Genomic DNA, 57671 nt, shown 5'->3' with positions numbered 1-57671 from the left:
CATCGGTGATTCCTACACCAAACATTCGTTTTGGGTTTGTCTCATCAGCCATAATCAACTCATCTTCTTCCTGCGAAGTTCCCAACTTATGGTAGTATATTTTTTGGAATTGATTGGATGCAGACAACTCATCGCCCTCTTTGGGTTCATCGTAAGCACTGTAGTAAAACCCATTATTATACCAGGCCAGGCCTGAAAATTTCACCCACTCAATATGGTCGCTCAGCTTCTCTCCTGTCTCAATGTTTTTTACAAAAATCTCATTCCAATCGGAACCGGATTTGGCAATCATATAAACGAGGTATTTCCCATCCTCGGACAGTTCAGTCCCGGACAAAGCGATCGTTCCGTCTTCTGAAAAGGTATTCGGATCCAAAACCGCCTGAGCCTTTTCATTCAACGCCTCAGTCATGTAAAGCACACTTTGATTTTGAAGACCATCGTTCTTGAAAAAGAAATATTTACCGGCCTTTTTAAATGGTTTTCCGTGCCTCGGATAGTCCATCAGCTTTGTTAACTGCTGCTTGATTTCGTCACGATTTGGCAACGAGTTTAAATAATCAAAAGTGACATTGTTTTGAGCTTTCACCCATTCGGCTGTTTCTTCCGAATTGTCATCTTCCAACCAACGATATGGATCTTCAACAACGGTTTCGAAATAAGTATCTTCAACATCTCCTTTTTGGGTGACAGGATAATCAATTGTTTGTTTCTTACTGCAAGAACACATCAGTACTATGAATAAAATGTAGTTTAATTTTGTCATGATAATATCTCTTCAAACTTTTCTTAAGCTATCAGTTATGAACCTGTCGGAAATATTACAGTATTTTTTTATTTGCTCTGATCCTGGCATCTTTTTGTCCTCCTATAAACTGCCCAACAAGCAATCCAACAACCAACGGCGGGATAATAAAAAACCAGCGGTCGATCGAAGAAAAGAAGAAGCTTGTTAACAAACCTGAAACTCCGCCAACCAGCGTATAAAAAAAGCTCAACGAATAGCGATAGAAGAATGGCGGGTAAAAGCCGTGTTCCTTTTTCATATGTCGAGCCAACCGATCAATGTGCCGATCGTAGTTTCTTCGGTCTTTCCCGGTGTTATTAACCGCGCTGCTAATCGTATTTAGTTGTTGTTCTATTTCTTTCTGAAATTGCTGGCATTGATCACAATCCTTCGAAAACTCGTCGACCCGTTTTACCATTCGCAGGTATTCTGCCACACGTAAAAAACGCAGGTCGCTATCTTTTGTGCCCGATAATTCTTGCTCAATGCCGGCAGTAATTTTTTGGCTCCATTCACCCATAACTAATGAAAAAAAATGCCCGACAAGCGGGCATTTATATATTTAAACGTTGAACTAATCTCTGTTTTCTCTTGGTGGTCTGCGATCTCCGCGACGATCACGGTTATCGCGATTTCCATCGCGGCCACCGCCATCACGACGAGGTGGACGACGATCGCCTCCACGGTCGCTGCGCTCACGCTCTACATAACCTTCGGGTTTTGGCAACAATGCCTTGCGAGAAAGTTTCAGTTTTCCATCGCGGTCAATGTCCAATAGTTTGACTTCAACTTCTTCACCTACTTTAAGGGCATCCTCAACATTGGATAAACGCTCCCAGGTAATTTCAGAAATATGAAGCAAACCTTCTTTTCCGGGCATAATTTCAACAAAGGCTCCAAAGGTTGTGATATTTTTTATTTTCCCTTTGTAAGTTTCGCCTTTCTCCGGAAGAGCAATAATACGTTTCACACGTTCTTTTGCAGCATCCATGGCTTCTTTGTTCAAACCCGAGATTTCAACCCAACCAAAGTCATCTCGTTCTTCAATAACGATAACGGTGTTGGTTTCTTCCTGCATTTGCTGAATATTTTTACCTCCAGGTCCAATGATTGGTCCAATCATATCCTTCGGAATCTGAATGGTTTCAACACGTGGAACATTTGGTTTGTATTCTACCCGAGGTTCAGGAATAACTTCAAGAATTTTTCCAAGGATATGTTCACGACCTTCTTTGGCCTGATGCAAAGCTTGTGACAACACTTCGTATGAAAGTCCGTCAACCTTAATATCCATTTGGGTTGCTGTAATGCCTTTTTCCGTTCCGGTTACTTTGAAGTCCATATCACCCAAGTGATCTTCATCACCCAGAATGTCTGAAAGTACCGCGAATTTATCTGAGTTTTTATCGGTAATCAATCCCATGGCAATACCCGAAACCGGACGTTTCATATTCATTCCGGCATCCATCATACACATGGTTCCGGCGCAAACTGTTGCCATTGATGATGATCCGTTTGATTCCAAAATATCAGAAACAACACGAACAACATATGGAAAATCTTCAGGAATCATACGCTTCAAGGCACGGAAAGCCAGGTTACCATGACCAATTTCGCGACGTCCTAATCCACGAGGTGTTTTCGCATCACCAACACAAAATGGGGGAAAATTGTAATGCAACAAGAATCGTTCAGTTCCCTGGAACGTTACGTTATCAATCTTTTTGATATCCATTTTGGTTCCCAAAGTGATTGAAGAAAGCGACTGTGTTTCGCCACGAGTAAAAATGGCTGAACCATGAGCTCCCGGCAAATAATCAACTTCTCCCCAAATTGGACGAATTTCATCTGTTTTACGACCATCCAAGCGAATACCTTCATCCAAAATCATGCGACGCATAGATTCGCCCTCGACTTTGTGAAAGTATCGACGGATAAGCTTTTCATCTTGAACTAAGTCTATTTCCTCGTTTTCAGCATTTTCTTCAAGGTACTTCTCAACATAGTCATCTACAATTTTAGCAAATGACTCAATGCGAAGTTGTTTATCTTTTAGTTGCTGTTTTGCAATATCGTAACAAGCATCAAATAAGTCTGCTTCTACTTTAGCTTTCAGTTCTTCGTTGTTTACTTCGTGACAATACTCACGTTTAACAACACCAACTTCGGCAGCTAACTCTTCCTGTACTTTACAGTGTATTTTAATGGCTTCGTGAGCAACTTTAATGGCTTCAAGCATCTCTTCTTCTGATACTTCATCCATCTCACCTTCAACCATCATGATATTGTCGTAAGTGGCAGCTACCATAATATCAATATCGGCTTCAGCTAGCTGCGTGCTACTTGGGTTAACAATCATTTCGCCATCAACGCGTCCAACACGCACTTCGGAGATCGGCGCTTCAAAAGGAACGTCAGACACAGCGATTGCTGCTGATGCAGCCAATCCGGCCAATGAGTCGGCCATAACGTCTTTGTCATAGGAAATAAGGCTGATCATTACCGCAGTTTCAGCGTGATAATCGGCAGGAAAGAGTGGACGAAGGGCACGGTCTACCAAACGGGCAACCAAAATTTCATCGTCACTCGGACGAGCTTCACGTTTTAAAAACCCACCAGGGAAACGACCTGCAGCAGAAAATTTTTCGCGGTAATCAACTGATACCGGCATAAAATCAACATCTTCTCTGGCTTCTTTAGCTGAAACCACAGTGGCCAGCAACATGGTGTCACCCATTCTAACGACAACTGCACCATCAGCTTGTTTGGCTAAACGACCTGTTTCAATCGTAATTTGCCGGCCATCGCCGAGGTCAATTGTTTTAATAATTTGATTCATAATCAATTTTTGTGATAAAATTTAACAATACGAACTTTGTCGAATGGTGGTGGGGATTTCAAAAATAAGAAAAGGCAATAAATATATTGCCCTTTCTGTGTATAAAATTATCGACGTAATTTCAATTCTTTTACAATTGCACGATATCTTTCGATATCTTTCTTTTTAAGGTAGTCAAGCAAACTACGACGTTTACCTACCAAACGAACCAACGAACGTTGAGTGCTGTAATCTTTTTTGTTCTTTTTCAAGTGCTCGGTTAAGTGAGAGATCCGGTATGAGAACAAAGCGATTTGCCCTTCGGCTGTACCCGTGTCTTTCGCATCTTTACCAAACTTTTCAAAAAACTCTTGTTTCTTTTCTGAAGTTAAATACATTTTTTTAATATTTAAAAGTGATACAATTTTTAAACCGTTGCATCGCATTCAATAACAACCGCTTAAAATTAATTTCAAAACTAGCGCAAAAGTAATCAAAAAACTTTGATTTTCAATCTCATGGTGAGAAAAATAGGTAATAGCTGTTGAAAATGGTTCTTGTTTAATACTTACTTTTATTAGAAAATACGCTCCTCTTCAATTTCGCAAAACAACTACGTGCATCCAACGCAAGCCAGAACCATTTAATATTGAAGCGTTACGAATACTTAGGCGATTCCAGCGACTCTCTGAAAGACTTCACCTGTTCGGGCGAACCAATCACAAACAGCTGATCGCCACGACTCAATGTCAAATTTGGGTCAGGATTAAACACATACTTGGCACCACTAATTTTAATTCCAATAATATTGACTCCCGAAGAATCTTCACCTTTCAATATACTGATAGGCTTATTTACAAAATAATCAGCCATGTTACTACAGTTGATTTCCTCTAAACTAACATCTTTACTTTTCTGCAGTAAAATGTATTCGAGAAACTCAACCACATCAGGCTGAGTAACTAATTTAGCCATTCGCTGCCCCCCGATCCGTTCGGGCATAATAACATTCGTTACTCCGGCACGTTTCAGCTTCATATCCGATTCCATTTCAGAAGCGCGGCTTACAATTCGCAAACTCGGATTCATACTTCGGGCAGTAAGAGCAACAAAAACATTATCGGCATCATTCGGGGTTGTGGCAATCAAGGCTCGCGCCCGATCAACACCAGCCTTTTTCAGAACCTCCTCATGGGTTGCATCTCCCTGAATGTAAAGCAAACGAACATCCTTTCGGATCCGTGCCAAAACATTTTCGCGTCGTTCGATGATCACAAATTCAACTCCATGATCACGCAGCTCTATGGCCGCTTGTTCTCCGTTACGTCCGTAACCGATAATAATAACATGATCTTTCAATTTCACGATTTTTTTATCCACGCGATAGGTTTTTAAATAGTTCATTAATTCGCCATCGAACACAAAGCTGGCCATACTTGAACCGACATATGCCAAACTACCCAGGCTGAAAAATATTAATCCGGAAGTGAACAACTTGCCACCATCAGACAGCGGATGAATTTCGCCAAAGCCAACTGTCGAGACGGTGATAATAGTCATAAAGAACGCATCAATCAGCGAAAAATCTTCAATGTACCAAAAGCCAGCCGTTCCAAGCGAAACCATGAAAATCAGCAAAAAAATACCGGTTTGGATTGTTCTATGTGAAACTTCCTGAAATTTATTCATGGGCTAACTTATTTCCCCTTTAATCGCGTGATTAATTAATTTGGTTCCTACGTGGCAATTTAAACATTTTTTGGGATTGCAATAACAATTTTTCAACTGAATCAACGCTTGGCTGTCATATGCCGAGCGAACATCGACCCCTAATTTTTGCCAATTTGAAATGATTGAGTTTTTCTCAGCCGGAATACGTTCAAGAAAATCAAGTGCTTTCTCTTTCAAATGAGCCTGGTTGTGGTACTCACCATAAATAAAAAGAAAGGGCACCACGGTATTAATCATCAGGTTTTGAAATGCGGTATCGCCAAGTACTTTTTTCCGTTTCGCTGAAGTTTTATTAAACCGATAGTGAGTATCCCAGTACGCCGAAGCTTGCACCTTAAACAGCTTTTGAATTTCGGATAAATCGTCCAACTCAACGAGCGATGAAAATAATGCTGAAGATTGGTGAATGAGTGCGGCAAATTCGGCCAAACGCACTGTAGGAAAGTTAACCGGACGCAAACGCAAGAACTTCCATACATGTGTTTCAACGGGCTTTAACCGGTATTTTTTGTATAAAAATGAATATTCCTTCCGCAAAGCCAAATAATAATCGTCGCCCAACAACTGTTCGTTCAACAAACCGGCTGTTCCAAAAAGCAATGCTTCAACCTGAAACAAGTTGTTTTTATGCTTGCCTAAAATTTGCAACGGCAAGGCCCGGGCCAGCATTTCAAAGGGTTGGTCATTCACTTTAAATCCAAAATTACGGGCCAACATCTGGTAGAATGTTTCGTTCCAATCGTTTTTGTTCTGCTCCAGCCGATCAACAATGTTTTGTGTCTTTTGCTGAAGCCGTTCAATCATCAAACCATGAAACCAAATTTGCAAAGCCATCGGATCGGCTTCGTGAAAGCGATCAGCGCAGGCAATCCACCGATCCGATTTTAAAAGTTGCTGATAGTTCACCTCCAAATGTTTCGGATAATCCACCACCATTGCAGGAACTAATTCGCCCTTTGAGTTACGAATCTCTTCATCATTGTCTCGAACCACATGCAAAATCACGTTATTGTAAGCCTCGTCCGCTTCATGCTGATGTCGATACCAATCTGAAGCTTTTTGATGAATTTCCACATTTCCGGCCCAAGTCGTTTGCCCAATTTTAATGCGTGAATTAAAGAAATCGGGGCCGGCATCAGAATTATGTTGCCCCACTTGAAGAATTTGAACAGGCTGACGATCAACTTTCAACTTCTCAGTACTGAATAACTTATGTTTCCATATAAACTGAAGAAAAGCTTCATTCATAACAGGGTGATTTTTCACTAAAGTTATGAAAAATACCAGAAACCATGATAATTAATCCCCGAAGCTATTCAACATCTTCCAGTTTTGAATTCAGTCTCTCAATCACTTTTTCCTGATTCGCTATTTGGCTTTCAATATCCTGTTGCTGCTTATAATTCCGTCTCATCCTTCTCTCATAGCCTTTGAGCTTGCGTTTCTGGCCTTTTGTAGAACCATCAATTTCTACCGGATCATCTAAAATTACAAGCTCCCCGAAGTATTCATCTTTTCTATTGGCCATCTTCTTTCGAAGCCTCTTGCCTTTCTTCTTCAATTTTCGGAGTTTCTTCTCAAGCTTGGATAACGCTTTCTTCTCACTGTCAATTTCAGTCTGGATAGTCTGCTGAGAAAGTGTTACGGCATATTGTTGAACAAAGCTCTCTGCATTTCGAATAACCTTCGCTGGGTTATAATCGGAAGATCCTAAAAACTGATTGTCCTGAATAAAGAAGAAACGCACATAGGTCAAGTCATCGTAATCAGCCGCTTGGAAAAGGACAACCATCGGTTTATCACTCACGGTCTTAAAGTCAAACTCTTCAGTCATCCACTCGTCTCCGCTCTTTTTCGAATCAGCCTTCTTCTTGATCAATCCAAAGAATTTTCGCTCGTGCATCGAATTCTTAAATAATTCTTCGGCGTCCTTCACACTGGCATTGGGAACAGCTACTTCAAAAGCCGGCTGAATGCCCATGGAAGATGGTCGTTCAGCCTTTTCAACCTTTAACGGCTGTTGAGAAAATACAGTTATCTGAATAAATAACAGGGAGAGTAAAAATATTTTTTTCATAGATTATTTTTTAGGCAAACCAAGGATCGGAAATAAGAACCAACAATCAACGATATAATTTTCCGGAACATTGACTCCGGGAAAAGCTTGACAACAAACTTGCTGATTTCAACTAGTCCATGAATCCAATCCTAAATGCACATTATTTGTAGAACAACAAATCTGCCTGAATAGTTGTTGAGCACTGTCTTACTTATGCCTGAGCCCGAAAGCCCACTTCAAAAGCTCTATTTCTAAATCCGCTCTCACAATCTGACCTCGATAATGAAGCAGTGAACCTGATATTTGTAGTTTTATTCCATAATAATATGGTTATTTTTGCCATCGTGAACGAATTAAGCTTGAGCAAGAAAGCTGAAATTTTCAGTTATTTCTCAAAAAAATAAATAGTTATGCAGATTGTACATGCCAGCGCCCTTATCCAAAACGATGCCGTTACTTTGGGTCTTTTACTCCTACTATTGGCCGGGATATTCTATACCAGCAATTCATCGAACCCATTTTTCAAGAGGTTTTATAGTGTAATACCAATGCTGCTTTTGTGCTACTTTTTGCCCAGCCTGCTAACTACTTTTGGCATTGTTGATGGCGAAAACTCGCAGCTTTATTTTGTGGCCTCGCGCTATTTGCTCCCTGCCAGTTTGGTGCTACTCACGCTCAGTATCGATTTAAAAGAAGTTTTTAAACTCGGAAGCAAAGCACTAATTATGTTCGTGACCGGAACTTTTGGGGTAATTATCGGAGGGCCATTGGCGATCTTGATCACCTCTGCCATTAATCCTGACTTAATAGGAGGAGCTGGCCCCGATGCAGTATGGCGAGGCATGACAACCATTGCCGGAAGCTGGATTGGAGGCGGCGCTAATCAGGCGGCCATGTATGAAATATTTGAACCCTCTGACCGGCTTTACTCCATCATGATTACCGTTGATGTTTTAGTGGCTGAGGTCTGGATGGCTATTTTATTGATCGGCGTTGGTAAGGCTAAGCAAATCGATAAATTTTTCAAAGCAGATGCCAGTAGTGTTGACCACCTGCAAAAAAAGATGCATGATTTCAGCTTGAAAACTGCTCGAATACCAAGTACCACTGACCTGATGGTTATTCTGGCGATTGGACTTGGGATAACGGGGTTCGCACATTTCGTTGCTGATGCAATTGTTCCATACATCGAGATTCATGCTCCGTCACTCAACAAATTTAGCTTGACATCCAGGTTCTTTTGGTTGATTATTCTATCGACAACAATCGGCATTGGACTATCATTTACCAAACTGCGCAATTACGAAGGAGCCGGAGCCTCAAAAATCGGAACCATTTTTATTTATGTGCTCGTCGCAACCATTGGGATGAAAATGGACATCACGAAGATTTTTGACAACATTGGGTTATTTGCCGTTGGAGGTATCTGGATGTTGATCCATGTACTTCTGTTACTGATTGTTGGAAAACTCATTCGAGCCCCTTATTTCTTCTTAGCAGTAGGAAGTAAAGCCAATATTGGTGGAGCAGCCAGTGCGCCGGTTGTCGCTGCCGCTTTTCATCCATCGCTGGCACCGGTTGGAGTGCTGCTTGCCGTGTTAGGCTACGCCATGGGGACTTACGGTGCATGGATGTGTGGATTGATTATGCAGGCGGTTGCACCGTAACATCGCTAAAACAAGAAGCCCGACAAATAGCCGGGCTCAATATAATAGATAAAAAATCGTTATTACAACAATTCGGCTTCAAGCAGTAGTTCTTCCATATCAACTTGCACGTCCATTGCTGCCTCTCTGGCTTTTTCAGCAAAGTCAGTATCGACTGATGCATAAATAATTCCACGCGACGAGTTCACCAACAATCCGCACTGGTCGTTCATGCCGTATTTTGCAACTTCCTCCAGGCTTCCACCCTGTGCTCCAACTCCGGGAACTAATAGAAAATGCTCAGGGATAATCGCACGAATTTCTTCCAGCTTTTCAGCTTTGGTGGCACCAACAACGTACATCATATTGTCAGAAGTTCCCCATGTTTGAGAGGTTTTCAGAACCGATTCGTACAGCATTTCGCCATTCTCTTCATTTTTGATGAACTGAAAATCGAATGCTCCTTTATTTGATGTCAGCGCCAATAGAATTACCCATTTATCCAGATAGGTCATAAATGGTTTTACTGAATCTTCTCCCATGTAGGGAGCAACAGTCACCGCGTCAAAATCCATGCGATCGAAAAAAGCACGCGCATACAAATTGGATGTATTGCCAATATCGCCACGCTTCGCATCGGCAATAATAAACTGCTCCGGATACTTTTCACGGATATAACGCACCGTTTTATCCAGGCTTTCCCAGCCGGCAACTCCAAGACTTTCATAAAAAGCCAGGTTTGGTTTGTAAGCCACACACAAGTCTTGTGTGGCGTCAATAATTTCTTTGTTGAAAGCAAATATCGGATCGGTAGTTTCTTTCAGGTGAGCAGGGATTTTGAGGATATCAGAATCCAATCCAACACATAGAAAGCTTCGTTTTTCCTTGATCTGTTCAAATAATTGTTCGCGGTTCATCTCGTTTTTTGTTACGGCTTACGAGTTTCGAGTGAAAAACAACACGAAACTCGAAACACATTCTATATTTCTGCTTCTTTCAGTCTTTCTGAATTTTCTTCCACCATCAACTTCTCAATAATCTCATCGATATCACCATTAATAATGGCTTGCAAATTATATAGCGTCAGGTTAATTCGGTGATCAGTCACCCGTCCTTGTGGCCAGTTGTATGTACGGATTTTCGCCGAACGGTCGCCGGTTGAAACCATCGTTTTTCGTTTCGAAGCAATTTCATCCAAATACTTCTGGTGCTCCATATTGTATATCCGCGACCGTAATTCAACCATCGCTTTATCCAGGTTTTTCAGTTTCGATTTTTGATCCTGACACTGCACAACAATTCCGGTTGGAATATGTGTTAGTCGAATGGCTGAATAAGTCGTATTTACCGACTGTCCGCCAGGGCCTGAAGAACAGAACTCATCGCGACGGATATCTTCATTACGCAAATCGATATCAAATTCCTCTGCTTCGGGAAGCACAGCTACCGACGCAGCAGATGTATGTACACGTCCCTGAGTTTCGGTTTGTGGCACGCGCTGCACCCGGTGTACGCCCGATTCGTATTTCAGCACGCCATAAACACCTTCGCCTGAAACATTGGCCACAATTTCCTTATAACCACCCGAAGTGCCTTCATTGACGGTAGTAACTTCCATGCGCCAGCCTTTTTTCTCGCAGTATTTGGTGTACATACGGAACAAATCCCCGGCAAAAATACTGGCCTCATCTCCACCTGTTCCGGCACGAATCTCAAGGATTGCATTTTTGCCATCTTCAGGATCTGCAGGCACCAGTAACATTTTGATTTCCTTTTCTTTTTCAGGAAGTTGCTCTTCGCTGCCTTCCATTTCTTCTCTGGCCATTTCGCGAATTTCCTCATCCGTTTCCTGAGCCAGCATTTCTTTGCCTGATTCAATATTATCAACCAGACTTTTATATTCTTTGAACGCTGTTACCAACGACTCCAATCGTTTGTACTCCTGGCTAAGTTTCACATAGCGCTTCATGTCAGCCATCACCGACGGATCAGTAATTTGCTGCCCTACTTCATCCAGCCGGTGCTGAATAGCTTCGTATTTTTCTAATATTGAATGGTCTGCCATATTTCAGTTTCAAATTCTAAATTCCAAGTTTCAAATTCCAAAATCGGGAATTTTTCAACCTTGATTTTAGTTGTGTGGTTCCCGACATTTCCATGAGAGATTATCGGAGCTAATACTCAAAAGTTCCATATTCTGATTCGATGGTTAGTTTCTTTCCTTCAAAAGCTTCAACCTTTCCAACAATCTGTGCATCGATGTTAAATGATTTTGATATTTCGATGATCGATTCAGCCAGTTCTGGTTTCAGATAAACCTCCATTCGGTGTCCCATATTAAATACCTTGTACATCTCAGCCCAGTCGGTTTTTGATTCTTCCTGAATCAATTTAAACAACGGCGGAACCGGAAAAAGGTTGTTCTTGATGACATGAACACCATCAACAAAATGAAGCACTTTGGTTTGTGCCCCACCCGAGCAATGCACCATTCCATGAATATCTGCACGGTGCTCATCCAATATTTTTTTGATGACGGGCGCATACGTGCGAGTTGGAGATAAAACAAGTTTACCGGCATCCAACCCAAGCCCTTCAATGGTTTCCGTCAAGTTTTTGCTTCCTGAATAAACCAAATCAGCCGGCACTTCGGAGTCAAAACTCTCGGGGTACTTTTCAGCCAGGTAGTTGGCAAATACATCGTGTCGGGCAGAAGTCAGTCCGTTACTGCCCATGCCTCCATTATATTCCTTTTCGTAGGTCGCCTGTCCAAAAGAAGATAATCCTACGATCACATCGCCAGCCTGGATATTATTAGCAGAGACAACGTCTGCACGCCTCATGCGACAAGTAACCGTTGAATCAACGATAATGGTTCGAACCAAATCACCCACGTCGGCTGTTTCGCCACCTGTTGGAAAAACACCAACACCCATTTTCTGTAATTCCTGACACAACTCATCGGTTCCATTGATAATGGCTGCAATGACCTCTCCCGGAATTTTATTCTTGTTGCGCCCAATAGTTGACGACAGCAAAATATTGTCGGTAGCTCCCACACAAAGCAGGTCGTCAATATTCATGATCAACGCATCCTGCGCGATACCTTTCCAGACTGAAACATCACCGGTTTCTTTCCAGTACATGTAAGCCAATGAGGATTTTGTTCCGGCGCCATCAGCGTGCATAATGTTGCACCAGTCCGGATCACCTCCCAACACATCGGGAATAATTTTGCAAAATGCTTTGGGGAACAGTCCCTTGTCAATATTTTTAATAGCCTGATGGACATCTTCTTTCGATGCAGAAACGCCTCGTGCCATGTACCTGTTATCGCTCATAAAATCAGTCTGTATTTTCAGGCCACAAAGTTAATATTTTTAAGTGATTCTGAAATTAGTAATTTGAAGATCCGTCGACTAACTCGGTTTTGATGGATTGACTCCCAATCTCATCAACCAAGCATCGCTCCCATCTTTATAATACCGTTCGCGCTTCCCGGTGATTTGAAACTCCAATTTCCGGTACAATTGTATGGCTGAAAAATTAGCATGGCTGACTTCAAGGTGTAAAAAACTCTTCCCCAGACTCGCAGCTACCTGTCCAGCTTTCGATATAAGTTGTTTTGCATATTGTTTCCCTCTGTAATCGGGTGAAACGGCCAGCGAATAGATTCGCACCCCCGCCGAGTTTCTGCGTACCAGCAAAACCATGAATCCAGCAATATTGCCATTTTCAGTTAACACTAAAAATTCACCATTTGAACGAGATACCAGATAACTGATTTGACGGCGTGAAAAACGTTCGGTCTCAAAACAAAGCTGTTCCAAGCGATACAGCTCGGGGACATCTGCTCTTTGTGCGACTCTGATATTTACAACTCCTGCCATCTATCGACGTTTTTGTTCCAGGCGCTCTAAAATTTCCCGCAAAACAAGACGATACAATTCATCTCCCAACACCACATCTTCCACCCCTTGATCGATGGACGGATTGTCGTTCACCTCAATAACCACCGATCGACCATCAACCTCCTTCACATCTACACCGTACAAGCCCTTTCCTATTAAAGAAGCGGCCTTTACCGCATTTCGGATAACGTGCCTTGGAACCTGACCAACTGGTACCGTTTGAAATGCTCCCGAACGGGTCTTGCCATTATTCTGATGGTCGTATATTTGCCAGTGTCCCCGCGCCATGAAATACTTACAAGCATACAGAACTTCGCCATTTAGCAATCCAATCCTCCAATCGAAGGGTGTTGGCATAAATTCCTGAGCCAGAAAAACAGACGACTTTTCAGACAAGGTCTCCAGTGCATCAATGTATTCAATGGAGTTGGTCACTTTGTACATACCCACCGAGAATGAACCATCTGGAACCTTCAGTACAATTGGATTCCCCAAATAGCTTTCGAGCTCATGAAATGACAGCAGATTGTTTTTAAAAATCAATTTTGACTTTGGCGTGGGAACTCCTTCCCGCTCCAGAAGCTCCTTCAAATAAACCTTGTTGGTGCACCGAATAATTGAAATCGGGTCGTCAATGACAACCATATCGGCTTGACGGGCCTGCTGGGCCATACGATAAGTCACATGGTTTAAAGCCGTAGTTTGACGAATAAACAGAGCATCAAATTCCAGCAGGCGAATGGAATCCTCTTCGGTAATCAACTCTGCATTGATGTTCATCTTTTTTGCTTGTGCCAAGAACCGATTTAACGCTCCCTTATTGCTCGGAGGAAGCAGCTCGTTCGGATCGTGCAAAATAGCCAAATCAAAACGGGTTGACTTATGCGAACGGGGTTGACGCCAGACTTTTTTACTGAAATTATCCAACGCCTGTGCAAACAAATCCTGCTGTTCATCCGCCAGTTCATTTAAGCTTAATGGTCGGATGTTCTCAATCTGGTTTTTCGGTCTGTTGGCAAATTGCACTCGCAAAATAGGGCAAGGCAATTGCTCAAATACAAAACGAGCTACCTTACTCATTTCAGGCACATTGCAGATACCAAAGTAAATATCCAGGGGCGTCAGCTCTTCCTTCTGCGATGGCAGCGACTGAATCCATCGATACGTGATTTTCTGAAGGCTGTCGTCCAAACGCGAAATTGCTCCGCTTTCGAGTCGGTTCAATACATCGACGTCGGGTAATACTTTATGTCCACGAGCCTGAGCCAACAACGAACAGTAGTAACCTTCAGTATGGTATTGTAAGTTTTCGCAAAGATTAATGACGAGCAACGGATTTTTGCTCAGGTGTTCATCCTGCAAGTAATTCGCAGCAATCGTAATGGTTTCTGTTTCGTAGTATGGTTTCCATTGCGTGATCGAATCTAAAAGAATTAAAGTAGATTGCATGTTTTAATTCAATCAATATTTTTTGCAATTGTACGCATTTTATTCATTGAATATTCAATTTGATAATCCTTTTTTGAACCACCTATATCTTTTTCAGCATCAATCGATTAAAAACCTGTAAAAACAGTTGATTTTCAACAATTAATAATTTAAGTTTGCATAACAGACTAATTCTATATTTAAAACTAGTAAAACGAAACGAACCTAAAGTTTATCTGCAATATTTCATAAACAAGCGTGACTATATTTCATCGAGAGCTCCATATTACCATTGAAAAGGAAAAACTATGAACGGATAAAGAAACAAAAGAATCTACGATCATTCCAAAATGTTTGCTCTATGCTAAATATACCAAAACAGCATTCTATGTATAAAAAACTTGACCCAGTACTTCATTCCCCGGTTCGGCTAGCAATCATGTCAATCCTGATCAATTTTAAAAATGCTGAATTCAGTTATCTGCTCGACAATATTGATACGACAAAGGGAAACCTCAGCTTCCAAATGAAGAAATTGAATGAAGTAGAATATATCGAGATTAAAAAATTATTTAAAGGCAACTACCCGTTAACAACCTGCACGATTACCCTGAAAGGAATTGAAGCTTACCAAGTATATTTTGACTCGATTTCGAGCTATTTCAGGAAGGTAGATTCGCTCGACTAACGTAGAGAAAGTAGTTCTCAATTAAAGCATTGGACTTAAAATTCGAGCAAAAGACTCCATTGCCTTGCGCCACTTATCGCGTTGCTGCCATTGGCTTAGAATCAGCTGTTCGCTGCTATTAAAATCCTGGTAGAAGTAGTTTTCCAAAGAACTGGCAGTTTCTTCATCATAAACCAGAGCATTCACCTCAAAATTAGTTTCTAAACTCCGAAAATCCAGATTCGCAGTCCCAACCGATGAAAATATACCATCGGCAACAATTACCTTACTATGTGTAAATCCGGGTTTATAATGGTAGATTTTTACGCCTGCCTCAAGTAGCTCTTCGATGTATGAATCAGTTCCCCATTTTGGAAAAAAAGCATCGCATTTCTCGGGTAGCAGTACACGAATATCAACTCCTCCGAGTGCGACAGTTTTCATGCCATAAATGATATCCGGAGTCGGGATCAGATATGGCGTGGCAATAAACACCCGTTCTTTTGCCGAAGCAATGGCCGAGAAGTAAGCCTGTCCAATGCTTTCCCAGTCCGAGTCGGGTCCACTGGAGACCACCTGCATTAATTTTCCTTCGCCTTGGGGTAGCTCCCGAAAATAGGCTTCGCCTTTCAGTATTTCTTTTGAAACAAAATACCAATCGGCCATAAATACGATCTGAAGCGAAGTGGCTGCACTTCCCCGAACCATCAAATGAGTGTCGCGCCATTTCCCTAACAACTTTGTTCCATTCATATACCGATCAGCGATATTTAAGCCGCCGGTAAAGCCAATTTCACCATCAATTACAACTATTTTCCGATGGTTGCGGTAGTTTACCCGCGAAGTCAACATGGGGAAACGAACCCGCATAAAACAATCTATTTTAACCCCCGCTTCTGATAACTCTCGGATATATTTCTTTGGTAATTGCCAACTGCCAACATCATCATATATAAACCGGATTTCAATTCCTTGTCCGGCTTTTTGGACTAGTAAATCTTTTAACTGATTTCCCAGCTTGTCATTCTCAATAATATAATATTCGAGATGAATATGATGTTTTGCATTTTGAATAGCTTGAAAAATTGCCGGAAAAGTCTCCTGACCATCCTTAAGTATAGTTACTTGGTTATTGTCGGTTAACAAAGCATTGGAATTAGCCAGCATTAAATTTATTAAATGCTTCTTGGATAACGTTTTTTCTTCAAAGAGGTGTTCATTTTGAGGAAGTCGCCTCAATTGATTCTGAGTTTGTTTCCGTAATTTCTCCAGATAGTAGAGTCCTTTTTTCGAGAACATTTTCTTTTTACGGTACTCCTGACCAAAAAACAGATAAATGATGATTCCTAAAACGGGAAGCGTTATTAACACCAAAACCCAACTAATCGTTTTAATCGGATTCCGGTTTTCGAGCACAATTAATACGGCAATAAAAACTACTGTAACGAAATATAAAATAGTAATAGTTCCGGGCGTGTAGTGCCAAATTTCCTTAAGAAATTCCAACATTCAGTAAGTGTTTAAATCGATCAACTAAATTTCAGCAATTTTAATTTGATAAACAAACTACTTACCTTATTCGTATAGATTAAAAACAGAAGTCATGAAAAACATTCTTATACTCTTTATTTTGATAATTGCATTTGCGTGTGGTACACAAAAACCCATCCAGCAAAAAGAAGTAACACAGGAAACGACTGAAGAAGATACCGTTACTTATGAACTAATTGTGTTGGATTCTGGTTTCGAAACCTGGTATGTCACAAACAGCAAACCATCGTGGTATCATTCGCAGGACTACTACGAAAATTGGAACCAGCAATATGTAAATGCCTGGAATCATCAGTCGATCTGGAAACGTAACTCTCAGTTATTGGAAGGACAAATCAATTACGATGCTCAAACCGATTATGGGCTTGAAATTAACCACAAGTTGTTTTACTATTTTCAGTATGTTGAAAAGGAACTAGGTATTCCCATTATAGCTAATGGCCCAAATGCAATTTAGCCGGGATTCTCAAAAAACTTTAACATGGTATCGTGCATATTTTCGGTTTTAACCGGCGAAACTGGCAAAGTTGGTGCTTGCACTCCCTTTACAAAAAAGGTGTTTCCATAATACACATGCGCCTCATCCCACAAATTCTGATCAATAAAAGACTGTAGTAAGTGTAGACCTCCCTCAATAATTACCGACTGAATTTCATTCTCATGCAACCAATGCAGGATTTGAGGAAGAATATTGGATTGAAAATCAATCTTTACAAATTGAAGATTCTGCTTCGACTCTACATTTTCCTCCGTAAAAACGATGGTTGGTACTTTTTGGTCTTTTAGGAAAAGCTTTTCTGAAAGCCGGTTTTTGCGATCCAGCAATAAACGTTTCGGTTGATTGCCTGACCACTCCCGAACAGTAAGGGTCGGGTTATCTTTCAATGCTGTGTTGGTACCTACTAAAATGGCTGCTTCTTCGCTTCGCTGTTTATGCACTTGCCTACGCGATAATTCGTTGCTTATCCACGTTGGTTGTCCAAAAGCAATCTGAGAACGGTCAATATCCAAAAAACCATCCAGGGTTTGAGCCCACTTCAGCACCAGATAAGGCCGCTTTTTCTGATGGAAAGTGAAAAACCGACGGTTTAACCACAAGCATTCCTTGTCAAGCACCCCAACCGTTACATTGATTCCTGCCTTTTGCATCTTTTCAATTCCTTTACCGGCAACTTTTGCAAACGGATCGATTGAACCAACAACCACTTCCGGAATTTCGTGCTCGATGATCAGATCAGAGCAGGGAGGAGTTCTACCAAAATGAGCACACGGTTCAAGGCTGACATACAAAGTCGACGACTTTAGTAATTCCTTGTTTTTAACACTATTAACGGCATTCACCTCAGCATGTGACTCTCCACATTTTTCATGATACCCTTCGCCAATTATTTTCCCCCGATGCACAATTACGCAGCCCACCATTGGATTTGGAGCCACATCTCCGGCACCCAACCGAGCCAACTCCAAACAACGGTTCATGTATTTTTCGGCAGTGTTCATCAGGAAAAAACTAACTTTGTCAAAAATACAAATAAATGCAGGCAAGCATCAAATATATCCGAAAAGAATTGGCAGAGACATATCCGAAGGAAGAAGTTGAAGGTTTTATTCGAATTATCCTTCAACACTTAAAAGGATATAATTTAACTGACTTGGTTACTAAGCAGGACGAAGCTTTAACTTCGGAGGAGATCGAGAAAATTCACACTATTGTTGACCGCCTGAAACAATCTGAACCAATTCAATATATTTTAGGAGAAGCCGATTTTTACGATCTAACTTTTAAAGTCAATCGCAAAGTGCTAATCCCGCGCCCCGAAACAGAGGAATTGGTCCGCTGGATTTTGCGTCGCCAGAAAGACGGAATGTTCCGAGTTCTGGATATTGGAACAGGCAGTGGATGTATCCCGATAAGTTTGAAAAGACACTACCCAAAGGCCAATGTTTTAGCTTGCGACATTTCGGCCGATGCGCTTCATGTAGCCAAAGAAAATGCAGCACGACATCAGGCTGAAATTGCCTTTTTTCACCTCGACATTCTAGACCCGCAACTGCCTGAAACATTCGAAAAGATAGACGTTTTGGTCAGCAACCCACCCTATGTGACTGAATCTGAAAAACAACAAATGCAGAACAATGTTCTTCAATACGAACCCGAAACTGCGCTGTTTGTACCCGATGGTCAAGCTTTGATGTTTTATAAGGCCATCGCTGTTTTTGCGAAAAAACATCTCGCTACAAACGGCAAGCTATTTCTTGAGATCAATGAAGCGTTTGGTAGAAAAACTAAATCGTTGCTAAAAGAAAACGGGTTTTCAAACGTTCAGTTAAAGAAAGATATCAACGGAAAAGATCGCATGATTTTTGCTAAATTGTGTGAGCACTAAATTCTATTCGAAATGAAACGACGACAATTCATACAAAATAGCTTGCTGGCAACCGGAGGACTACTCTTTGCATCCAACACCAAGTCGATCAGTAAAGCGAAACTGTCCGTTATCCGAGGGGGAAGTCCGGCTAACATGCTTGATCTTGGGCTGGAAGCTCTTGGCGGACTGGAGCAATTTATTCCGAAGGGAGCGAAGGTATTGGTGAAACCCACATTGCGCTGGAATCGAGGGCCGGAAAGTGGCAGAAATACAAACCCGGAGCTTTTAGCTCATCTGGTTGAAGCTTGCTACAAACTAGGTTCCCGCGCCGTGTACTTAGTCGATCATACTGAAGACGAATGGACCAAATGCTACAAAAACAGCGGCATTGAGCGGGCAGTTAAAGATGCCGGAGCAAAGATTCTCCCGGGAGATCAGGAATTTCTTTATCCAGAGGTTCCACTTCCGCAGGGCGAAACCATGACCTCTGCCAAAATCCATGAGGTTATTGAGGAAGTTGATCTGATCATCAATGTACCTTCGGTGCAACAAGATTCCGATGGAAACTATTTCGGAGCTTTTCAAAACCTGGCAGGATTACTCTGGAATCAAACAACTGATCCACAATCCCTGATAGATTTTGTCAAGTTTAAAACTCCCGTTTTAAATATCATGGACATCACGCGGGTTCCGGGTAAAGATGCGGTTAACGAATACAAAACGCTGGTTGTGTCATCGGATATTGTCGCTGCAGAATCTTATGCGGCAAAACGAATTGGAATTCAACTGAATTCACTGCCTTACCTGAGCCAGGCAGAAGATGCGGGACTGGGAGCAACAAGTCTATCCCCGGAAAGCATCAGAAGTATTATCTTAAAAAACAGTATTCTGTAGATAAATCATAGTCGGATGAACCGCTTCAAGCTTTGGTTTTATATATATTTGTCTGAGCTGTTACAAAATTGATATTTAATTGTGAAAAAAATTTTCCGAAATATTGTTCTTTTCCTGAATCTATTAGCCATTTTCGGGCTTCTAATTAGTTACCTGTCGAGCAAAATTAGTCCGGCTACATTTTGGGTTCCTGCCCTCTTCGGATTAGCTTACCCCTATCTTTTGCTCACCAACATTCTCTTTGTTTTCTTATGGTTGTTTTCCAAAACCCGATACGCACTTCTTTCTTTAATCGTTATTGCCATTGGCTACAGTCATCTGACTCATTATTTTCAATTTTCAGGAAGCCAGGAATCGATAGCAGAAGGGCTTATTATTTCAAGTTACAATGTGAAAAATTTCTATGGGAACAACAATGGAAGCAGACAAGAGACGGCGCTAAAAGTACTGGACTTTTTTAAGGAAAAAGAAGCCGATATTGTATGCCTGCAAGAAGTTAATTTACGCGGACAAAAAAGCTTTTCATCAAAATCCTCAAGAAAAAGTAAAATCCCTTTTTTAAACTATGCTCATGCTAGTAAAAAGGGTGGACAAGTAACTTACTCCAGGTTCCCAATTATTCATAAAGAAGAAGTCCATTTTGAAAACTCTTCAAATATGATCATTTATTCCGATCTTAAAATTAACGAAGATACCATCCGGCTTTTTAACTGCCATTTAGAAAGTTATCGGTTTTCCGATGCTGAAATCAATTCACTCGACTCCATCTCATTTAACAAGCAGGAAGAAAGCCTCCGTAAAGTAAGGTTCACCGGATCAAAGCTTAAGCAAGCTTTTATTAAGCGTACTAAACAAGCCGAAAAGCTGCATCAGCTAGTTAAAGATTCTCCATACGAAGTTCTTTTGTGTGGCGACTTTAACGACACTCCGGTTTCGTATACCTATAGCACAGTTATTGAGGGTTTAGAAGATGCTTTTGTGCACTCCGGAAGTGGAATTGGCAATACATATCTGGGGAAATTACCTTCCTTTCGAATCGACTACATTATGCACAGTCCAACATTCGAAAGCTACAATTTTCAGGTTGATAAAGTCGATTACTCAGATCACTACCCGATCAGTTGCCAAATCAAAATTACCGATTAGAATAATTTTTTTCGTTTACGCAGGAAACTATGCAGTACCTGTTTAAAATCTTCATTGATATCGGCTTCAACTAAATCAATATGATACTGTCCACACTTTACCTTCAGGTCTTCAAAATACTGATCAACAGCCTTTTTGTAGTTTTCTTTTAGCTCGTGAGGCGAGAATTTCAATTGCTGACCAGTTTCCAAATCAATAAACCGATAGGGGCGATTCTGAAAATCAAACTGCCGCTCCTGCTTGCGGTCGGTCACATGAAAAAGGATGACTTCATGCTTGTTGTAACGCAAATGTTGCAAGGCCGAGAATAGTTCATCTTCTTTGCCATCTCCCATCATATCGCTGAAAATAATGATCAACGAACGCTTGTGAACCTGCTCAGCAATTTGATGTAAAGCATCGACGGTATTGGTCGTTTTTTGCAGATCGTCTTTCCCGCTCGTTAGCAAACCTGCCAATTTACCGTACAACAATTCGGCATGAACTGATGAAAGGCGATTCTCAGAATGAAATTCAATATGATCGGAAAACAAAGTCAGACCAATAGAGTCGCGCTGTTTACGAATCAGATACATTAATGCTGCCGCGCTATAAGCCGAAAAAGCCAGCTTGTTAAACAGCTTGTTCTTCCCTTTTTCAAAAGGAAATAGCATGGACGATGACGTGTCGATGACGACCTGACACCGCAGGTTGGTTTCCTCTTCGTACTGTTTGACATACAAACGATCGGACCGGGCAAACAATTTCCAATCAATGTGCTTGGTTGATTCACCTTGATTATACTGCCGGTGCTCAGCAAACTCGACTGAAAAGCCATGAAAAGGGCTTCGGTGAAGGCCTGTAATGAATCCCTCAACTACCTCCCGGGCAATCAATTCCATATTATCAAACTGCTGAAACTGCTGGATGTCAAAAAGATTGTTCATTACCTACAAAAATAGGGAAACCGTTTGCTTTCGCAAGCATCGCAATTCGTTTAATTATTTGTCAAACTCAGATGACAGAAATCAGGCCGATTCATATACTTGAACCCAATATCCCATTGGCAAGAAACCTGCGAAGCAGCTCAGAATCGCTTGGAGACAGAGTGGGCGTATTTTTATTTCAAGCCAAAATTGCATGGAGACCAACTCTTTTCCTATTTTTGAGGCATGGAAACGATTGAAAAAAACACCTGCCAGAAAGTGGGCTATTTTCAGAAGCCACACGGAATAAAAGGCGCTTTGAGCATGATTTTTGAACCTCAATATGATATCAGCCTAGAGGAGGAACCGGTACTATTTGTTGAAATTGACGGTTTACTCGTCCCCTATTTTTTTTCAGAAGAAGGCATCCGGTTTAAAACAGCCGAATCAGCTCTTATACATCTCGATTGGGTTGAAGACGAAGAACAAGCCAGAAAGCTCTCCGGGCACTCCGTCTATCTAAAAAATGATGATGTGATTGTTCCCGAAGAAGAATTGACGGTGCATCATTTGATTGGTTTTCAACTCCAGGATCCTGAAATTGGCCAGATTGGGCTTATTGAACGAGTAGAAGACTATGGTGGAAATCTCCTGTTTCAAGTTCAATACCAAAACAAAGAAGTATTGGTTCCTTTTAATGAAGAACTGCTACTTGATTTAAATGAAACGAAACGAACCATAACAATTCAATGTCCCGAAGGTATTTTTGACTTGGAATAGACTGCTATTAAACAACAATGACTAGCCGTCAGTCAACCAAAGGCTATTAAGTTGCCATGACAATCAATGACAACATCTGCCTGTCTTAGAGAATTGAACAGGCAAGTAGGCAGAGCCCCATTTAAACAATTTTGACTTTCCCCAATTCGTCATCAATCCTAGAAGTAGAAAATGTCTCGTTTAGATCGTTTACCACGGTACTCACCTTTTTTAACCACCTTAACAATTGTCCGGCGATTGATGGCATGCTCCGCTTCTGAGCAGTCGACTCCATCGTCGCACCGATTTAGCAGTCGGGTTTCGCCATATCCCTTGTACCCAATGCGCGAGGGGTCAATTCCTTTAGATACAATATAATCGAAAGCCGCTTTCGCTCTTCGTTTTGAAAGCAACAGGTTCTCCTGATCGTCACCCTGCGAGTCAGTATGAGACTCAATCCTGACTTCGGTCTCCGGGTATTTTAGCAGATACTCAATCAATTTATCGATTGTTCTTTCAGCAGCCGGATCAATTCCCCAGGTTCCGAGTGCAAAACTGATGTATTCCAAATCAATCACCTGGAGCGCTTCACCTCCTTCACTTTCCATCATCAATGGTTCGGGAGCTCCATCATTGTCAAAAGGTTTCATGTCCAGAAAGAGCTCAACAAAGGCCTCATCATTCTGCCGTAATTTTCGGGTTTCAACTACCTCATTGTTCGGAAAATAAAATTCTTTCTGCCCATTGATAATGTAGTCTTTGCCTTTATTTACTTCAAACTCAAATCGGCCATCAACCTGTGTAAGGCTTGTATAAATGGTGTCAGCAAATTCATTCACAATACTAATTTTAGTATCAGGAAGAATATCGCCGGTTTCGCGATCTTTAGCTACGCCACGAATAATTACCGGAATGTAAGTCAACTTCACGTAATAAATATCATCACTTCCGCGGCCTCCCTTTCTATTCGACGCGAAATAACCGGCAGTTCCCGTACTGTCGAGTGCGAAACTAAAGTCGTCTTTCGGACTATTTACCGGATACCCCATATTTTCGACCGTGCTAAACACGCCGCTTTCGGGTACCGAAAAATAGACGTCCAAGGCACCCAGTCCACCATGGCCATTGGACGAGAAATAAAGCACACCGTCATTGCTGATAAAAGGAAAAAACTCGTTGCCCGAAGTGTTTACTTTTGGTCCCAAATTGAACGGCTCGCTCCAAAAACCACGATTGAATACCGAAAAGTAAATATCCGACCCTCCATATCCACCCGGCATATTTGATGCAAAATAAAGCACTTTGCCTGTTGTGTCAATCGACGGATGTCCGGTAGAATAATCATCGCTGTTAAATGAAAACTCACCCCGGGATTCCCACTTGCCTGTTTCTTTCCCGCCAAATGAAATCTTCAGGTTCACTTCACCTTCTTCGCTCTTCGAAACCCCGCGTTTACCCACATTATTTTGGGTAATGTAAACCCGGTTACTTTTCGTGTCGAAGGAAACAGGCCCGTCATGATAGGTTGTTCGCAGCTTGGGAGCAAAATCCTCAACATTCAGGATATCGCCATTGGGAGCCCGGTCGCCGATATACAAATTCAGGTAGGGTAAATCATTCCACTTGTATTTGCGTTCGACAATGCCATTTCGTGATTTAGTTGATGAAAACACAACCCGTTCGTAATAAAAGGCAACTCCCATTTCCGATCCTTCGGAGTTGAGGGAGATTGGACGTATTTCGTATTTGCTGGAATCGCGGTGTAAAAACTGAATGTATTCGAGCAGTGAGGTTTGAATGTTTACCCGCCCATCTTCCGGACGCAGTTCAGAGTATTCTTTCAGCCATTGCTCGGCCTGCAAATATTTACCGTTACTTTTCAACGCCTGCGAATACGCAAATAAGTCTTCCGGTTCTTCAGCCCGACGATCAATCAGAAGTTTAAGCCATTTTTCTACCTCTTCGGTGTTTCCTACCTGGCGGTTGGCATCGGCAAGCTTTTGAACAACATAGTCATTTTCCGGATCTTTCTCATAGGCATACTCATATAGCTCAATGGCTTCAATAAATGCGAATTCATCAAAGGCTTTATCAGCCAGACGAATGGTCACTTTTTGAGCGCCTGCCTGCGAATAGCATAAGAAAAAAAACAGGAAGAAAACCAATATGTTCGGGCTAAACCGTTTCTTCATCATTTAAACTCAAAATTAGAAATAACGTGGCGATCTGACCTTTCCACGTCCAAAGTTAAAGTCATAACTTACTAATACCTCATGCGTACCATTATTGTAAACACCTATATCAGTTGTTGTTACATCATAAGAATATCCAACTTTCAACTGATTTGTTATCTGTAGCTGCAACATTCCCCCAAAAGCATCTCCTACCCGGTACATTGCCCCCAACCACAGTCTATCGTAAAATAAAAACTGTGTGGTGACGTCAAAAGAGATCGGTGAGTTTTGTACATATTTTGTTAAAAAATAAGGCTTAAATTTAAGAATTCTGTTGATATCAAACACGTATCCTGCCAGAAAGAATAAGTGAATTTGTTCTTTACTTAAATATTTAGAAGAAAAATTATACTTGTTTATTTTGTTTTGAATAAGCTTTGGAACTGACAGACCTGCAACAAAACGATCAGAATTATAGTAAATTCCAATCCCTGCATTCGGTAAAAGATTTTGATTGATATCGCTTGAAAAAATCGGGTCATTGTTGTCAACCGTTTTCAATTCGGAAAGGCCTGCCTCATAAAAATTAACGCCACCTTTCAAGCCAAACGACAAATACCTTCCGCGGTCGAAATCAATGCTGTATGAATAATCGAAATAGGCGCCGGTTTGAGAAATAGGCCCCAACTGATCTCTCAATAACGAAAAGCCGAAGCCCATATGAAATCGTGTAATTGGAGAATGCATCACAAACGTTTGGGTTACCGGTGCACCTTCAAAAGCAACCCACTGATTGCGCGACATAACCATCATGCTCAGCACATCGCGGGAACCGGCATAGGCCGGATTTATCGAAAGAATATTATTCATGTATTGCGTATACATCGGATCTTGCTGTGCACGTCCTTCTTTCGTCTGAAAAAAAGATACAATCAACAATAAAATGATATAAATAAAAATCTTCTTCATCAATACATCGGACTACAAAGCGATCAAAATTACAATTAATCTATTCATCAAAATTTTAAACATCAAAACAAAAGTTATAAATACATCCTGCGCTCAAATATGCTTTCAACGATAATCTCGAAAAATAATATCTTCTTCTAGCGTTCCACATAGATGTATCCATTAATTTTTTCATTCCCTACTCCTAAATCAAGGATGTAGTAATAGGTTCCTGCCGGTACCTGTCCACTTCCGGTTCGTATCCCTTTATTGACAGTACCATCCCAAAAGCCATCGCGACTAATTCCCATTCCATAGTTTGCAGATTGGTAAACCAGATTTCCCCACCGGTTAAATATTTTCATACTCACCTGTTCGTACTGACCAATTCCTTTTATCTCGAAATAATCGTTAATGCCGTCTCCATTGGGCGAAAATGCGTTCGGTACAAACAATTCATCATCGGTTATCATGACCAATACGGTGGCTTCATCGCACTGATTCGAAAAATCGCAGACTGCATAAATAAAATTATCCTGCCCCACATAGTATTGATCGGGCGTGTAAGTGATTATTGAATCGGACGAAACAACAGCAACACCATGATCAGGAGGCATTACAATGGTCACCGACTCAGGGTCGAGTTGCCCTTGAGGCATATCATTTCGTAAGACGTTGATATCAGCAAAGGTATTCACGAGAACCCCCACGGTATCATTAAACGCGGTCACCTGAACGAGCAATCCGACATTCACCGAATCTAAAACCGAACAACCAAACTGATCAGAGATCTCCAAATAATAAGTCCCCATTCCCGATACTTGTGGAGTAGCAGATTGAGCTCCGTTAATAATCAGCTCATCGCCTTCGGTCCACCAGTTATAAGATAAATCCTCGCCAAGACTGGATGAAGCGTCGAGCATAATCACATCGGTAGGGCTATTTACAAATACCTGCCTGTCCATAACGATTTCAGGAGAACTTGCAACTTGCACAAAAACGGTGTCTTTAGCTGAAAAACCATTCGAATCAGTAACCGTCAACACATAATTTGTCGACCGCCCTGCCGTAAATTCAGGCGTGGAACTTTGGGCATCATCTAAATAAGTATTCGGCTCCCATTGGTATTGAATCGGTTGCTGACCATAGCTGCCGCTTGCATCTATCTGAACCGGCAAGCAACTTCCGGCCAAAACGGTATCGGCTGCAATATAGGCAACTGGTAAATTATCGTTGGAAATAACAGTTATCGTTTTTGACAACGTTTCGGACTGACAGCCCTCTGCATTCGTCGCTTCAACACTTAAAACATGAATGCCCGGTTGGTTCCAGTCAATTTCTTCAGTTGCAGTTGTTTCGGAGCTTAGCTCCAGAATTGTACCACCTGGTTTTTGTATCGACCAATGGTAAGTATAAGCAGCTAACCCGGTTGCGGAATAGGACGCAATTGTTCCTTCCGGCGTTTGAATCGGATCGGTATCAAAATCGATGCTTGGGGTAGACTGAATCGTCGTTGTCTGCGTATTTTGTCCGGGTTCGGCCTCTGCAGTAATTCCCAAAGCATCGGTAATTTCTAATAAGGTAATTGTAACTGTCGTATTTGCATTCGGACTTGCCGAAAACAAATTGTCGCTAACCCGCAATTGCCGGCTCGAATATTCAACCGTTTGAATAGGCTGCTGAACACCATTTACAGCATAAGCAACTTCAGCCGGAAAACGATCCTGACTCCAGGAATTCCCGCTCCCATCATCAAAAGAGACATCTACAGTAATCGAATTGTCAGTTTCCTGATAACACTGGGTTGTGGTTGAATTAGCGATTGAAAAGCCGAGATTATTGGGAGTAACTTCAATCCGGATAGCTTTTAAATTTGAGCAACCGTCAGTACTGAATTCAGTTACGGTTAAATAATAAATACCTTCCATCAACCATTGTACTTCTATGGTTGAGCTCGTATTTACAGAAATGAAATTATAGCTCGAAGAAGCAGCCGACGACAATGGATTTAACGCATCGTACACCTGCCATTCATAACTACTTCCAGTATGGTTTTCAACTTGATAAGTATGTGCCCCCCCCACAAAAGGGGAAATAGCATCCTGAGCCGCCACACATGTGACGGCTAATGATAAGATTATCAACAGGATACTATTTTTCACTTAACTAATCCGGTAAAAGATTAGTCTATAGCCTGTATTGTTCCAGTATTTGGACGAGCAGTCTGAGTTTGGATTGTCGAACCATTTCCTAAATCAACCGGATTATTGCCGTTTTCATCCTCACTATCATTTGTCAAAGTACAAGTGAAAACATTGTCGTTTGGAGTATTTTCATTCGCAGTAGAAGGAGTCCCTGTTTTATTGTCAACAGTAATCCTCACCCAAAGAGTTCCTTCGTCTGTTCCAACTGCAACAAATTGATCACTACCAACTGCCAATGTTTCAGTTACCCATGTTGGAGATGTAAGATCTGCTCCAATATAATAATCAACAGCAACATCAGCGTTTGTTCCTGCAACTTGAGTTACATCAAAGTGAGGAGTCCAGCTAGTCGTTGCTAAATTGATTCCATCTACTGTAATTTTGTAATAGAACACTCTTGAGCCATATGCATAGTCAAAATCAGTAGCATTTCCTGCAGTTACAGAACCAGCACCACCATCCGTTCCATTCCACTCAATAGAAGCGATATCAGGGGCACAAATAGCATAATTAGTCGCATCAGTAGATGTCATCTCAGTTCCATCGCTTTCAGCGTTAACAATCTCTAAATTAAAGTTATTAACAGGTTGAATTGCCATAACCTTGTGATTTTTACATTCATTGTCATCTTGAACATCAACATGCAAATAATAAATTTGATCATTTGTCACATCTGGAGCTAACCACGTAAGCTCAATTGAATTCGTTGCAGAAGAACCTGAAACAACGGTTCCCGCGGTGAGTAAATTTGTTCCACCTAAATCAGCTTGAGTTGTAACTGTCCAAGTATAGGTCACACTTGAGCCAGAAACCTCATTAATTTGGTAATTATGAACACTACCAACAAAAGGAGTCGTCCCAGAATCAGTTTGTGCAAAAACGCTTGCACTCATGCCTATTAAAACAAATAGGCTTAATAACGTAAATAACTTTTTCATTTTAGTAAAATTTAAGGTTAACATTTAATTTTTATAAATTCTATTTTCAATTATCTATATATTAGTCTGTTGTAATCTCCGAGGTGTTTGGCACACCCCAAAATGTTACATCATCATTTTCGTCGGTATTGCTTGTTTGTTTGGTTATGCTGAAATTATCAGTTGCAGAATCAATGGTCAGGTTAAAATCTTTGTCTATTCCTGCTTGATTGGTAAAAATAAAGGCAACTTGCACCGCAGGTTCTCCGGAAGTTTTTGTAACCGATACAACATAGGTTCCATTACAACTCTCCGACGTACTTATTGACTGACTATCGCTTGTATATAAATTGGATACACTTCCCGTACAGCCATTTGTACCATCCGAAACCGTAAAGTCGAACGCATACGGTTCAACACCACCTGTAAAGTCAACATCCCAAAAAACAACTGTCGTTGTTCCGGTTCCTCCATCCTGGCAACTGTCTCCCAAGGGGCTCACACCTGAGTTGAAATCGGTCTCCTGCACCTCAACATCAAACTCGAAAACAGCGGAGCAGTTGCCGCTATTTTGTTCCTTAATCACCCGAATGGTGTAGGTATTTCCGCTAGCAACAGAAGCTTCTTCAAAAAGAATATCCCCGCTCGTTTGCTCCGTATTGTTAAAGGAAATTGAAGCGGTTACATCCGTACCCGACTGATCCAAAACTAACCAGGTGTACGTGTAATTCACTGGATTTAATTCGCTTGCATCAACCACGTAAGTGTGGGTTGACGTGATGAATGGTTTTTGCCCCGATCCCACTTCTCCTGTTCCCGACTGCCCTCCATCGTATGTCATTCCGGATATTGTTAATGGAGCGAGATTGGTTAAAATCGCTGTAAAAGTGACCGAATCTTTATTACCCGACGCATCGGTAAAAACCAGTTTGATATCAGTATCAGCAAAAACCTCAGTTCCAATTATTGGCTCCTGAGTGATACTTGGTGAAGGATCGCAATTGTCGGATAAGTCATTTAGCAGGGAAGAATAATCTGGAATTAAAACAGAACAACCACCGGCTGCATCCAAATCCTGATTAGCAGGAGTGCTTGCAGTTGGTTCCGTAACGTCATTGATTGTAACCTCTGTTTCACAAGTTCCTATGTTTCCGCATTCGTCTTCAAAACTCCAGGTAACTACTGTGGTTCCTTTTGGGAAAGCGACATCAACAAGATCCCCGGTTCCATTTACAGTTATGGTATTGATCGTATATTCATGATAAACGGTAAGATCGCCAAAACCACAACCATCAGTGAAACTAACTGGGGCAGTGATGCTCATTACCTTCTCGCAATTGCTATCTGCAAAATCGATGATATCAACCGGACAATCCTGAATAACAGGTGGTGTTGAATCGGTAATCGTAAACGTTTGTGTGCAGGTCTGTGAGTTCCCGGCTTCATCGGTTATCGTATAAGTCCGTTTGACTTCACAGCTGTTGGTTTCATCTTTCTTGTCAGTGACATCCGAAAATTCAACAATTAAGTTTGTTCCGATTGTACAGTTGTCGGAAACAGAGCCTCCGGCTGCAACAAATTCAGCATAGTTGGTCGCTCCCACATAAGGAGCAGCATTCGTTTCTTCAACACAGGCTAAATTGTCATCAGCAGGGCAAGTCGCAATAACCGGAGGAGTAATATCAACAAGGATATCAACACTGGCAGATGCGGCAATCGAACATCCATTCGACTCGATAGCTGTAATTGAAAGGATTGTTGTGCCGGTATTGGCCAATGCAGTCGTAGTAAACGAACCCGATCCTGTGGCAAAAACCAGTGTTGCCGTTTCGCCTGTTGATTCGTTTGGTGCACTTAAATCGTAAGTCAGCGTGTAAGTTCCATCGGCGAGTGAGGAAGATGTAACCTCAATCGTAGCCGTAGCATCTAAGCAAACATCATTGCCTCCTGAAAAAGAAAGCGCCAATTCAGTTATGTCCGGCGTTGGAGGGTCAGTCAAAACTACATCCGGATCATCCGAAGTCACACAAGTTCCAACAGTCAGACGCAGATTATTGTAAGCTCCGGCAGACAAATCACTTATTGTTGCCAGTTCGCCAGACACTGATACTCCCGTGAAAGTTCCGGCATCGTATGTAATATCATACGGGCCATCAGGCACATTGGGTAATGACAACTCAATAACACCATCATTTCCGCCACAGGTTGAAGGATTGGTTTGATCGGAAACAATTATCCTGTATACAGGTGGTTCGGTAATCGCATAACTTCCAGTTGCAACACAACCGTTGCCATCGGTAACAGTCACGTCATAAGTACCAACATCGAGTCCGGTCTGATCCTCGTCGCTGGTAACCAATCCGCTGCCATCCGGCGTTGACCATTCAAAAGTATACGGTTCTGTTCCTCCTGCTACGGTAATGTCGATAGCACCATCAGCCAGGCCATCACAACTAATCTGGCTAATTGTTGGAGTAATCACTAATTCATCAGGTTCAGTAACTTCTACCGATGTAGTTTTAACACAGGCTCCATCAAAAGTTACTGTTAAATTGTAGGTTCCGGCTGATAATCCTGAGATATCTAACGTGTTGGCAGAAAAAGATCCATCACCTTGCTTTGTCCATGAGTAAGAATAGGGAATATCATCGGACCATGTTGGCCCGTTAATCATTTCTCCCTGAGGGCTTACAGAAGTTCCTGTTCCTTCCTCCATCGACCAGTTGCCCGCTAAATTTGTTTCGAAACCGATCAATTCCGAATGCATACGCTGCTTAATCTCATCAGCGGTCAATGCGCGCTCCCATAAATCTACCTGAGCGATCCCCCCCTTATAGTACGCATTATTCCTGCCACCATCAAAACCAGTAGCTTCAGAGCCATCACCAATAAATCCGTAGCGAGTTAAGTTACTTCCCAATGGTTGCCCGTTGTGGGGATTGCTTTTTTGACTATCAAGCACACCATCAACATAGAGATATTTATCGGTTCCATCGTAAACTGCAGCGATGTGGTGCCATTGCCCATCTTTCACATTGATGGTTCCGGTCATATCATCAATACCGCTGTCCAGATCTGAATTGGTAGCAAACTCAACCGTGCTGCCAGATCGGTTTGTTCCACCCAGCGAAACATTAAAATATTCAGAACGGTCAAAGTCAAGCACCGACCAGCCCCCATCGCCCGGATCACATTTTACCCAGGCACAAACAGTCATCGCTGAAATTGCTGATGTGCCGGAATAACTTTGATTCAATGCGATATAATCATCCGAACCGTCAAAATAAATTGATTTGGTTAGGTATGAATTTAAAGTGGCATCAATGGCTCCATCCGAATTACCATAGCAACTGACATTAGTAACAGAGTCGCTCACTGAAAAATCGTTGGCCTCATAAATTATAATTGGAGTTGGCCATGTCGTAGTACAACCTGACTCATCAGCTATCTGGACGTTATAAGTTCCCGCTGCCAAGTCAGAAAATGTATTGCCAGCTTGAAAACTTTCACCATCATCAATACTATAGTTAATCTGACCAAATCCAGTGGCCGTAATCTGAATAGCAGCATCATCATCTCCGGTACAGGTTATTGGGGTAAAGCTCACATCACTAATGGCACAAACTTCATCGATGGTGACATCAAAACTACAAGTAGCTGTATTCCCGCTTGCGTCGGTAACCGTCCAAACAACCGTAGTTGTGCCAACAGGATAAGCACCACTAGCATCGTCAGTTCCGTTAAAATCATTTGTAAGAACTGCCCCACTGCAATTGTCGTCAAACGAAGGTTGAGGAATTGCCAGTGGATTATCTGTTGCATCAGCAGTAATGTCGCCACCACAAGCAATTATCGGGTCTATTTTATCGTTTACGGTCACATCCAGGTAACAGGTTGCAGTCAGTCCACAAGGATCTGTTGCAGTAAAAGTAACCGTAGTCGTTCCAACCGGATAAGTTCCTGATGCATCAGGGCCTTCACTAAAATCGTTTGTTAAGGTAAAAACACCTGTGTCATCAAAAACAGCAGGAAGCGGAACAGTAACATCTTTTTCGCAAGACGCCACACCAAGCACCTCCTCGCCGCCTAGGCTCAGGGAAGGTTCTGCAGAAGTACTTTTTGCAACGGCCATCCAATCAATATAGTAATAGTGGCCCCCTCGCACAGTCAAATGCGTAAAGGTATTGTGGTTTGAGTCACTTCCCGACTCAGAGCCCAGTAGGTTACTGTGGTTATCTTCATAAATTCTGACCGAAAACGCCGATCCATTTTTCTCCAATTCTGTAATGTACCAGTTATCTCGTGGCTGAGAGACATTGCTTGCACTACCGCCTGACGCAGATCCATTGGTACGACGCTCAAACCCAAATGTTCCAGTTGACGATACATCTGCATTTCGGGTCAGGGTGTAACCATTTCCCGAACCATCCTCCAGTCCGTAGCGATCCATTGATCCACCGTTTGATGCTCCAGCCGGTCCTGTCGATGCTCTTTGCTCTCTGGTAATCAATTTGAAATCGGAAATCGTTGTTCCAATACTTTTTTGACCTCCACTTGGATCGTCATTATCTTGCTTGACCAGAACATTATACCCAAACTCCGAGCTATTTGTAGTTACAGATCCACCATCAGCCACATCACTCCAACCGGTTGCTGTATTCATATCATCAAAATAGATGAAGGTATTTGAACTGTTGCTGGCCGATATCGCAACTGAATTTCCATAAAGTACATAGATCGTTTTAGAAGCACCAATACTTGGAACGTTCACCCAAAAAACGGCAGTTGAACCGTCTTGCTGTTCAAGCCAAAAAGACAGGGACGTAGATCCATCAGAATCACGAAACCGAATATCGGAGAAATCCGCATTCATCTTACCGGTCTCCATCGGCACGTCAACACGAACCTGATAGTCCGTTAAGGTGCTTCCTGAATTCGTTATCGTAATCGGTTTACGGTATTGCCAATATCCACCGACATCTGAACTTGTAAGATCAACAGAGATATCCGCAGGACATGAAGAAAAAGACGGTGCTGCATTGACAATGGTAACTTGTGCCTGGCATGTACTGGAATTTCCGGATTCGTCTTCAACAGAAAGCGTAACCGTGTTAACTCCAACATTCGCACAGTCAAAAGTTAACTGATCTTGTCCATCAATCTTGAATAATAGGTTGCCGGAAGAGGTACAATTATCCATACTCCCATTGTCAACATCTGCTGCGGCAACTGTTGCCTGACCGCCGGCACCGATGGTTACGGAAATATCCTGGCAAATAGCAGTTGGAGCTTCCGTGTCAACAACAGAGACTACAGAACTACAGGTAGTCGTATTACCACTTTCGTCCGTAACGGTTAGTGTAACGGTATTATTTCCCAAATCGGAACATGTAAAGGAACTCACATCCAGGCTCAAACCCAGACTACCTGAAGGAGTACAGTTATCATTGCTCCCACTATCAACTTGAGACGGGGTGATTGTGGCATTACCCGAATTATCAAGAGCAATTGTTATATCCTGGCAAACGGCAGTTGGATCAGTTGTGTCGCTGTAATTAATAGTCCAACTACCATTACTCGCACAGCCGCCCATCGAAGAACTTGAAACATTAACAGCATAAGTTCCGGGCTCGACTCCAGACAAATCTTGTGTTGTTGCAGAAAAACCGGCATCACCGGATTTTGTCCATAAATAGGAGTAATCATCCTGCCAAGTGGGCGAGCCTGAAAAAGCTCCATCATTTCCCGCCGGCACTGATGTCAGAGCTGTACCTGATCCGTCATAAAAATTAAAGCCGGCTAACAATCCGGATTCTGACCCCGTATACTGATAGAATCCAGAAGCGAGGTTTCCGATTTCTCCGGAACTTAAATCGGAATTCCAAAAACCTACTTTAATCATTTGTCCGGGAAAACTTCCTCCCGTTGGATCCCAGACCCCAGCTCCAATTTTTGAAGAATAGTTTGTATTTGATCCATAATTACCAGTCGAATTCCCCCCTGTGGCAACGCTAGTCCCATCAATATAAAGGATAATCGTACTTCCATCACCAACTGCAGCTACATGGTGCCATGCATTATCAGATGGATACACGTTCGTTGAGACACTTCCTCCTGATGCAGTCCAACAATCTAGCGTGCTTGAGTTACTAAATCCAAACTCGATGGCATCGTTTTGCCCAAACAAGCTGATGCGGGAACCAATTGTAGATAAATCTACTTTAATCCATCCTTCCAACGTAAATTGAGATAGGTTTGACATTAACATGTTACCTAAGTCAATATAATCGGGATTATTAAACTGAATAGGATATGGAACAGTTAAGTCAATTGTTCCGTTTAAGGAGTTCTGACATTCAACAGTATTCGCGCCTGCAAGCAAGGGAATAGAAATCCCGGCAGAGGTCAGCGAATAATTGGTATTCAAAACCTGAACACAAGTTGGGATAGAGGCATCCCGAATTTGAACGTTGTACGTCCCTGCCGAAAGGCCTGTAAAACTATTTGACGATTGCCAACTTCCGCCGCCATTAATCGAATATTCATAATTTCCACTACCGCCTGAAGGAGAAGTTAAAGATAGGCTCCCATCAGAGCTCCCACATGACGCAGAACTTGAACCAATAACGGCACTTAAAACGCTAGGTTCTGATATGGAAACAATGATACTCGATGAAAAACCATCGTTATCCGTCACGGTAACAGTATAATCATCTGCAATTAGTCCAGTTGCAGTATCTTCAGCATTTGATGAATTTAGATTCGACCGAACTTCAACATCGGATGAATTTCTCCATACATAATCATAAGGATTAGTCCCATCGTTTACCAAGACTGTAGCTTCCCCATCCGATCCGCCATTACAGGTTACATTTTGCTGAGAGCTACGAGCTAATTCGAATCCCGGTTCAATCCAGGAGATGATCATTAATCCATCGGCACCGGAGCCTCCTGCGCCACCATCGCGGCCTGCTCCACCGCCTCCTCCGCCTGGGAAACTTCCCGGATCTCCAATATTATTTCTATCACCCCCATCTCCTCCATCTCCTGTCCCGCCCCCTCCAGTACCTTTTGCGTTTCCCGACGAATCTCCACCATTCCCACCAACGCTGTTTGTGAAAGCCGAACCACCGCCGCCGCCGCCGGCATTATTGGCAACTCCTCCGTTGCCCCCGGCATATATTGCAGTAGCAGTACCATTGACTACGGATGCGGCAATAGAACCTCCCGGACCTCCACTGGCAAAATTTCCAACGCTACCTCCTGCAGCTTTTACTTCATCTCCATTGTTAAAATATGTATTGCCTCCACTGGAACCTGAATTGCCTCCTGCACCGATAGCAACGGGATAAGATTGTGCTGAATTAACAGGAATAGTTGCAAGTGCATAGGCTCCGCCGCCACCGCCGCCACCGCCTTTGCTCCCTGTAGAACTAGCGCCACCTCCTCCGGCACCCCAAGCTTCCACAGTGATTGACGTTACACCATCAGGAACGGTAAATGTTCCTGAACTATAAAAAATACCACCATGAGGATCTAGATAGTCCTCTGCCGGCGAGCTATCAATTGTCCACTCGGCATAGCTTTTGATTTGGCAGGTATTGCAGATTTCTTGAGGGAAGCAACCAGCCTGACAATTGGCTTGGCTACTGGTTTCATCCAAAACCTGAAACACATAAAATCCACCATTATTGTAAATCGTTGTTCCACCTCCACGGGATACAAAGCTTCCAGCTACTACAAGATTAGAACTTCCGGAATTAATGGTAATATTACCATCTTTTATTAAATCCCCATCTATTGCAATAATGCTTCTATTATTAAGCGTGATATCTGATGTACTTAATCCACCATTCACATCAATAACTCCACCATTCACTGCGATGGAATTACCAATCGCTAAATCCTGTCCTGAAAAAAAGGTACTCCCATTGTTTACCTCTAGACTTGTAGCAGAGCTATTACCATCAACATAAAGGGTTCCATTATTGAGTTTAATTGAGCTAGCAACTTGCAAATCTCCACCGATAGTCAGACTGGAATTATTATTGACTTCTACTTTTCCATTGGTTGATGTCATATTTCCACCGATTGTTATTGCTCCATTATTAAGGATAATATCCCCATCCACAGTTACATTTTCCCCAATCGTAATGGTATTCGTACTATTATTGCTCAGACCTCCGGTTGTACTGGTAAAACTACCATCCACCTGAAGGAAATACCCATTATTCATTGGAAAACTGCCAATCGAGTATGTAAAATCGCCACCAACCTGAACAGAAAGCGTCGACCAAACACTGAATGCCCCACCAGACATGCTAAAATCTCCGGTAACGATCAAATCAATATTTCCTGAGATAATCCCAGAAGTCCAATTTAAATCTCCCGAATACGTAACTTCATCCCCTGAGTTAATCCTAACATCGTCTCCGGATACAGGAATGCCACTTCCTCCCCAGGTAGCAGGATCATTCCAATCTCCACTTTGTACTGAGGAATAGCTAGCCGAAAAGCCTGCTAAGGGAAAAAGCACTAGTATTATAAAAGAAAAAATAACAACCGCAATTTTGAATTGTGACTGACCACAACTATACGGCTGCTCCGAACTGGAGTCTACTGAAAAGAAAAAATATCTAGTTAGAAAAAAGAATAACCGATATCTATTTTTCGGGTTTATCATTCGGCTCAATTTTTTACCACAGTCGTTAACTCTGAATGACACTCACCCATTTCTCGCATCATTCTATCATTCAGTAAATCCCATCTCCCAAATCCGCTGACAAATATAATATTTCATACCTCAATAACGTTTCTAAATTACCGAACGACCAACTTCAGTTCTCAAAAAGGCCATTACACCGAATCAAAAGGGCTATCAACAAGTTTACAGGCGGTTATGTAGTAATTTATCAAGCAACTCTTCTTTGTATTTTGGGGAAACCCGTAACTGCGATTTATCAGCCAATTCCACCATTCCACCATCGGTTTTTAAATACCGATTAACATATTTCAAATTGACCAAATGCGAACGATGTATACGACAGAATCCGTGCGGCACAAGTAATTGGTCAAACTCGAGTAAGGTGCGACTGATTAACACCGAAGTCTCATTTTGGTAAAATACCCGTGTATAGTTTCGTTCCCCCTCGCAACGAATAATATTATTGACTTTGATAATCGCAAATCCATTCATTTCGGGCAGAGCGATCGTCACATGCGAACTATCTTCCTTCTTCTCAATACTTTGTTTCAATACCTCAACGCGATGTTTTTCACTAAGCACCGGAATTTCACTAATCCGCTGAATAGTTGCTTTGACATTTTCTACTAAAACGGGCTTTAAAATATAATCAAAAGCAGAATATTTGAATGCAGTGATTGCATAATCACTGTATGAAGTCGTAAAAACCAATTTGAAATTTACAGTCGGAAGCTTTTCTATCAAATCAAACCCAGTTCCATCTGGCATCTCAATGTCCAGAAAAACCAAATCGGGAGCTTCCTTAATAATCAAATCGACGCCACTTTCGACAGAATTTGCTTCTCCAACAACTTCAATATCAGAAAAATGCTGATCAAGGATTCGAAACAAGACTCGTCGGGCTAACTGATCATCATCAATAATTGCAGCTCTATACATGCTATCGTATTAAAAATCATCTAAAACTAATAAAAAATAGAAACTTAACAGAAATTTCCCTCCGATTACTTTTTAACAAAAAAATACGCTTCAATAATCTTTACTGATTTTTACTTGTTATTCTGTTTATATCTTATTTTTGCAGTTAAATATCAAGATAATGACTCGAATACTGAACTTGGAATCATCGACTGAAGTTTGCAGCGTATCGATTGCAGAAAATGGAAAAATGATCGACTATATTGAAAGTCACGAAGGACAAAACCATGCCCAAAAGTTAAGCGTTTTTACCGATGAGCTATTGAGACGAAACCAGCTTACCTATCGGCAACTTCATGCTGTTGCAGTCAGCAAAGGTCCGGGTTCCTATACAGGTCTTCGAATCGGTGTATCACTGGCCAAAGGACTATGCTATGCGAACCAAATACCATTAATTGCAGTCAGTCCTCTACAGTCGATGAGTCATCATGTCAGTTCAAACCTCAAAAAATACAAACTCAACAAAGCTGACAATCTGCTTTTTTGCCCGATGATTGACGCCCGGCGCATGGAAGTTTACACGGCGCTGTACAATCATGAACATCAGCCGATTGAATCCGTCTCTGCTACGATCATCGATCGTGAATCGTTCCATAATTTATTGGACAAACAGCCAATCGCTTTTTTTGGAAACGGTTCAGCCAAATGCCAATCAGCAATTGATCATCCCAATGCCATATTTATTGATAACATAAAAACTTCGGCACAGTTTATGTGTTCTTTGTCTCAAGAAGCATATGAAAATAATGATTTTGTGGATGTTGCCTACTTCGAGCCTTTTTACCTAAAAGACTTCATTGCAGGCAAACCCAAAAAGAACATCTTGAAACAATGAAATTAAAATTGATACTTATTTTTTTAACCGCCTGGGTCTTTGCATCAGCTCAGCCCAAGGAAGAATTAAAATACCATATGAGGTATGGTTTTTTCCGAGGAGGCGAAGCAACTTTGAGTGTTGAAGATACCACTTACGAGGGGAAAGAAGCTATTCATTTACTACTGGACGGCAACACGGTTGGTGTTACCGACTTGCTGTTTAAAGTGCACGACGTTTATGAAAGTTTTGTTAATCCAAAAACCTATCAACCATACATGGCTATCCGAAATATTCAGGAAGGCGATTACAAGTGGTACAACGAAGCCTATTTCTTTCCAGAGAAAGACTCTTTGTACTCCTTAAAGTCCGGGGCGCACGAAGTACCCCCCACTACAATCGATTTTGTAACCTCATTTTATTACATGAGAAACACCCCTTACCTGGATGAGTTTGATGGCGGAGAGGAGTTCTCCATACCTGTTTTTCATGCCGATAAGTTTTTCTGGATGCGTGTAAAATACCTTGGAAAAACAAAAATCAAATCTTCCTTAGGTGAAAAACAATGCCATATTATTCAACCTCGAATTGATAAAGGAAAAGTGTTGAACAGCAACAGCGGACTAAAGTTCTACATTACCAACGACAAAGCCCGAATACCGGTACTATTAGAATTTGACTTGAAAGTGGGTTCATTAAAATGTGAACTGGATTCATACAAAATCAATGGTGTTGAGCAGATTGAATAACACACGAACGCAATTGGATTACATGAGAAATTACCGTTTTTAGGCAGAAATTAACTACTTTTGCACAAAATTTTTGTAATTCATTATATATCAAAGATATGGCAAGTACTTCAGATTTTAGAAACGGATTGACAATTGAATACAATGGTCAGATTTTCACCATTGTGCAGTTTCAACATGTTAAGCCAGGAAAAGGCGCGGCATTTGTTCGCACAAAGTTGAAAAATGTAAAAACCGGTAAAGTCATTGAAAATACATTCAATGCAGGCGTTAAAATTGATGTTGTTCGGGTTGAAAGAAGACCTTATCAATATTTATACAAAGATGACATGGGATTTAATTTCATGCACACGGAAACGTTCGAGCAAATTTCGTTGGATCCGGATTTGATTGAAAATTCTGACTTGATGAAGGAAGGACAAATAATCGAAGTCAATTTCCAAACAGAGATTGAGACTCCACTTACCGCCGAGCTGCCAGCTTCAGTGGAACTTGAAGTTACTCAGACAATTCCAGGAGAAAAAGGGAACACAGCAAGTTCAACAGCTTTAAAACCAGCAACGGTGGAAACCGGAGCTGAAATTATGGTTCCACTTTTCATCAACGAAAACGACATAATTAAGATTGACACTCGCGAACGCAGTTACAGCGAACGTGTAAAGAAATAAAATAGATTTTCATTTGACACTTAAAGCCCGGGAATTTCCGGGTTTTTTTATACCTCCAATTTCTTCTTCGGCAAAGCCCTCTTCTGTTCCAATTTCGTTTGCAAATCAAAAACTACCAGAATTGCAACAAATCCCCAAAATGGAATGGATGCCTTGTCGGTATCCAGAAAATTATTTAAAAAGCCATGAATGAGATAGGTCACCAACCCAATAATCGCAGATAAGATGATCATTCGATGCTCCTTTTTCGACGATCGCGAATATGCATGAATTCCAACATACAAAATAACGACTACCAACAAAATAAAGCTGAGCGCACCTAAAAAACCGGACTCGGCAAGTGGCCCCAAATATTCGCTATGCGCATTCCCCCCATCTGCTGAATTGGTGCTAATAATCGTTCGGTTCTTCGTTAGTTGAAAGGGTGCATACTGAAACATGTAAGTTCCGGGCCCCCACCCAAGCACGGGTTTTTCCTCAAACATTTGCAAAGCGGAACTCCACCGATTTATTCGCTCCAGGTTAGATGCATCGGTTGTCACATTAGTCATCGACGAAAGGTGCGTTGCCAGATCGGCTGACGATTCCTGATTGTTTCGTTCGAGAAACATTAAGATCTGAGTCTGAAAAACAAGCACAATCGCAATAACAGACAGGCCTGTAATAAACAATGGCCTAAACCGTAACTTCAACTTAATTACCAGCCAAACCATTCCTCCTATTACTAAACTCAGCCAGGCAGCACGCGTATACGACAAAATTAAAGCAATCGTAAACAACAGCAACCCACAGCCTGAAAGGAGACGATAGCCATTTCGATATGACTTTGAGAATGTTAATCCGATCAAAATTGGGATAAAAAAAGCAAGCATGGCTCCATATGAGGTATGATCTTTATAAAAAGGGTTCATAACAAAGTGCGCCGCCTTATCGTTATGAAATCCAAAAGCAAAATGACGCGCCCAGGCATAAAAAATAACGATCACAAAAGCTCCGCAATACAATCCAACAAACCAATAAATATTCTTCGTATTGCGAAAAAGAAGAATACCCATAAAATAGAATGCAGCCAAAAACCAAAGCTTGGATAACCAAAATTTGAGCGACACAATTGGCATGGTACTGGTTACAGCGGTAATCAGCATCCAGCCCAAATAAAAGTACAGTGCAAGCGAAATTGGATGTGTCAGAATATCCTTTTCAAAGCTCTGCCGTTCAGCCAGTTTAAATAAAAACAAAATCAGTATACCAAATAACAATGGCTCCGTGGGAAGAAACATATCAAACGGCAACCCTTCAACCAAATCGTGCAAGGGCAAGGATATCGGAGTAAAAAATGTAACCAACAACAACAAGCTATCTAACCGAACAATGGCGACTAATACAATGGCCAATACAAGGGGTAAAATGCTTGCCAGCAGGGTTTCCTTTTGTACGACAAAATAAATGTTGAGTGCTAAGAATAAAGCTGAAACAACATAAAACAGAATAATTTTATAATGTTTACTGAGCAAAATTTACTGCTTTGAAGATTTAATTCCTTCTAAACTAAAAACAGTAAGCAATGCCAAAAACTCAACGGCAATTAAGCTTACCAAAACAATCAGCCAGCGAGTCGGGTATGACTTCTTATCAGCAGGAAATGGTTCTTCAACAACCATCGTGTAGGTCTCTTCTTTTTCGGCAATTGCAATTGCCTTATCATATCGCCGATTTATCGTATCGCGCTGAATCTCTAACGCTTCAAGCTCCCGTTGTAATAAAAAGAACTGTCCTCCTTTTTCCTCAAGACTAGTCATCAAATCTTTGATATCATTGACCGCCGTTCTGTTGGCTCCTTCGGCAAGAGCTGTCATATACCCCATTGTTACTTGCTCTGTCTGAATCTCATAATCAAGCAAACCATACTCCTTTCTCAAGCTTTCCATTTCCGAAGAAACCCGATCAATCTCTTTCTTTTTACGCACAAGGTCATTTTGATAGGAGAAGGCTTCTTCAAATGCCTTTTGTTGGCGTAAAAACAACACTTTACGGTTGTAAAAAGCAACCAACGAATCCACTATATTACTGGCAATTTGTGGATCTGCATCCCGCGCCATCAATTCAATCGACTCATATTCTGTCTTTTTACATTCAATCCGATCGTCATATTTTTTCAGTATTTTAGTTCGGAAATAAGGATCATCTTCCTTAATGCCATAACGTGAGGTCAAATTAAATGCATCTACAACCTGCCGTTTGATATCGGTAGAATTAAAAACTTCCAACATTTGTTCACTCTCCGATTCCTCAGAATAAGACTGGGTATTCGTTGGATATACCCTGGCTTGTGACTGAAACAATGGTGTTATAAAATACGGCGAAGAAAATACTGCAGACGCTATAATCGTAATGACTCCAACAATGATGAGATGTTGTTTCCATTTCCAGATAACAGTAAAAAGACTCTGGTTATCAAAAAAGCTTTTCATAAAGTGAGATTGTTTGGTCGTTATTTCTGAACGGAATTCAGCATATATTATTATCAGTCCACCAATATTTATTCGGCAATTAGTAAGTAGTAGTTCTTCTTCCCTTTTTGAACCAGAACATACTTATTTCCAATCAGGTGCTCAGCATTTATCATTAGTTCCTGATCTGATATTTTTTCTTTATTGATGCTCAATCCATTCCCTTTAATTGTCCGGCGCAATTCACCTTTTGAAGGAAAAACAGCAACCTTTTCGGCTAGCAAATCAACCACATTAACACCTGATTCCAGTTCCGCTTTTGAAACGGAGAACAGAGGGACACCATCAAAAACAGCCAGGAAAGTTTGCTCATCAAGCTTTTTAAGGTTTTCGGCAGTCCCACGACCAAACAAAATCTGCGATGCTTCAACCGCCATTTCATAATCCTCGCGCGAATGCACCATCACCGTAACTTCCTCGGCTAATTTCTTCTGAAGCTCACGCATATGGGGAGCTTCCTTGTGGCTGGCAACCAATGCATCAATTTCCACCTTATTAAGAAGGGTAAAAATTTTGATGTAAGATTCGGCATCTTCATCAGTGGTATTTAACCAAAATTGGTAAAATTTATAGGGTGAAGTTAATTTGGCATCCAGCCACACGTTACCACTTTCGGTTTTACCAAACTTACTACCATCCGCTTTCTTAATCAATGGAATCGTTAACGCATAAGCTTCTCCACCAGATTTTCTCCGAATCAGTTCAGTCCCGGTTGTAATGTTCCCCCACTGATCTGATCCTCCCATCTGTAACTTACAATCCATATTCTGATGCAGCCAATAAAAGTCGAATCCCTGCACGAGCTGATAGGTGAATTCGGTGAAAGACATACCGGTTTTAGCGTCTGGATTTAGACGTTTTTTTACTGACTCCTTGGCCATCATGTAATTAACGGTAATGTGCTTGCCAATATCGCGAATAAATTCAAGGAAACTAATCTCTTTCATCCAATCGAAATTATTAACCATAACAGCCTGATTATCAACCTCACTTTCAAAATCCAAAAACTTCGATAATTGCTTTTTGATTCCGTCAAGGTTCTTCTGCAAAGTCTCTTCGTTTAGCAGATTTCGCTCTTGCGACTTTCCCGACGGATCGCCAATCATACCAGTAGCACCCCCGACCAACGCAAGGGGTTTGTGCCCAGCCATTTGGAAACGCTTCAATAGCATAATTGGAGCTAGGCTTCCAATGTGCAACGAATCTGCTGTCGGATCAAAACCAACATAAGCTGTTGTCATTTCTTTCTGCAGTTGTTCTTCTGTTCCGGGCATCATATCGTGGAGCATTCCGCGCCAACGTAATTCTTCAACAAAGTTCATATGATTCAAATTGTTTATTTATAAGGTATCATATGTAACTCGCACTTTAATCATTACCTTTTGTGTTTTGACTAAACGTGCTCGTTTCATCTGTATTATTTTGGGTCTGTTATTATCATATTCGAAAAGCGATTCATTCGGAATCTCAAAAGTGAGAAATCCGCAGGACGCTAACTAATTGCAAAAATCTCGGCAAAGATATAAAAATGAACCGTTAAGGTTTAACGAATCAGGCTAATATTTTCAAGGAATCAGTTGATTATAGAACTCCCAAGGCACTGATAAATATGTAGACTAGCGCAAATTGTAAAATAAGATTATAAACCACCCCAAGCAACAGAAACTTAATAAAGGTTTTGACATAAGGCTGAAGATAAAAATTCCTCAACGCGAGATAGATATAAGCAGGAACGAATGCTAACAACCACAATGACCAGGAAGCCACTTCCCATGAAAAGATTAAGTTAATGGCAACAACCAGACTAAGCAGAAAAAACATAAAAGCGTGAATGTGTACAGAAAAAATCAGGTGTCGAATGTAGAATACTTTTTGCCGGACATAGAACAATTTCAACAACAAGGCAAAAACCGGCAATAAAACGAAAAAAGCATAGGACAGGTATTTTAAAATCCTGGAAACCAAACTCTCCGGAGACCGAAGCATGTGAACTAAATTAAGCAATTTGGTTCTTTTTGCAGGATCCTCGGTTTCCTTCACCCCTTCTTCCAATTGATCGGCAAGATTCCGAAGCTTACCCTGAATCGTCTGCTGGTTCAACAAGTCTGAATAGTTGAGCTTAAATTCAGCAATCTCCATCGAATCTTCAGTTTCAACAAACTGACCAACATTCAAGCTGTCAACGTTTTCCTGAATGAGCGAATCTGCAAGAACAATTTGATCATTTCCAGCTAACTTATAATCGAGCGCTGTATTCAACCCCTGATTTGTAAGTAATTGAAGTAACAGAAAAAGTACAAAACTTAAGAAAATATAAACCCGAAAAGGTGGTGCATATCGCGCACGATGTCCTCTAAAAAACTCCAATGTCAGGAATCCTGGCCTAAAAACCAGATCACGAAAAGTGCGTAAAAACCGGGTGTCAAAAGAGACGAAATTGCCAAGAAAATCATAAAACACAAAACCAAACGGACGATTAAATTCAGAATCAGATTGTCCACAATTGGGGCAATAGAATCCTTTGAATTCTTGCGAACAGTTTGGGCATGCATGTTCTTCAAGTTCATCAAATGGAGGTTGATTTTTTCTAAACCACTCTTTTCTCACGGAGATGATTTTTACGTTTGAAAAGATCCTGGTCAATTGCATCAAAATTCAGGAATGGAAGAATTGTCGGCACCAGATTTTTCACAGGCTCATACATCTGTGAATCATCCTTGACATCCTTCGGAAGAATTCCAACATTTTCATCAACCTCATCAAGGATCAGAAGGAGTACACTTATGATTAGAGCCGATTTTATGACACCAAACAAAATACCGGCCAACCGATTAATAAAACCAAGAGCTACGGCTGAAATAATCGTTTCAACAGCTTTCCCAACCAAATGAATCAGAATAACAATGACAACAAATGTGACTAAAAATGCAATCAGCCCGAGATGTTTCGAATCGTAACTAAAGGTTTCAACGATAAACTCGGCGGTAAACTGCGAAAAGTGTATAGCCCCCCAAACACCAAGGATTAAAGCTGCCAGCGAAGCCACCTCTGCAACAAAACCTTTCGAGAAACCACGAACCGCGGCAAATATCAGCAAAACACCTAAAACGATATCAATGTAATTCACCAGTTTGATTTTTAGTCGTTTGTTTTATCTAAGGTTTACCTTTTTCAGCAAACAATATTTTCAGTAAAAATAGAAAAATATTTTTGGCTGGCAGTTCATAGGTAGTCTCATCCAAAAAAGATAAATTTGGCTGGCTTGGAAACCGAAAACAAACATATTTGTTAAATCATATAAAAAATAAAAATGCCTATTCTTAATTCGATCATAAACTGGATAAATTTCAAACGAATCTATCAAATTGACCTTTTCAAAAAACACCCTATTGACGCCCAATTGGAGGTTTTTTTTGATTTAATAAAGGAAGCACGCGACACCGAGATCGGGAAACAATATGATTTCAAGAGCATTAGCTCTGAAAGGGAATTTAAGGAGCGAGTCCCGATCCGCCACTATGAAGATTTTGCCCCTTATATTGAGCGGCTTCGGCAAGGAGAAAAAAACCTGCTCTGGCCGGGCGAAATAAAATGGTTTGCCAAATCATCGGGCACCACAAACGATAAAAGCAAGTTCATTCCGGTAAGCAAGCAATCGTTGGAAGACGTGCACTTCAGAGGAGCTAAAGACGTTTTTGCCTTATATCTCAAGAACAATCCTGACTCGGGCGTTTTATATGGGAAGACGCTAACTCTGGGAGGAAGTCACCGTGTAAATAACTTTAGCAATAAATCTTATTTTGGCGATTTGTCAGCAATCCTGATCGAAAACACTCCTTTTTGGTCTGAGTTCATTCGGACTCCATCAGTTGAGGTTGCGCTGATTGAAGAATTTGAAGAAAAGGTAGCCAAAATTATTGAAGAGTCCCTTGATGAAAACGTAACCTCGTTGGCAGGTGTGCCTTCGTGGTATTTGGTGCTCCTAAAAAAAGTACTCGAACATACCGGGAAAAACAATATTTTGGAAGTGTGGCCCAACCTGGAAGTTTTCATTCATGGCGGAATCAATTTTGATCCTTATCGCGAACAATATCAAAATATCATTCCTTCGAAATCCATGAATTACATGGAAACGTACAACGCCTCCGAAGGTTTTTTTGCTATTCAAGACGACCCGGAAAGCAGCGACATGTTACTGATGCTCGATTACGGAATTTACTACGAGTTTATACCAATGGAAAACTTTCAGGAAGATCATCCGAAAGCCCTAAATCTTTCGGAAGTTGAGTTGGGACAAAACTATGCTTTGGTAATTAGCACAAACGGCGGGCTATGGCGCTACGTTATTGGCGACACAATTCAGTTCACATCGAAAAAACCATTCAAAATAAAAATTACCGGACGCACCAAACACTTTATCAATGCTTTTGGCGAAGAGGTAATTGTTGACAATGCCGAGCAAGCTTTGAACATTGCAACCGAACGCACCGGAGCCAATATAAAGGAATACACTGCGGGCCCTGTTTTTATGAAAGGTGACCAGAAAGGGGCACACGAATGGATCATTGAATTTGAGCAAAAGCCAGAAGATTTTGATTATTTCATGGAAGTAATGGACGACGCCTTAAAAACGCTTAACTCGGATTACGAAGCCAAACGACACAAAAATCTGACCCTGGAAAAACCACATTTGGTAGTTGCCAAAGACGGGCTGTTTTACGAATGGATGAAACAACGCGGGAAAGTCGGCGGACAAAATAAAATTCCTCGACTGGCCAACAACCGGAAATACCTGGATGAGCTTATTGAGCTCCAAAAAAGATTGTAATTTATAGGGAGTATTCAGCAAGCTCCATTAAATTTGTATTCGAATTACTGAAAAAATAAAATCATGCACATCGCACTTGCAGGCAACATTGGGGCCGGGAAAACAACAATGGCCGGGCTTCTGGCAAAACACTATGGCTGGAAACCTCATTATGAGGACGTTGATGAAAACCCTTACCTCAATGATTTCTATGAAGACATGCAACGCTGGTCTTTCAACCTGCAAATTTTTTTCCTGAACAGTCGCTTTAGTCAAGTGATGGATATTCAGAATTCGGGACAAACAGTGGTTCAAGACCGGACAATTTATGAAGATGCAGAGATTTTTGCTCCAAACCTGCACGCCATGGGACTGATGTCGACCCGCGATTTCAATAATTACAAAACCTTGTTTCAGTTGATGAGCAAGTTGGTAAAGGCTCCTGATTTGTTGATTTACCTGAGGGCAAGCGTACCAACTTTAGTCAACCAAATTCAGCAACGAGGACGAGAATACGAAAATTCCATCCGGTTGGATTACCTCAAACAACTCAATGAGCGATATGAGGCCTGGATCAATCATTACACCGACGGTAAACTTCTGGTCGTCAATGTTGACAAAATTGACATTACTAACAGTCCGGAGGATTTAAGTGGTGTAATTGACAAAATTGATGCTCAGATTCATGGTCTGTTTTAACCATGAATCGGTTACATTTCCACTTTAATTTCGGCCAACTTTGATTCAGGTATTTTTGCACCAAGCACCTGAATAACCTTGCTTGCCAGCAACGACCCCAGTTTACCACATTCCTGCAAACCCTTGTTATTGGCCAATCCAAATAAAAATCCGCTGGCATAAACATCGCCTGCCCCAGTCGTGTCAATGCTTTTCACAATCGGCGTTTCAACCTGAATAAATTGGTTCCCGGCCTGAATTAATGAGCCTTTTTTACCAATTTTCACGATAGCAATTTCACACTGAGAAGCAATTTTTGTCAAGGCTGCTTCTGGTTCCAATCCGGTGTACGACTTCGCTTCATCTTCATTGGCAAAAACAATATCTACGTATTCGTCAACCAGTCGGGTTAAAAATTCCAGATTGGCATCAACAACATTAAAACTGGCCATATCCAGAGAGATTTTCAACCCTTGCTTTTTCGCTAACTTCAAAACACCTTCAATCAACTCATGATTAAAAACCAAGTAGCCTTCAATATGCAGGTAATCATAGTTGGCAAATAGTTCTTCAGAAAGTTCATCAACACTTAATTCGCTGGCAGCACCAAGGTAAGTGCCAAACGTGCGCTCCGAATCGGGAGAAATCAAGGTAGCCGCTTTCCCGGTAGGAATCTGGCTGAAAAATAAATGAGGTGTAATATTCGACTTCTCAAATTCATCTTTGAAAAAATGCCCCATTTCATCATTCGAAATTTTGCCAATAAAACCAGCTTTCCCTCCCAGTTGGGCTATCGCGCGAACCGTATTGGCTGATGAACCGCCGGTTTCAATGCTCCGATCAATGTCTGAAGTACGATCCAGCATTTTCTGAGAAAGCTCAGCATCAACCAAGGTCATACTTCCTTTAGGCAGCTGAAATGCGTCCAGCAATTGATCATCTTTTAATTGAACCAGAATATCAACCAGGGCACTTCCGATACCCACAATTCGCTTTTGAGTGTTGTTATTTTCCATAGGCCTGCAAAAATAATAAAAAAGGGGATTGATAAATCCAAGCTTTCAAATTGTTAATCTAAAAGAAGCAGTTCCTGATTTTAGCAAACTTTTAGCCTGAGCAATATTGAACGTGAATAATCAGTTAGATAGAGTAAATTCTTATATTTGTTTAGGTTGACAAGACAGGAGAGAAGGATGAGGATTGAAGGAAAACGTGATAATAATTGGTTTCAGTCGGTATTTAAGGAACATTACCAGTATGTTCGAAATTTCATTTACTACCTCTCGGGGGACTTGACGATTACCGACGATCTGACTCAGGATGTTTTCCTTGTTTTGTGGGAAGAACGATTCAACGTCAAGCAGGAAACTGTCCGGTCTTATCTTTTCGCCATTGCCCGAAATCATTATTTCAAGCATCATCGCAAGAAAAAAATTCAGCTCAACTTTAGTAGTTCGCTAGTCACAAAGCACGAAAATGAGTCGCCGGAGTATCTGATGGAGCTGAAAGAGTTTGATCAAAAATTGCAATCTGCCATGGCACAGTTGCCCGAAAAAACCAGAGCCATTTTTTTAATGAACCGGATTGACAAAATGACCTATCAGGAAATTGCTGACAACCTGCAATTAAGTGTCAAAGCGATTGAAAAACACATCAGCAAGGCTCTTAAACATTTACGATCGAAAGTAGATAAACAGTTTTAAGGTGATTATCTTTAGGCAGCACAAAAACATTAAACCTTGTTGGAAAAGCATCAAACACATATTGTCTTTAGCCTACTTCTTGTTTTATTAAGCATCTCTGGTTTTGCACAGGAACAAGTCATTTCCGTACACGCTGAAAACAAAAGTCTGAATACCGTTTTGGAAGAAATTTCGGCAACATACCACACGCCATTTGCTTTTGATGCCGACTATTTTTCGACCATCAACGTAACGATTCATCAGGATAAAATTTCAGTCACTGATTTTTTAACTTTATTGAGCGACCAATATCACTTGCTTTTCGAGAAAATTGAAAACACCTACGTGCTCTTCGAAAACCCGGCACCTCTACCTCCGAAAAAGCCGGAATTCATCACGCTAAAAGGTCAGGTTATTGATCAAACTACCGGCGAGCCATTGCTGTTTTGCAGTGTCGCTTACGGTAAAAACCTTGGAACAATCACCAATGAGTTGGGAATTTTCAACGAAAAGATTACAAAAACGGATGAGATAACTATCCAAATTAGTCATTTGGGCTACCAGCGATTAGATACTACGATGAATATAGTTCCGAATGAATTCCATCAGATTGCCTTGGTACCCTTTGCCATCCACATTGAAGCGATTGAGGTTCATCAACAAGAAAAAAATGTGATTGAGATGGGCAAGCAAAACGGACGAATGGCCTCTAACCCCAGGCAATCAGAAAACTTGCCCCGAATTGACGACAGCGATTTAGTGACTTCGCTGAGTTTGATTCCCGGCGTTAATTTTCTTAGCGGACAATCCTCCGGTATTTCCATCCGCGGAGGCTCCCCTTCCGAAAACCTGATTTTGCTGGATGGTATGCCGATCCTGGAAACCAGCCACTTGTTTGGCAACCTGAGTGTACTCAATGCCAAATATATTTCGCAAGCTTTTGTGTCGCGCGGTGCTTTTGACGCCTCGTTTGGCGAGCGGATTTCAGGCGTTGTAGAGCTAACCGGGAAAGATAATTATTACCGTCCAAGCCTTGATCTATCAGCCAACCTACTCAATGTAAATGCATCGGGGCAACTTCCTATTGGTCAGGTCATCTCCATCAGTGGAGCCTACCGGAAATCCTACATCGACCAGTGGGAAAATTATTTGTATCGGCAAATTTTAGAGCAAGGCACCCAGACCGATGATCAGGCATCGGTATCACCAACTGTTTTGTACGATGATGCCAACCTAAAACTAAGCATTAAACCTTCAGCAAGTCAGGAGATATCGCTGAATGCCTTTCAAAGTAACGATCAGCAAAATCGCAACTTTATTTTCAGCGACAACTCCCGGTTTTTCAAGGCAGATGAGGCAACCAGCGAGAACCGTGGCATTGGAGGAAATTGGAGATACCAAGCAGGAAATTGGCAACATCATTTCAACCTCGGATACAACGAACTAAATAGATACTCGGCTTCGGCATCGGGTTTGGAGCCAAACAAAAACGGAAAAGGCGGAAAGAAAGAATCCGATACTAACGAGAACCATTTACAGGAGACCATGGTCAATTGGTCGAGCGAATGGAAAACAGGAAAACTCACCCATCAGTTTGGAATTGGAGCCAACGTTGACGAAGTTTCCTACTCGTACACTAGCAATAAAACGGTTGGGAATGTCAAAATTGACTCTATCAATTACGATTCTAAAGCAACAATTCTACATGCTTTCTTACAAGAAGAAATCCAGTTGACCGAAAAACTACACGCCAGGCTTGGAGTGCGGGTGAACCAGGAAAACATCCAGAATCAACTCTATTTTCAACCACGATGGGGAATTAGTTATACGATTTCGGAAAAGCTAAATCTGTTTTACTCCGGTGGAATTTATAACCAATTTATGTCTCGAATCAGAAAAATAGACACGGATGGAAACAGTGACTTAGTTTGGTTTTTACCCGACTCAACAGAAGTTGGCATTCTGGAATCTCAGCAACATGTTTTGGGTTTGCGCTATGAAAACAACGGTTTATCAATCAACGTCGAACCCTATTATAAAACGACATCGGGAAAAGTCAACCTGTACGCCGAGTTGAGTGGCGGCAAAGAAAAAACCATTCGCTATTCTACTCGAAATGGAGAATCTGAGCATTATGGCTTTGATGCGCTGATTCATTACAAACAGGGAATGTTTACGCACATGCTGGCCTACTCCTTATCGAAATCAACCGAACAGTTTGAGGTTTTTAATAATGGTGAAAGTTATCCGGCTTTTGATGATCAACGCCAACGAATTCGCTGGACCGAGATGGCCCGATACAATAGTTGGATTCTATCAACCAATTTAACCTATCATTCGGGCAGTCCTTATCTGATCACACAAAGTGAAGAAACTGGAATTAGTCAGGAGTTTGGTCGCCTACCTTTTTTCGCCCAAGCCGACTTATCGTTAATGAAGCGGTTCAAGTCAAAATTTTTCACCATTAGCTCAGGCATTTCACTGCTCAATATTTTAAACCGTAAAAATGTGTTAGAAGTTGACTATTTCAATATTTCTGACAATACCGGCTCTTATTCCATACGCACCGACATCACTGCCCTGAAATTTACGCCCGTTTTTTTTATCAACATCAAACTTCAATAAACCAACACATTACACAGGCCTGAGGAAAATAATTCACTTTCTTGGTAGGGTATTTTCAATTGAATGGATAGTAAGGGTATCAATCAATCATTTGAGCTATGTGCACGACCAACAAATCTGAGTTTCCAATTTTACTTGTTCTGCCGAACAAAAAAGACCGGTTGGAACAGGTGATTGAATCCTATCGGGTTCCGGAAACGAAAGATGAAAAGGTTGTGTTGAGAGAAATCATCCAGAAAATTGGAGAGGGAAAAAACAAACAGGCAAAGGAAAAATCTTTACAACACAAGTTTTACCGAATTGCAATTCCCATTGCAGCGAGCCTTATTTTGGTTTTCCTTCTTCAGTTTTTTCTTGCTGAACAGTCGTTTGAAAATCAGACCCAGCAAGTTCTCACATTTCGACTTCCTGATCAATCGCGCGTTGTTCTCAGCCCAAACAGCACGGCTAGTTATCCTAAATATTGGTGGAAACGGCAAGTTGATTTAAATGGAGAAGCTTATTTTGAAGTTGAAAAGGGAGAAAAATTTACGGTGCAAACCCAGCTCGGAGCAGTCCGTGTTTTGGGTACACGATTTCTGGTTTCTGAAAAGCAAAACAATATGCTTGTCAGTTGCTACGAGGGGAACGTGAAATTTTCGGACAACAAGCAGGAACAACTAATACCAGCCGGAAATTCGCTGGAATATAAAAACAATCAATTAACCGGTTTAAAAGAGCTTGCGATTGACTATCCAGAGCTCGCAGTATTCAACAGAACGTTTAAAAACCAGGAACTTTCAGCCTTAACTGAAAATCTGGAACAGTTTTTCAACATTAAGATTAAACTCCAAGCCAGTACCGGGAAACATTTTTCGGGAAAGATAAAAACAACAAATGCAGAAATAGCTGTCCGCATTGTTTGCCGATCGTTGGGACTGCAATACCAAATTAACTCAAGTCAAGAATATATAATTAACGAATAAAAATAACAGTTATGAAAGTTAGATTAAAAACAGCATCAATTATACTTTTTGCGATGATGGCAGGATTTTTCATGTCATGTACAGAAAATAGTCAAGATCCGAACAGCGGAAGCTTGTCAGATGAAAATTCGAATGGCTCACTAACAGGGAAAGGCCATGTGTCGTTTTTATTGACCGATGCTCCGTTCCCAACCGACATGGTGGCCGAAGCCAATGTAACAATCGATAAAATTGAAATCCGCATGGTGGCTGATTCAGACTCTACAGAGAATGACTCAACGACATTTATCACGGTTTCTGAAGAAATGATGGAATTCAATTTACTGGATTTAAGAAATGGCGTAACTGCGGAATTGACCGAAGCAGAATTGGATACAGGAACATATGATTTGATCAGAATGCATGTGGTTGATGCCAGCGTGGTATTGAACGACGAAGATAGCACAACTTACGACCTTAAAATTCCAAGTGGATCGAGCAGTGGGTTGAAAATTAAAATCATGGACGGACTAACAGTTGCTGACGGCGGCGCATCTACAGTATTATTGGATTTTGATGTAAGTAAATCATTTGTTGTTCAAGGGAATGCGAAAAGCAAAAAGGGCATTAAAGGTTTTATTTTTAAGCCAGTAATACGCGCCGTAGTGCAAGAAGATTTCACAGGCATTATCAACGGATATGTGTCAGTTGGAGATACCATTGCTATTGGAAATGCAACCGTTGAATTTTATCAGATGGATTCATTAATTACTTCAGCATTAACCGACACAACCGGCTACTATGCAGCAATTGGTCTTCCTACAGCAGATTACGACATTAAATGCATTGCTGAAGGATACGAAGAATTTGAAACTTCAGGTATCGTTGTCATTGCAAACGACACAACATCAGTCGATATTTTGTTAACACCTGTTGATGTGCCAGCTGAAGAAAGTGGAGAATAATCAATCAATCAACCCGAAAGGGATATCTTAATCAATCAATTCGAAGTGTAAGCCTCCTGAGTCAGGAGGCTTTACTTTTTTACAAAAAGAAAAAGGCAGCTGTTTAGACTGCCTCTTTCTTGAATTATTTTGTATGTGATTACTTCTTAATAATCTTCTTGGTAAATTCCTTGTCGCCCAATTTCAGCGTAACAAAATAAATACCATCAACCTGCCCAGACAGGTTAATCATAATCGGATCAGACAATTGATATACCTGACGATGAATTTCCTGACCAACAAGGTTACGAACAAAGATTTCTCCTTCTAACAAATCACCATTCTTCACATCAACTTTAATAAATCCATCAGTTGGGTTAGGATAAACTCGGTATCCAAATTCACTAGTCAGCTCATCGAAACCAGTTGGAATTTGAACAACTACAATTATTTCAACGCTTGCAGTTGCACCCATTTTATCGGTTGCTGTTAGCATAAACTTATGCTCTCCCAACTCATCAGCTGTGGGAGATAAGGTCAATTTCATATCAGCTTCGTTCATGCTGATCCAGTCCGGAAGTGCAGAACCATCTTCTGCAGTTACAGAAATGCTCAACTCATCACCCTCATCATTATCGCTAAATAAGCCGGATGCAGCCGGCAACTCAACTGTTTTCGTACTGTTTTTATCGATATAAACAGTATCGATTGAACCATTTGCTTCGGGTGCTGAATTAGCTAAAACAGTTAAAATAAAGCTGGTACTTGTTTCATCAACTCCTCCGTTAGCAGTACCTGCGTTATCTTTCAATGTCACGGTAATTTCGGAGCTTCCACTGACCTGTCCTGCCAAAGTGAGAGTCAGCACAGCTGTTTCTTCTTCTTCGATGTGAGTTACAACCGCTCCTGTTACCAAAGATGGGTCTGCAGCTTCGGCTGTAATTGTGCTTACAACTTGCGCCATACAATCATCTCCAGCACTAATACCTGATAATGGCACTTCCATTGTTACGGTATAAGGTGATACGGCTTGATCTGCTATAGCGTCGATCACCGGAGCTTTATTGATTCCTGCAACGGTAACTGCAAAAGAGCTTTCTGACGTATTTCCGGATGCATCAGTGGCGGTAAATGTAACAACAGTTATTCCTACCGGGAATTCGCTTCCACTAGCTAAACCTGCCGTTTGCTCTACCGTAACTCCGCCACAAATATCAGTTGCAGTTGGAGTTTCAAACTCAACCACCGCAGAACATTCATCAGCTGATGCAACAACAGTGGAGATGTCCTCCATGCTATCAATTTCAGGTTTGATACTGTCGGCAATAGTCACAATTGATGCACAGAAATCATAATTCCCACTGTAGTCGGTGACAGTCATGGTAACCAAATTTTCACCAAGGTTTGAGCAATCAAAATGTTTCTTGTCTAATAAGGGTAAGTGAAAACTACAGTTATCGGTTGTGCCATTATTAATAGCGGCTGAAGTAATAGACGCTTTTCCTTCTTCATTTAAATATACCGTAATGTCCTTACAAACCGCCACTGGTTTCTCAGTATCCAGATCGGAAATCTCATACACATCCGATATAACCATGCATCCATTGCCATCGGTCACCTCTACTAGATAAGAACCGCTACCAGCTTCCAAATCCTGCTTGGTCGAGATAACTTCGGATGTCGGATAGGCAAAGTTTGAAATCGTTAAATAACCTTCCCCTACTCCTCCATCAGTTGAATAAACCGTGAACCCAATGGCATCTCCCGCTTCAGCCTCAAATGAAACATGGCCTGATTGATCTGAAGGTCCTCCATCATCGGTTAGAGGGATTCTGTCATTATTTATATAGAATGCAGGATCAAATCTTGGTCCCCAATCAATAGTTGAGTAATCCCAATCAAACGAAAAACTCCCGCCTTCAATAACAACAATAGTTGCCTGAGTGTAGACGCTATCTGTACCATTATTATTTCCTTCAATTTCCAATGAGATTGTCGATATTGACACATTACCATCTCCAGCTCCTGTGTCAACAAGCCAATTATCAGGAGAATAGTATCCGCTGAAATTTTCGCCATTCCCAAAAGCTGATTTCCATTCATAGGAATACGGTTGTGCTCCACCTTCAACTGAAATATCGATTAACCCGTCTAAACTGCCCGGACAACTGGCATCTGTTATATCTCCTAAAACGATTGACTGCGCACCTGCTTTTTCAACAGAAACAGGCCCAAAAACAGCCAATGTATCAAATTCTATTGGCCTTAAGTATTTTATTCCTGCATCGGCTTTGACAGTGGGCATTGACATTTCCGATGTTATGACCAGTGAATATTCACCCGCCGGAATATTCGTTAAATCCTGGTTGGTAGAAGTAAAATCATCAGACCCGGTCCAGTTATAACTTAATTCGTAAAAATACCCCTCCGGAGCAGGGCTAGCCCCAAGTGATACTTCTTCCGGCAGCGTCCCAAGACTTAGCACCGCTGAATTTGTCTTTGCAAGTTTCTGATCGCCAAGCAGTGAAGCTGCACCGGTTGGTGCTTCTTTAGCACTTAAATCAAAATCAACCCCGTTTGTCCAAACCACATGGGCCAAATCGGTTGGGCTATATCCACCGAAAGCCAATGCGTCATAACCAGAAAACAAATAG

Annotated in this window: 44 protein-coding genes (2 of these 44 cut by a window edge); 16 read left to right on the top strand and 28 right to left on the bottom strand. The window is 41.3% G+C overall.

Going from position 1 to position 57671, the window contains the following annotated elements; all coding sequences use genetic code 11:
* The 7 genes from GR929_RS16125 to GR929_RS16095 form a co-directional block, all read right to left on the bottom strand.
* Nucleotides 1-766: the 5' end (the start) of a prolyl oligopeptidase family serine peptidase gene (locus tag GR929_RS16125; RefSeq protein WP_159521662.1), read on the bottom strand. Its footprint begins 1340 nt before the window's first position; the window shows 766 of its 2106 coding nt (coding positions 1-766); it begins with the start codon at nt 764-766; its stop codon lies beyond the left edge, outside the window.
* Between the two features lie 55 nt (nt 767-821).
* Nucleotides 822-1307: a metal-sensitive transcriptional regulator gene (locus GR929_RS16120; RefSeq protein WP_159521660.1), complete on the bottom strand. Its 486-nt coding sequence runs from the start codon at nt 1305-1307 to the stop codon at nt 822-824.
* A gap of 54 nt (nt 1308-1361) precedes the next feature.
* Nucleotides 1362-3626: a polyribonucleotide nucleotidyltransferase gene (pnp, locus tag GR929_RS16115; RefSeq protein WP_235934410.1), complete on the bottom strand. Its 2265-nt coding sequence runs from the start codon at nt 3624-3626 to the stop codon at nt 1362-1364.
* Between the two features lie 107 nt (nt 3627-3733).
* Complete coding sequence (rpsO, locus tag GR929_RS16110; protein WP_159521658.1) at nt 3734-4003, bottom strand: 30S ribosomal protein S15; 270 nt, start codon at nt 4001-4003, stop codon at nt 3734-3736.
* Nucleotides 4004-4262: 259 nt separating this feature from the next.
* Nucleotides 4263-5294, bottom strand: a complete 1032-nt coding sequence (locus GR929_RS16105; RefSeq protein ID WP_159521656.1) for a potassium channel family protein — start codon at nt 5292-5294, stop codon at nt 4263-4265.
* A 3-nt stretch (nt 5295-5297) separates the two neighbouring features.
* Complete coding sequence (locus GR929_RS16100; RefSeq protein WP_159521654.1) at nt 5298-6584, bottom strand: DUF2851 family protein; 1287 nt, start codon at nt 6582-6584, stop codon at nt 5298-5300.
* Between the two features lie 64 nt (nt 6585-6648).
* On the bottom strand, nt 6649-7413 hold the full coding sequence (locus GR929_RS16095; RefSeq protein ID WP_159521652.1) for a hypothetical protein: 765 nt from the start codon (nt 7411-7413) through the stop codon (nt 6649-6651).
* A gap of 392 nt (nt 7414-7805) precedes the next feature.
* Here GR929_RS16095 and GR929_RS16090 point away from each other — a divergent pair, with 392 nt between their 5' ends.
* On the top strand, nt 7806-9062 hold the full coding sequence (locus GR929_RS16090; protein WP_159521650.1) for a DUF819 family protein: 1257 nt from the start codon (nt 7806-7808) through the stop codon (nt 9060-9062).
* Nucleotides 9063-9124: 62 nt separating this feature from the next.
* On the opposite strand, the gene pyrF is transcribed toward GR929_RS16090, so the two are convergent.
* The 5 genes from pyrF to GR929_RS16065 form a co-directional block, all read right to left on the bottom strand.
* Complete coding sequence (pyrF, locus tag GR929_RS16085; RefSeq protein WP_159521648.1) at nt 9125-9958, bottom strand: orotidine-5'-phosphate decarboxylase; 834 nt, start codon at nt 9956-9958, stop codon at nt 9125-9127.
* Nucleotides 9959-10020: 62 nt separating this feature from the next.
* Nucleotides 10021-11106, bottom strand: coding sequence for a peptide chain release factor 1 (prfA, locus tag GR929_RS16080; RefSeq protein WP_159521646.1), 1086 nt, complete (start codon nt 11104-11106; stop codon nt 10021-10023).
* Between the two features lie 109 nt (nt 11107-11215).
* Nucleotides 11216-12382, bottom strand: a complete 1167-nt coding sequence (locus GR929_RS16075; protein ID WP_159521644.1) for an AIR synthase related protein — start codon at nt 12380-12382, stop codon at nt 11216-11218.
* Between the two features lie 78 nt (nt 12383-12460).
* Nucleotides 12461-12931, bottom strand: a complete 471-nt coding sequence (locus GR929_RS16070) for a GNAT family N-acetyltransferase (protein ID WP_159521642.1) — start codon at nt 12929-12931, stop codon at nt 12461-12463.
* Entirely contained in the window at nt 12932-14401 is a 1470-nt protein-coding gene (locus GR929_RS16065) for a RimK family protein (protein WP_159521640.1), read from the bottom strand.
* Nucleotides 14402-14768: 367 nt separating this feature from the next.
* On the opposite strand from GR929_RS16065, the gene GR929_RS16060 reads away from it, so the two are divergent.
* Nucleotides 14769-15068, top strand: coding sequence for a transcriptional regulator (locus GR929_RS16060; protein ID WP_159521638.1), 300 nt, complete (start codon nt 14769-14771; stop codon nt 15066-15068).
* 21 nt (nt 15069-15089) lie between these two features.
* Here GR929_RS16060 and cls read toward each other — a convergent pair whose 3' ends face one another.
* A complete protein-coding gene (cls, locus tag GR929_RS16055) occupies nt 15090-16556 on the bottom strand; it encodes a cardiolipin synthase (protein WP_159521636.1) in 1467 nt (488 codons plus the stop codon).
* Nucleotides 16557-16650: 94 nt separating this feature from the next.
* Here cls and GR929_RS16050 point away from each other — a divergent pair, with 94 nt between their 5' ends.
* On the top strand, nt 16651-17055 hold the full coding sequence (locus GR929_RS16050; protein WP_159521634.1) for a DUF6146 family protein: 405 nt from the start codon (nt 16651-16653) through the stop codon (nt 17053-17055).
* Here the strand turns inward: GR929_RS16050 and ribD are convergent.
* Nucleotides 17052-18098 carry a bifunctional diaminohydroxyphosphoribosylaminopyrimidine deaminase/5-amino-6-(5-phosphoribosylamino)uracil reductase RibD gene (gene ribD, locus GR929_RS16045; RefSeq protein WP_159521632.1) on the bottom strand — a complete coding sequence of 349 codons (1047 nt, stop codon included), beginning with the start codon at nt 18096-18098 and terminating at the stop codon, nt 17052-17054. The genes GR929_RS16050 and ribD overlap by 4 nt on opposite strands.
* A 35-nt stretch (nt 18099-18133) precedes the next feature.
* Between ribD and prmC the strand changes: the two genes are divergently transcribed.
* From prmC to GR929_RS16030, 3 genes are all read left to right on the top strand, one after another.
* On the top strand, nt 18134-18985 hold the full coding sequence (gene prmC / locus GR929_RS16040; RefSeq protein ID WP_159521630.1) for a peptide chain release factor N(5)-glutamine methyltransferase: 852 nt from the start codon (nt 18134-18136) through the stop codon (nt 18983-18985).
* A 12-nt stretch (nt 18986-18997) separates the two neighbouring features.
* Nucleotides 18998-19861: a DUF362 domain-containing protein gene (locus GR929_RS16035; protein ID WP_159521628.1), complete on the top strand. Its 864-nt coding sequence runs from the start codon at nt 18998-19000 to the stop codon at nt 19859-19861.
* Nucleotides 19862-19942: 81 nt separating this feature from the next.
* Nucleotides 19943-21007, top strand: a complete 1065-nt coding sequence (locus GR929_RS16030; RefSeq protein WP_159521626.1) for an endonuclease/exonuclease/phosphatase family protein — start codon at nt 19943-19945, stop codon at nt 21005-21007.
* On the opposite strand, the gene GR929_RS16025 is transcribed toward GR929_RS16030, so the two are convergent.
* Nucleotides 21004-21933, bottom strand: a complete 930-nt coding sequence (locus GR929_RS16025) for a DUF58 domain-containing protein (RefSeq protein WP_159521624.1) — start codon at nt 21931-21933, stop codon at nt 21004-21006. The two genes, GR929_RS16030 and GR929_RS16025, sit on opposite strands and share 4 nt — an antisense overlap.
* Before the next feature lie 225 nt (nt 21934-22158).
* Here GR929_RS16025 and GR929_RS16020 point away from each other — a divergent pair, with 225 nt between their 5' ends.
* On the top strand, nt 22159-22692 hold the full coding sequence (locus tag GR929_RS16020; protein WP_159521622.1) for a ribosome maturation factor RimM: 534 nt from the start codon (nt 22159-22161) through the stop codon (nt 22690-22692).
* 158 nt (nt 22693-22850) lie between these two features.
* On the opposite strand, the gene GR929_RS16015 is transcribed toward GR929_RS16020, so the two are convergent.
* From GR929_RS16015 to GR929_RS15990, 6 genes are all read right to left on the bottom strand, one after another.
* Nucleotides 22851-24866: an OmpA family protein gene (locus tag GR929_RS16015; RefSeq protein WP_159521620.1), complete on the bottom strand. Its 2016-nt coding sequence runs from the start codon at nt 24864-24866 to the stop codon at nt 22851-22853.
* Nucleotides 24867-24878: 12 nt separating this feature from the next.
* The gene (locus GR929_RS16010; RefSeq protein WP_159521618.1) at nt 24879-25814 is read right to left on the bottom strand and encodes a PorP/SprF family type IX secretion system membrane protein; all 936 of its coding nucleotides are present in this window, start codon (nt 25812-25814) and stop codon (nt 24879-24881) included.
* A gap of 137 nt (nt 25815-25951) precedes the next feature.
* The gene (locus GR929_RS16005; RefSeq protein ID WP_159521616.1) at nt 25952-27937 is read right to left on the bottom strand and encodes a T9SS type B sorting domain-containing protein; all 1986 of its coding nucleotides are present in this window, start codon (nt 27935-27937) and stop codon (nt 25952-25954) included.
* 38 nt (nt 27938-27975) lie between these two features.
* Nucleotides 27976-28935, bottom strand: coding sequence for a hypothetical protein (locus GR929_RS16000; protein WP_159521614.1), 960 nt, complete (start codon nt 28933-28935; stop codon nt 27976-27978).
* Nucleotides 28936-28996: 61 nt separating this feature from the next.
* Nucleotides 28997-37597 (bottom strand): DUF2341 domain-containing protein, encoded by an 8601-nt coding sequence (locus GR929_RS15995; protein ID WP_159521612.1) that lies wholly within the window; start codon nt 37595-37597, stop codon nt 28997-28999.
* 204 nt (nt 37598-37801) lie between these two features.
* Entirely contained in the window at nt 37802-38557 is a 756-nt protein-coding gene (locus tag GR929_RS15990) for a LytR/AlgR family response regulator transcription factor (RefSeq protein ID WP_159521610.1), read from the bottom strand.
* Between the two features lie 160 nt (nt 38558-38717).
* On the opposite strand from GR929_RS15990, the gene tsaB reads away from it, so the two are divergent.
* From tsaB to efp, 3 genes are all read left to right on the top strand, one after another.
* Entirely contained in the window at nt 38718-39431 is a 714-nt protein-coding gene (tsaB, locus tag GR929_RS15985) for a tRNA (adenosine(37)-N6)-threonylcarbamoyltransferase complex dimerization subunit type 1 TsaB (protein ID WP_159521608.1), read from the top strand.
* The gene (locus GR929_RS15980; protein WP_159521606.1) at nt 39428-40159 is read left to right on the top strand and encodes a DUF3108 domain-containing protein; all 732 of its coding nucleotides are present in this window, start codon (nt 39428-39430) and stop codon (nt 40157-40159) included. The genes tsaB and GR929_RS15980 overlap by 4 nt, the downstream gene beginning before the upstream one ends.
* Before the next feature lie 98 nt (nt 40160-40257).
* Complete coding sequence (gene efp, locus GR929_RS15975) at nt 40258-40827, top strand: elongation factor P (protein WP_159521604.1); 570 nt, start codon at nt 40258-40260, stop codon at nt 40825-40827.
* A gap of 47 nt (nt 40828-40874) precedes the next feature.
* Here the strand turns inward: efp and GR929_RS15970 are convergent, their stop codons facing one another.
* From GR929_RS15970 to GR929_RS15950, 5 genes are all read right to left on the bottom strand, one after another.
* Entirely contained in the window at nt 40875-42341 is a 1467-nt protein-coding gene (locus GR929_RS15970) for an O-antigen ligase family protein (RefSeq protein ID WP_159521602.1), read from the bottom strand.
* Nucleotides 42342-42344: 3 nt separating this feature from the next.
* Nucleotides 42345-43298 carry a Wzz/FepE/Etk N-terminal domain-containing protein gene (locus GR929_RS15965; RefSeq protein ID WP_159521601.1) on the bottom strand — a complete coding sequence of 318 codons (954 nt, stop codon included), beginning with the start codon at nt 43296-43298 and terminating at the stop codon, nt 42345-42347.
* 68 nt (nt 43299-43366) lie between these two features.
* A complete protein-coding gene (tyrS, locus tag GR929_RS15960) occupies nt 43367-44659 on the bottom strand; it encodes a tyrosine--tRNA ligase (protein ID WP_159521599.1) in 1293 nt (430 codons plus the stop codon).
* 259 nt (nt 44660-44918) lie between these two features.
* Complete coding sequence (locus tag GR929_RS15955; RefSeq protein ID WP_159521597.1) at nt 44919-45944, bottom strand: DUF3667 domain-containing protein; 1026 nt, start codon at nt 45942-45944, stop codon at nt 44919-44921.
* Entirely contained in the window at nt 45925-46464 is a 540-nt protein-coding gene (locus tag GR929_RS15950) for a CvpA family protein (RefSeq protein ID WP_159521595.1), read from the bottom strand. The genes GR929_RS15955 and GR929_RS15950 overlap by 20 nt, the downstream gene beginning before the upstream one ends.
* Before the next feature lie 183 nt (nt 46465-46647).
* Between GR929_RS15950 and GR929_RS15945 the strand changes: the two genes are divergently transcribed.
* Both GR929_RS15945 and GR929_RS15940 read left to right on the top strand, forming a co-directional pair.
* Nucleotides 46648-48165, top strand: coding sequence for a GH3 auxin-responsive promoter family protein (locus GR929_RS15945; protein WP_159521593.1), 1518 nt, complete (start codon nt 46648-46650; stop codon nt 48163-48165).
* A 63-nt stretch (nt 48166-48228) separates the two neighbouring features.
* On the top strand, nt 48229-48843 hold the full coding sequence (locus GR929_RS15940) for a deoxynucleoside kinase (protein WP_159521591.1): 615 nt from the start codon (nt 48229-48231) through the stop codon (nt 48841-48843).
* 11 nt (nt 48844-48854) lie between these two features.
* On the opposite strand, the gene GR929_RS15935 is transcribed toward GR929_RS15940, so the two are convergent.
* Nucleotides 48855-49838 (bottom strand): adenosine kinase, encoded by a 984-nt coding sequence (locus GR929_RS15935; RefSeq protein ID WP_159521589.1) that lies wholly within the window; start codon nt 49836-49838, stop codon nt 48855-48857.
* Nucleotides 49839-50015: 177 nt separating this feature from the next.
* Here GR929_RS15935 and GR929_RS15930 point away from each other — a divergent pair, with 177 nt between their 5' ends.
* The 4 genes from GR929_RS15930 (at nt 50016) to GR929_RS15915 (ending at nt 55038) form a co-directional block, all read left to right on the top strand.
* Nucleotides 50016-50525 (top strand): RNA polymerase sigma factor, encoded by a 510-nt coding sequence (locus GR929_RS15930; protein ID WP_159521587.1) that lies wholly within the window; start codon nt 50016-50018, stop codon nt 50523-50525.
* 39 nt (nt 50526-50564) lie between these two features.
* A complete protein-coding gene (locus GR929_RS15925) occupies nt 50565-53129 on the top strand; it encodes a TonB-dependent receptor (protein ID WP_159521585.1) in 2565 nt (854 codons plus the stop codon).
* A gap of 98 nt (nt 53130-53227) precedes the next feature.
* Entirely contained in the window at nt 53228-54094 is an 867-nt protein-coding gene (locus GR929_RS15920; protein ID WP_159521583.1) for a FecR family protein, read from the top strand.
* A gap of 11 nt (nt 54095-54105) precedes the next feature.
* Nucleotides 54106-55038 carry a DUF4382 domain-containing protein gene (locus GR929_RS15915; protein WP_159521581.1) on the top strand — a complete coding sequence of 311 codons (933 nt, stop codon included), beginning with the start codon at nt 54106-54108 and terminating at the stop codon, nt 55036-55038.
* Nucleotides 55039-55177: 139 nt separating this feature from the next.
* Here GR929_RS15915 and GR929_RS15910 read toward each other — a convergent pair whose 3' ends face one another.
* Nucleotides 55178-57671 carry the 3' portion of an HYR domain-containing protein gene (locus tag GR929_RS15910; protein WP_159521579.1) on the bottom strand. It continues 785 nt past the right edge of the window, so only the last 2494 of its 3279 coding nucleotides appear in the window; its start codon lies beyond the right edge, outside the window; the stop codon is at nt 55178-55180.

Origin of the sequence: Sunxiuqinia indica, assembly GCF_009847015.1 — a bacterium.
In the GTDB taxonomy this organism is placed as follows: Bacteria; Bacteroidota; Bacteroidia; order Bacteroidales; family Prolixibacteraceae; genus Sunxiuqinia; species Sunxiuqinia indica.
This window is presented reverse-complemented; position numbering and strand designations above follow the sequence as displayed.

Excerpts from the sequence above, each read along its gene's own strand:
- GR929_RS15920 (WP_159521583.1), top strand. The coding sequence starts at position 53,228 with ATGTGCACGACCAACAAATCTGAGTTTCCAATTTTACTTGTTCTGCCG.
- pnp (WP_235934410.1), bottom strand. The coding sequence starts at position 3,626 with ATGAATCAAATTATTAAAACAATTGACCTCGGCGATGGCCGGCAAATT.
- efp (WP_159521604.1), top strand. The coding sequence starts at position 40,258 with ATGGCAAGTACTTCAGATTTTAGAAACGGATTGACAATTGAATACAAT.
- GR929_RS16105 (WP_159521656.1), bottom strand. The coding sequence starts at position 5,294 with ATGAATAAATTTCAGGAAGTTTCACATAGAACAATCCAAACCGGTATT.
- GR929_RS16015 (WP_159521620.1), bottom strand. The coding sequence starts at position 24,866 with ATGATGAAGAAACGGTTTAGCCCGAACATATTGGTTTTCTTCCTGTTT.
- GR929_RS16050 (WP_159521634.1), top strand. The coding sequence starts at position 16,651 with ATGAAAAACATTCTTATACTCTTTATTTTGATAATTGCATTTGCGTGT.
- GR929_RS16065 (WP_159521640.1), bottom strand. The coding sequence starts at position 14,401 with ATGCAATCTACTTTAATTCTTTTAGATTCGATCACGCAATGGAAACCA.
- GR929_RS16070 (WP_159521642.1), bottom strand. The coding sequence starts at position 12,931 with ATGGCAGGAGTTGTAAATATCAGAGTCGCACAAAGAGCAGATGTCCCC.
- prfA (WP_159521646.1), bottom strand. The coding sequence starts at position 11,106 with ATGGCAGACCATTCAATATTAGAAAAATACGAAGCTATTCAGCACCGG.
- GR929_RS15915 (WP_159521581.1), top strand. The coding sequence starts at position 54,106 with ATGAAAGTTAGATTAAAAACAGCATCAATTATACTTTTTGCGATGATG.
- rpsO (WP_159521658.1), bottom strand. The coding sequence starts at position 4,003 with ATGTATTTAACTTCAGAAAAGAAACAAGAGTTTTTTGAAAAGTTTGGT.
- GR929_RS15945 (WP_159521593.1), top strand. The coding sequence starts at position 46,648 with ATGCCTATTCTTAATTCGATCATAAACTGGATAAATTTCAAACGAATC.
- GR929_RS16010 (WP_159521618.1), bottom strand. The coding sequence starts at position 25,814 with ATGAAGAAGATTTTTATTTATATCATTTTATTGTTGATTGTATCTTTT.
- pyrF (WP_159521648.1), bottom strand. The coding sequence starts at position 9,958 with ATGAACCGCGAACAATTATTTGAACAGATCAAGGAAAAACGAAGCTTT.
- GR929_RS15935 (WP_159521589.1), bottom strand. The coding sequence starts at position 49,838 with ATGGAAAATAACAACACTCAAAAGCGAATTGTGGGTATCGGAAGTGCC.
- GR929_RS15990 (WP_159521610.1), bottom strand. The coding sequence starts at position 38,557 with ATGTATAGAGCTGCAATTATTGATGATGATCAGTTAGCCCGACGAGTC.
- GR929_RS16095 (WP_159521652.1), bottom strand. The coding sequence starts at position 7,413 with ATGAAAAAAATATTTTTACTCTCCCTGTTATTTATTCAGATAACTGTA.
- GR929_RS15995 (WP_159521612.1), bottom strand. The coding sequence starts at position 37,597 with ATGATAAACCCGAAAAATAGATATCGGTTATTCTTTTTTCTAACTAGA.
- GR929_RS16060 (WP_159521638.1), top strand. The coding sequence starts at position 14,769 with ATGTATAAAAAACTTGACCCAGTACTTCATTCCCCGGTTCGGCTAGCA.
- GR929_RS15980 (WP_159521606.1), top strand. The coding sequence starts at position 39,428 with ATGAAATTAAAATTGATACTTATTTTTTTAACCGCCTGGGTCTTTGCA.
- GR929_RS16000 (WP_159521614.1), bottom strand. The coding sequence starts at position 28,935 with ATGAAAAAGTTATTTACGTTATTAAGCCTATTTGTTTTAATAGGCATG.
- tyrS (WP_159521599.1), bottom strand. The coding sequence starts at position 44,659 with ATGAACTTTGTTGAAGAATTACGTTGGCGCGGAATGCTCCACGATATG.
- ribD (WP_159521632.1), bottom strand. The coding sequence starts at position 18,098 with ATGAACACTGCCGAAAAATACATGAACCGTTGTTTGGAGTTGGCTCGG.
- cls (WP_159521636.1), bottom strand. The coding sequence starts at position 16,556 with ATGTTGGAATTTCTTAAGGAAATTTGGCACTACACGCCCGGAACTATT.
- GR929_RS16020 (WP_159521622.1), top strand. The coding sequence starts at position 22,159 with ATGGAAACGATTGAAAAAAACACCTGCCAGAAAGTGGGCTATTTTCAG.
- GR929_RS15965 (WP_159521601.1), bottom strand. The coding sequence starts at position 43,298 with ATGAAAAGCTTTTTTGATAACCAGAGTCTTTTTACTGTTATCTGGAAA.
- GR929_RS15930 (WP_159521587.1), top strand. The coding sequence starts at position 50,016 with ATGAGGATTGAAGGAAAACGTGATAATAATTGGTTTCAGTCGGTATTT.
- GR929_RS16090 (WP_159521650.1), top strand. The coding sequence starts at position 7,806 with ATGCAGATTGTACATGCCAGCGCCCTTATCCAAAACGATGCCGTTACT.
- GR929_RS16120 (WP_159521660.1), bottom strand. The coding sequence starts at position 1,307 with ATGGGTGAATGGAGCCAAAAAATTACTGCCGGCATTGAGCAAGAATTA.
- GR929_RS16100 (WP_159521654.1), bottom strand. The coding sequence starts at position 6,584 with ATGAATGAAGCTTTTCTTCAGTTTATATGGAAACATAAGTTATTCAGT.
- GR929_RS16025 (WP_159521624.1), bottom strand. The coding sequence starts at position 21,933 with ATGAACAATCTTTTTGACATCCAGCAGTTTCAGCAGTTTGATAATATG.
- prmC (WP_159521630.1), top strand. The coding sequence starts at position 18,134 with ATGCAGGCAAGCATCAAATATATCCGAAAAGAATTGGCAGAGACATAT.
- GR929_RS16075 (WP_159521644.1), bottom strand. The coding sequence starts at position 12,382 with ATGAGCGATAACAGGTACATGGCACGAGGCGTTTCTGCATCGAAAGAA.
- tsaB (WP_159521608.1), top strand. The coding sequence starts at position 38,718 with ATGACTCGAATACTGAACTTGGAATCATCGACTGAAGTTTGCAGCGTA.
- GR929_RS16035 (WP_159521628.1), top strand. The coding sequence starts at position 18,998 with ATGAAACGACGACAATTCATACAAAATAGCTTGCTGGCAACCGGAGGA.
- GR929_RS15940 (WP_159521591.1), top strand. The coding sequence starts at position 48,229 with ATGCACATCGCACTTGCAGGCAACATTGGGGCCGGGAAAACAACAATG.